Origin of the sequence: Herbiconiux daphne (assembly GCF_024979295.1) — a bacterium.
Lineage (GTDB): Bacteria > Actinomycetota > Actinomycetes > Actinomycetales > Microbacteriaceae > Herbiconiux > Herbiconiux daphnes.
The window spans coordinates 228,525-285,869 of record NZ_JANLCJ010000002.1; the positions used below are offsets into that span (position 1 = coordinate 228,525).

General features: G+C 69.7%; 51 protein-coding genes (2 of these 51 running past the window's edge). 21 read left to right on the forward strand and 30 right to left on the reverse strand.

Annotation, left to right across the window (positions count from 1 at the left end; genetic code table 11):
• Positions 1-48, forward strand: the end of a protein-coding gene (locus tag N1032_RS06570; RefSeq protein WP_259538217.1) for a GNAT family N-acetyltransferase. 495 nt of this gene lie to the left of the window's left edge; only the last 48 of its 543 coding nucleotides appear in the window; its start codon lies off the left edge, out of view; it ends in the stop codon at positions 46-48.
• Positions 49-104: 56 nt separating this feature from the next.
• Here the strand turns inward: N1032_RS06570 and N1032_RS06575 are convergent, their stop codons facing one another.
• The 4 genes from N1032_RS06575 to N1032_RS06590 form a co-directional block, all read right to left on the reverse strand.
• The gene (locus N1032_RS06575; protein WP_259538219.1) at positions 105-2,630 is read right to left on the reverse strand and encodes a helix-turn-helix transcriptional regulator; all 2,526 of its coding nucleotides are present in this window, start codon (positions 2,628-2,630) and stop codon (positions 105-107) included.
• Positions 2,631-2,808: 178 nt separating this feature from the next.
• The gene (gene helR, locus N1032_RS06580) at positions 2,809-5,109 is read right to left on the reverse strand and encodes an RNA polymerase recycling motor ATPase HelR (RefSeq protein WP_259538220.1); all 2,301 of its coding nucleotides are present in this window, start codon (positions 5,107-5,109) and stop codon (positions 2,809-2,811) included.
• Positions 5,110-5,240: 131 nt separating this feature from the next.
• On the reverse strand, positions 5,241-6,140 hold the full coding sequence (locus N1032_RS06585; RefSeq protein WP_259538221.1) for a DNA adenine methylase: 900 nt from the start codon (positions 6,138-6,140) through the stop codon (positions 5,241-5,243).
• A gap of 89 nt (positions 6,141-6,229) precedes the next feature.
• Positions 6,230-7,009 (reverse strand): oxidoreductase, encoded by a 780-nt coding sequence (locus N1032_RS06590; RefSeq protein ID WP_259538222.1) that lies wholly within the window; start codon positions 7,007-7,009, stop codon positions 6,230-6,232.
• Positions 7,010-7,165: 156 nt separating this feature from the next.
• On the opposite strand from N1032_RS06590, the gene N1032_RS06595 reads away from it, so the two are divergent.
• On the forward strand, positions 7,166-7,516 hold the full coding sequence (locus tag N1032_RS06595) for a UBP-type zinc finger domain-containing protein (RefSeq protein WP_259538224.1): 351 nt from the start codon (positions 7,166-7,168) through the stop codon (positions 7,514-7,516).
• Between the two features lie 72 nt (positions 7,517-7,588).
• Here N1032_RS06595 and N1032_RS06600 read toward each other — a convergent pair whose 3' ends face one another.
• The gene (locus N1032_RS06600) at positions 7,589-7,984 is read right to left on the reverse strand and encodes a hypothetical protein (RefSeq protein WP_259538225.1); all 396 of its coding nucleotides are present in this window, start codon (positions 7,982-7,984) and stop codon (positions 7,589-7,591) included.
• 107 nt (positions 7,985-8,091) lie between these two features.
• On the opposite strand from N1032_RS06600, the gene N1032_RS06605 reads away from it, so the two are divergent.
• Entirely contained in the window at positions 8,092-8,535 is a 444-nt protein-coding gene (locus N1032_RS06605; RefSeq protein ID WP_259538226.1) for a nitroreductase family deazaflavin-dependent oxidoreductase, read from the forward strand.
• 40 nt (positions 8,536-8,575) lie between these two features.
• Here N1032_RS06605 and dhaM read toward each other — a convergent pair whose 3' ends face one another.
• Genes dhaM through dhaK form a run of 3 tightly spaced genes read right to left on the reverse strand, consistent with a single transcriptional unit; the run spans position 8,576 to position 11,007 of the window.
• Positions 8,576-9,370, reverse strand: coding sequence for a dihydroxyacetone kinase phosphoryl donor subunit DhaM (dhaM, locus tag N1032_RS06610; protein WP_259538227.1), 795 nt, complete (start codon positions 9,368-9,370; stop codon positions 8,576-8,578).
• Positions 9,309-10,001 carry a dihydroxyacetone kinase subunit DhaL gene (gene dhaL / locus N1032_RS06615; RefSeq protein WP_259538228.1) on the reverse strand — a complete coding sequence of 231 codons (693 nt, stop codon included), beginning with the start codon at positions 9,999-10,001 and terminating at the stop codon, positions 9,309-9,311. The genes dhaM and dhaL overlap by 62 nt, the downstream gene beginning before the upstream one ends.
• A gap of 4 nt (positions 10,002-10,005) precedes the next feature.
• A complete protein-coding gene (dhaK, locus tag N1032_RS06620) occupies positions 10,006-11,007 on the reverse strand; it encodes a dihydroxyacetone kinase subunit DhaK (RefSeq protein ID WP_259538229.1) in 1,002 nt (333 codons plus the stop codon).
• Between the two features lie 225 nt (positions 11,008-11,232).
• Between dhaK and N1032_RS06625 the strand changes: the two genes are divergently transcribed.
• Positions 11,233-12,003: an MIP/aquaporin family protein gene (locus N1032_RS06625; RefSeq protein WP_407933010.1), complete on the forward strand. Its 771-nt coding sequence runs from the start codon at positions 11,233-11,235 to the stop codon at positions 12,001-12,003.
• 75 nt (positions 12,004-12,078) lie between these two features.
• Complete coding sequence (gene glpK / locus N1032_RS06630) at positions 12,079-13,593, forward strand: glycerol kinase GlpK (RefSeq protein ID WP_259538230.1); 1,515 nt, start codon at positions 12,079-12,081, stop codon at positions 13,591-13,593.
• 81 nt (positions 13,594-13,674) lie between these two features.
• Here the strand turns inward: glpK and trpD are convergent, their stop codons facing one another.
• Complete coding sequence (trpD, locus tag N1032_RS06635) at positions 13,675-14,727, reverse strand: anthranilate phosphoribosyltransferase (RefSeq protein WP_259538231.1); 1,053 nt, start codon at positions 14,725-14,727, stop codon at positions 13,675-13,677.
• Positions 14,728-14,869: 142 nt separating this feature from the next.
• On the opposite strand from trpD, the gene ctaE reads away from it, so the two are divergent.
• The 5 genes from ctaE to N1032_RS06660 all read left to right on the forward strand — a co-directional run bounded on the left by ctaE (position 14,870) and on the right by N1032_RS06660 (position 20,486).
• Positions 14,870-15,460 (forward strand): aa3-type cytochrome oxidase subunit III, encoded by a 591-nt coding sequence (gene ctaE / locus N1032_RS06640; RefSeq protein WP_259538232.1) that lies wholly within the window; start codon positions 14,870-14,872, stop codon positions 15,458-15,460.
• Positions 15,461-15,509: 49 nt separating this feature from the next.
• On the forward strand, positions 15,510-16,304 hold the full coding sequence (gene qcrC / locus N1032_RS06645) for a cytochrome bc1 complex diheme cytochrome c subunit (RefSeq protein WP_259538234.1): 795 nt from the start codon (positions 15,510-15,512) through the stop codon (positions 16,302-16,304).
• 61 nt (positions 16,305-16,365) lie between these two features.
• Complete coding sequence (gene qcrA / locus N1032_RS06650) at positions 16,366-17,436, forward strand: cytochrome bc1 complex Rieske iron-sulfur subunit (RefSeq protein ID WP_259538235.1); 1,071 nt, start codon at positions 16,366-16,368, stop codon at positions 17,434-17,436.
• Complete coding sequence (gene qcrB, locus N1032_RS06655) at positions 17,433-19,100, forward strand: cytochrome bc1 complex cytochrome b subunit (protein WP_259538236.1); 1,668 nt, start codon at positions 17,433-17,435, stop codon at positions 19,098-19,100. Before qcrA ends, qcrB begins: the two co-directional genes overlap by 4 nt.
• A gap of 234 nt (positions 19,101-19,334) precedes the next feature.
• The gene (locus N1032_RS06660) at positions 19,335-20,486 is read left to right on the forward strand and encodes a cell wall-binding repeat-containing protein (RefSeq protein WP_259538237.1); all 1,152 of its coding nucleotides are present in this window, start codon (positions 19,335-19,337) and stop codon (positions 20,484-20,486) included.
• A gap of 113 nt (positions 20,487-20,599) precedes the next feature.
• Here N1032_RS06660 and ctaF read toward each other — a convergent pair whose 3' ends face one another.
• The 5 genes from ctaF to N1032_RS06685 all read right to left on the reverse strand — a co-directional run bounded on the left by ctaF (position 20,600) and on the right by N1032_RS06685 (position 25,750).
• On the reverse strand, positions 20,600-21,019 hold the full coding sequence (ctaF, locus tag N1032_RS06665) for a cytochrome c oxidase subunit 4 (RefSeq protein ID WP_259538239.1): 420 nt from the start codon (positions 21,017-21,019) through the stop codon (positions 20,600-20,602).
• Between the two features lie 6 nt (positions 21,020-21,025).
• Complete coding sequence (gene ctaD / locus N1032_RS06670; RefSeq protein WP_259538240.1) at positions 21,026-22,762, reverse strand: aa3-type cytochrome oxidase subunit I; 1,737 nt, start codon at positions 22,760-22,762, stop codon at positions 21,026-21,028.
• Between the two features lie 9 nt (positions 22,763-22,771).
• On the reverse strand, positions 22,772-23,641 hold the full coding sequence (gene ctaC, locus N1032_RS06675) for an aa3-type cytochrome oxidase subunit II (RefSeq protein ID WP_259538241.1): 870 nt from the start codon (positions 23,639-23,641) through the stop codon (positions 22,772-22,774).
• 203 nt (positions 23,642-23,844) lie between these two features.
• Positions 23,845-24,240: a HesB/IscA family protein gene (locus N1032_RS06680; RefSeq protein ID WP_259538242.1), complete on the reverse strand. Its 396-nt coding sequence runs from the start codon at positions 24,238-24,240 to the stop codon at positions 23,845-23,847.
• 61 nt (positions 24,241-24,301) lie between these two features.
• Positions 24,302-25,750, reverse strand: a complete 1,449-nt coding sequence (locus N1032_RS06685; RefSeq protein WP_259538243.1) for a dipeptidase — start codon at positions 25,748-25,750, stop codon at positions 24,302-24,304.
• 36 nt (positions 25,751-25,786) lie between these two features.
• On the opposite strand from N1032_RS06685, the gene N1032_RS06690 reads away from it, so the two are divergent.
• The gene (locus N1032_RS06690) at positions 25,787-26,359 is read left to right on the forward strand and encodes a DUF3043 domain-containing protein (RefSeq protein ID WP_259538244.1); all 573 of its coding nucleotides are present in this window, start codon (positions 25,787-25,789) and stop codon (positions 26,357-26,359) included.
• A 6-nt stretch (positions 26,360-26,365) separates the two neighbouring features.
• On the opposite strand, the gene N1032_RS06695 is transcribed toward N1032_RS06690, so the two are convergent.
• From N1032_RS06695 to N1032_RS06720, 6 genes are all read right to left on the reverse strand, one after another.
• The gene (locus N1032_RS06695; protein WP_259538245.1) at positions 26,366-27,415 is read right to left on the reverse strand and encodes a quinone-dependent dihydroorotate dehydrogenase; all 1,050 of its coding nucleotides are present in this window, start codon (positions 27,413-27,415) and stop codon (positions 26,366-26,368) included.
• Between the two features lie 4 nt (positions 27,416-27,419).
• A complete protein-coding gene (gene nrdR, locus N1032_RS06700; protein ID WP_259538246.1) occupies positions 27,420-27,911 on the reverse strand; it encodes a transcriptional regulator NrdR in 492 nt (163 codons plus the stop codon).
• Positions 27,912-27,948: 37 nt separating this feature from the next.
• Positions 27,949-28,476, reverse strand: coding sequence for an SRPBCC family protein (locus N1032_RS06705; RefSeq protein ID WP_259538248.1), 528 nt, complete (start codon positions 28,474-28,476; stop codon positions 27,949-27,951).
• Positions 28,469-28,801 (reverse strand): ArsR/SmtB family transcription factor, encoded by a 333-nt coding sequence (locus tag N1032_RS06710; protein ID WP_259538664.1) that lies wholly within the window; start codon positions 28,799-28,801, stop codon positions 28,469-28,471. Before N1032_RS06710 ends, N1032_RS06705 begins: the two co-directional genes overlap by 8 nt.
• Before the next feature lie 97 nt (positions 28,802-28,898).
• Complete coding sequence (gene hisD, locus N1032_RS06715) at positions 28,899-30,206, reverse strand: histidinol dehydrogenase (RefSeq protein ID WP_259538249.1); 1,308 nt, start codon at positions 30,204-30,206, stop codon at positions 28,899-28,901.
• 12 nt (positions 30,207-30,218) lie between these two features.
• Entirely contained in the window at positions 30,219-31,265 is a 1,047-nt protein-coding gene (locus N1032_RS06720) for an SDR family oxidoreductase (protein WP_259538250.1), read from the reverse strand.
• A gap of 101 nt (positions 31,266-31,366) precedes the next feature.
• Between N1032_RS06720 and N1032_RS06725 the strand changes: the two genes are divergently transcribed.
• Positions 31,367-32,212, forward strand: coding sequence for a helix-turn-helix transcriptional regulator (locus N1032_RS06725; protein ID WP_259538251.1), 846 nt, complete (start codon positions 31,367-31,369; stop codon positions 32,210-32,212).
• 93 nt (positions 32,213-32,305) lie between these two features.
• Here N1032_RS06725 and N1032_RS06730 read toward each other — a convergent pair whose 3' ends face one another.
• Positions 32,306-32,992, reverse strand: coding sequence for a TetR/AcrR family transcriptional regulator (locus tag N1032_RS06730; RefSeq protein WP_259538252.1), 687 nt, complete (start codon positions 32,990-32,992; stop codon positions 32,306-32,308).
• A 6-nt stretch (positions 32,993-32,998) separates the two neighbouring features.
• Here N1032_RS06730 and N1032_RS06735 point away from each other — a divergent pair, with 6 nt between their 5' ends.
• Positions 32,999-33,832: an NAD(P)H-binding protein gene (locus tag N1032_RS06735; protein WP_259538253.1), complete on the forward strand. Its 834-nt coding sequence runs from the start codon at positions 32,999-33,001 to the stop codon at positions 33,830-33,832.
• A 53-nt stretch (positions 33,833-33,885) separates the two neighbouring features.
• A complete protein-coding gene (locus N1032_RS06740; protein ID WP_259538254.1) occupies positions 33,886-34,353 on the forward strand; it encodes a DUF6194 family protein in 468 nt (155 codons plus the stop codon).
• Positions 34,354-34,407: 54 nt separating this feature from the next.
• Here N1032_RS06740 and N1032_RS06745 read toward each other — a convergent pair whose 3' ends face one another.
• Positions 34,408-35,040, reverse strand: coding sequence for a dihydrofolate reductase family protein (locus N1032_RS06745; RefSeq protein ID WP_259538255.1), 633 nt, complete (start codon positions 35,038-35,040; stop codon positions 34,408-34,410).
• 151 nt (positions 35,041-35,191) lie between these two features.
• Between N1032_RS06745 and N1032_RS06750 the strand changes: the two genes are divergently transcribed.
• Together N1032_RS06750 and N1032_RS06755 are read left to right on the forward strand one after the other, a co-directional pair.
• Positions 35,192-36,088, forward strand: coding sequence for a CPBP family intramembrane glutamic endopeptidase (locus N1032_RS06750; protein ID WP_259538256.1), 897 nt, complete (start codon positions 35,192-35,194; stop codon positions 36,086-36,088).
• An 18-nt stretch (positions 36,089-36,106) separates the two neighbouring features.
• The gene (locus N1032_RS06755; protein ID WP_259538257.1) at positions 36,107-36,517 is read left to right on the forward strand and encodes a DUF1697 domain-containing protein; all 411 of its coding nucleotides are present in this window, start codon (positions 36,107-36,109) and stop codon (positions 36,515-36,517) included.
• A gap of 135 nt (positions 36,518-36,652) precedes the next feature.
• Here N1032_RS06755 and N1032_RS06760 read toward each other — a convergent pair whose 3' ends face one another.
• Complete coding sequence (locus N1032_RS06760) at positions 36,653-37,105, reverse strand: nuclear transport factor 2 family protein (protein WP_259538258.1); 453 nt, start codon at positions 37,103-37,105, stop codon at positions 36,653-36,655.
• Between the two features lie 97 nt (positions 37,106-37,202).
• Between N1032_RS06760 and N1032_RS06765 the strand changes: the two genes are divergently transcribed.
• On the forward strand, positions 37,203-37,832 hold the full coding sequence (locus N1032_RS06765) for a TetR/AcrR family transcriptional regulator (protein WP_259538259.1): 630 nt from the start codon (positions 37,203-37,205) through the stop codon (positions 37,830-37,832).
• Here the strand turns inward: N1032_RS06765 and N1032_RS06770 are convergent.
• The 5 genes from N1032_RS06770 to N1032_RS06790 all read right to left on the reverse strand — a co-directional run bounded on the left by N1032_RS06770 (position 37,792) and on the right by N1032_RS06790 (position 51,776).
• A complete protein-coding gene (locus tag N1032_RS06770; protein WP_259538260.1) occupies positions 37,792-39,012 on the reverse strand; it encodes an acyl-CoA dehydrogenase family protein in 1,221 nt (406 codons plus the stop codon). The genes N1032_RS06765 and N1032_RS06770 overlap by 41 nt on opposite strands.
• A gap of 11 nt (positions 39,013-39,023) precedes the next feature.
• Positions 39,024-42,485 carry a DNA polymerase III subunit alpha gene (gene dnaE, locus N1032_RS06775; RefSeq protein ID WP_407933016.1) on the reverse strand — a complete coding sequence of 1,154 codons (3,462 nt, stop codon included), beginning with the start codon at positions 42,483-42,485 and terminating at the stop codon, positions 39,024-39,026.
• A 177-nt stretch (positions 42,486-42,662) separates the two neighbouring features.
• Positions 42,663-47,096 (reverse strand): hypothetical protein, encoded by a 4,434-nt coding sequence (locus tag N1032_RS06780; RefSeq protein ID WP_259538261.1) that lies wholly within the window; start codon positions 47,094-47,096, stop codon positions 42,663-42,665.
• A gap of 25 nt (positions 47,097-47,121) precedes the next feature.
• Positions 47,122-51,051 (reverse strand): hypothetical protein, encoded by a 3,930-nt coding sequence (locus N1032_RS06785; RefSeq protein WP_259538262.1) that lies wholly within the window; start codon positions 51,049-51,051, stop codon positions 47,122-47,124.
• Positions 51,052-51,182: 131 nt separating this feature from the next.
• Entirely contained in the window at positions 51,183-51,776 is a 594-nt protein-coding gene (locus N1032_RS06790; protein WP_259538263.1) for a class I SAM-dependent methyltransferase, read from the reverse strand.
• Between the two features lie 73 nt (positions 51,777-51,849).
• Between N1032_RS06790 and N1032_RS06795 the strand changes: the two genes are divergently transcribed.
• Positions 51,850-52,317, forward strand: a complete 468-nt coding sequence (locus tag N1032_RS06795; protein ID WP_259538264.1) for a 2-polyprenylphenol hydroxylase — start codon at positions 51,850-51,852, stop codon at positions 52,315-52,317.
• Between the two features lie 105 nt (positions 52,318-52,422).
• On the opposite strand, the gene N1032_RS06800 is transcribed toward N1032_RS06795, so the two are convergent.
• Positions 52,423-52,863: a VOC family protein gene (locus N1032_RS06800; RefSeq protein WP_259538265.1), complete on the reverse strand. Its 441-nt coding sequence runs from the start codon at positions 52,861-52,863 to the stop codon at positions 52,423-52,425.
• A gap of 143 nt (positions 52,864-53,006) precedes the next feature.
• Between N1032_RS06800 and N1032_RS06805 the strand changes: the two genes are divergently transcribed.
• A complete protein-coding gene (locus N1032_RS06805; RefSeq protein WP_259538266.1) occupies positions 53,007-53,843 on the forward strand; it encodes an MBL fold metallo-hydrolase in 837 nt (278 codons plus the stop codon).
• Positions 53,840-55,108: a CPCC family cysteine-rich protein gene (locus tag N1032_RS06810; protein ID WP_259538267.1), complete on the forward strand. Its 1,269-nt coding sequence runs from the start codon at positions 53,840-53,842 to the stop codon at positions 55,106-55,108. Before N1032_RS06805 ends, N1032_RS06810 begins: the two co-directional genes overlap by 4 nt.
• 77 nt (positions 55,109-55,185) lie before the next feature.
• Here the strand turns inward: N1032_RS06810 and N1032_RS06815 are convergent, their stop codons facing one another.
• Positions 55,186-56,754 (reverse strand): APC family permease, encoded by a 1,569-nt coding sequence (locus N1032_RS06815; protein ID WP_259538268.1) that lies wholly within the window; start codon positions 56,752-56,754, stop codon positions 55,186-55,188.
• 166 nt (positions 56,755-56,920) lie between these two features.
• Between N1032_RS06815 and N1032_RS06820 the strand changes: the two genes are divergently transcribed.
• Positions 56,921-57,345, forward strand: partial view of a tetratricopeptide repeat protein gene (locus N1032_RS06820; protein WP_259538269.1) — the 5' portion only. 70 nt of this gene lie beyond the right edge of the window; 425 of the gene's 495 nt are visible here — the first part of the coding sequence; the start codon lies at positions 56,921-56,923; the stop codon falls past the right edge of the window.

Consider the following 57,345-nt stretch of genomic DNA (forward strand, 5'->3'; position numbering starts at 1 on the left):
GCAGCGGTCGCTCCCCCGGGCGCGAGCGGTTCCGACAGCGACGCTTAGCGTGCTGCCGGTGCCGGTGCCGACGACGACACTCAGCGTCGCGCCCACGGCCGCGCTCAGCGCAGTGCCGACGACAGCTCAGACCGGCCGCGCACCCCGAGCTTCTGATAGACCCGTTGCAGGTGTGTCTCGACCGTGCGCACCGACAACACCAGCCGAGCGGCGATCTCCCGGTTGCTGAGGCCCTCGGCTGCCAGCCGCGCGAGTTCGTTCTCGCGCCGCGAGAGCGACTGCGATTCCCGCTCGACGAGCAGCGGCAGCCGGTCGAGCCCGTACGCCGCGAGTTGCTCGTCGCGCAGGCGCGCCGAGGCGGCAGCCGCGCGCACCGCGCCAGACACACGGTGAAGGCTCGACGCCTGGTCGAACGCCTCCGCGGCGATCACGTGCACCGAAATCTCGGTGGCTAGTGCCCCGATCTCGTCGAATTCCGCCGCGACTTCGGCGTTCCCGGTGCTGTCGAGAGGGCTGAGCACCTCCGCGCGGGCCAGTGCGCGGGAATGGCGCACGAGTGTTCCGGCATAGGCCCCTTCCACCCCGAGTGCCAAGGTGTCGATCCTTCCCAGCACGACCGAGGCCGATCCCATGCGCGCCGCGTCGACCAGAGATGTCAGGCTCGCGATGTTCTGTCCCGCGGCAGCGAAAGCGTCGGCCGCTCGCATGAAGGTGGAGGCAGCGTCGTCGAGCCGTCCAGCGCTCGCATGGATCCATCCCTGTGCTTGCAGAGACCGGCCCGCGACACCGAAACTACTGCTCGACTCGGGACTCAGGCATGGTGCGAGGGCGTCGATCGCAGCGGCCTCGTCTCCGAGAAGGGCGAGAGCCGTCGCGAGGTCGCACCGCGCGTGCAACGACGTGCCGGTGAGCCCGATGCGCTCCATCGCCTCGATCGCCGGACGCAGCTCGGCGACCGAGCGCTCCGCCCGCCCCTGGCAGACGAGCAGCCCCCCGATGGTCCAGCTGAGCATCGCTTCCGCAACCAGTTGGCCGTGTTCGATGGAGCCGCGCCGGAAGGCCTCCATCACCGCCAGGGCTTCGGGGATGCGGCCTTCGAACATCGCGATGTTCGCTCTCATGTTCTGCACCCGTGAGACATCTGCCCCGACCGACGCGAACGTCGTCTCCGCCTCGTCGAGCGCGTTGCCCGCTCGGGCGATCTGGCCCGAGAGCATGGCGCCGACCGCGACCACGAAGTGAGCCTGGCCGAGCTCTTCGCCCGAGAGCTCACCGAGCGCGGGTTCGACCAAGGTCGCCGCCCCTGTCGCGTCGCCGAGAGTGAAGAGCATGAATCCGCTGAGCGCGTCGCGACGGGCGCCGGACTCGGCGGCGATGGCCGCGGTGGCCGACAGAGCCGCCGCCGCGTCCGGCGTGCGCTCGATCACCTGACGTGTGAGCTCAGCAAGGGCCCCGCCACGTTGCGCGTCGCCTTGCGCAGCGTCGACGAGACGCCGCAATCGGTCGAGCGCGGCCTCGGACCGGCCGATCTGCGACTCTGCAGCCGCCAGAGCCATCTCCGCGTCGAACCCTCCCCCGGCCTCGACGGCCGCGTCAGCGAGCGTCACCGACAACTCGCGGTCCGCTCCTCGCAGCGAAGCTCGGGCAGCCAAGGTCAGCGCTCCGCCGTCGAGTCGGCGGCCGAATTCCGGGGCGAGCCGGGCATACGCAACGATCTCGCCCGGCGCGAGCTCAGCCGCGCCGACCGCGCCGAGAACCTCCACGACCGCGGCGCCGAGACGGCGACGACGCAGGGTCGCGATGGTCTGCGGCAGCAGCAGTTCGACGATGCCGTCCCGCAACCGCAGGCTGGGGGTGCCGTTGTGATCGCGGGTGGTGATCACTCCGAATTCCTCGAGCCGTTCGAGTTCCGCGTCGACCGGCGACGCGAGGTGGAGATGGTCTCCCAACGTGAGGGCGCACTGCAGGGTGAGGCCCGGCACGAGGCCGAGCAGATCGAGCAGTGCAGCCGTGGTCGCCGCATCGGCACCCGCCCCCGCGTGGCCATGCAGCAGCTGCCTCAAAGACTCGCTCGGTGGCACCGGACCATGCAGCTGCCACGTCCCCGACCGTCTCGCGAGCGCCAGGCTCTTCTTCGCCGCATCGAGGCTCTCATACAGAGCGGCGAGATCCGACCCGGCGCGACGCGGCACGAAAGCCGGCACTGCATCGGGGTCGAGTGGCGCGCCCAGGAACTCCTCAGCGACGAGCTTCAGCGCTGTCGCGGGGATCGGCGTCAACTCGATGCGCACGACGACGCCGTCGCGCCAGAGTGCGCTCAGTGCTGCCGAGATCGGCCGATGCGTCGTCGCCGTCGCAAGCGGCACCACTTGCCGGGACGAGATGGACTGGGCAAGGCCGAGGGCTTGCCTTTCGCCGAAAAGGTGAAGATCTTCGCCCACCCAGATCGTGGCGCGGGTGGCTTCATCGAGGCTCGCCATGACGTCTCTCACGAACCGCGTCCGCCCCGATCCCGGCGCGCCGACCACGATCACGCCGATTCCGCGGCTCAAGGCCGCCACCGCCGAGGAACGCTCCGACCAGCGCAGGTCGCCCCCGACGGCCCGGCGGATGTCGCCTGTCTCCCGCACGCACACCTCTCGTCGTCGTTGTCGTTGCGCCCTGATGGCCGGCATCGGACGGTGATCGCATGATGCTACGTCCGGGTGCACCATTCTCACGTTCTCGCCACGCGGACACAACCGTCATCGTGTCGATTGCTCACTTCTCCCCCGGGCGGGCCGAAGTCGGTCGAATCCGGGGGCGACCTCAGGGCACCGGCGGTGTCGTCAGCACCACGATCTGCTCGGTCGCGCGGGTCATGGCGACGTAGCGATCGACCGCACCGGGCACGCCGTCGCCGAACGACTCCGGGTCGACGAGCACCACGAGGTCGAACTCGAGCCCCTTCGACGACTCCGGGGTCAGCAGGCGTAGTCGCCCGCGCGCCCGGGAACCGAGCCCCGAGAGCACACGGCGACCGACCTCCGCGCTCTGGCCGCCTTCGCTCCGGATGACGCACGCGATCCCCTCGGCGTGCGTCTGGAGCCATCCGCTCACGATCGCCTCCAACTCGCCGATTAGGCCCTGCACGACCGGCACCCCGCTCCGCCGCACCGAGACGGGGACGTTGGCGTCGGGCACCGCCGCGCGGATGACCGGCTCTGCCTCGGCCATCACCTCCTCGGGTGTGCGGTAGTTGATCGAGAGGGTCGCCACGGTCACCCCGTCGAGACCGATGCGGTGCAGCCGCTCCCGCCACGACTCCGCGAAGCCCTGCCGTGCCTGCGCCCGATCGCCGACGATCGTGAAGCTGCGCGACGGGCAGCGCCGCAGCAGCATCTGCCACTCGGCGTCGGAGAGCTCCTGCGCCTCGTCGACCACCACGTGCGCGAACGGCACCTGCAGCAGGTCGGGATCGATGCTCGGCAGCGCGGCGTCGTCGACGAGGCTGTTCTGCGCGTCCTGCCCGCGCAGCATCGACATCACGAGCAGCTCGGAGTCATCGGCCGCGATCAGGTCGTCCACGACCCGCGCGCGGGCCTCCCCCTCGGCCGCGAGGGCCGACTCCCGTTCACGACGGCGCCGAACGGCCTGCGGGTCACCGACGAGACCGCGCGCGGCGTCCAGCAGCGGCAGGTCGGCGACGGTCCAAGCCCGGGGCTCGCGCCGCTGGAGCAGCGCGACCTGACGGGTCGTCAGTCCCGGCGCGCTCTGCTGCAGGTAGTCGGGGTTCGACCACAGGTCGGCGACCACACCCTCCGGATCGAGCACCGGCCACGCCCGACTGAACGCCGCGCGCAACTCCTCGTCGCGGGCCAGGAACGACCGCAGGCGAGCGGGCGACACCTCCTCGTCGCGGCCCCCCTGGTCGCGGCCGTCCTCGTCTGGGCCCTCTTCGTCTAGGCCCTCCTCGTCATGGCCCTCCCCGTCGCGGCCATCGTCGCGCCCCTCCTCGTCATACCCGTCGACCAGGATCGTCAGCAGCTCCTGCCACACCTCGTCGCGGGCGTCGTTGTGCGAGGTCGCGGCATCCCGAGCATCGAAGGCCTCGGCCCAATCGCGTCGCGTCACCCGGATGCCGCCCCACGGCGTCTCGACCGTCAGGGCGGCATCCGGCGGCCGCTCGTACACCGCCACGGCGCGCTCGATCGCGGTCACGAGCTCCACGGTCGACTTGAGCGCGGCCACGTCGGGGTCGGCCTCTCCCACCGCGACCGCGCTCTCCACGACGAGATCGCGCAGCGTGGCGATCTGCACCCCGTCTTCGCCGAGGCTCGGCAGCACGTCGTCGATGTAAGCCAGGTATCCCGCGCTCGGGCCGACGAAGAGCACGCCGCCGCGGCGGCGATCGAGTCGCGGGTCGGCGTAGAGCAGGTAGGCGGTGCGGTGCAGCGCGACGACGGTCGTGCCCGTGCCCGGGCCGCCATCGACGACGAGTGCACCCCGCGACCCGGCCCGGATGATGGCGTCCTGGTCGGCCTGGATCGTGCCGAGCACGTCGCGCATGCGGGCCGACCGACTGCTGCCGAGGCTCGCGATGAAGGCCGACTGATCGTCGAGGGCCGCGCGGCCCTCGAGACCGTCGGCCGTGAAGACCTCGTCCCAGTAGTCGCTGATGCGGCCACGGGTCCACCGGTAACGGCGGCGGCTCACGAGGCCCATCGGGTCGCCGTGGGTGGCACCGAAGAACGGCTCGGCCGCGGGAGACCGCCAGTCGACGAGCAGCCGTCGCCCGTCGCCGTCGGTGAGCCCGAACCGCCCGATGTACAGGGGCTCGTCGTCGCCCTGGGGCACCGTGCGGCCGAGGCACGCGTCGAGCCCGAACCTGCGGAGCGTTCGCAGCCTCGCGCTGACCCGGTGGATCTCGAGGTCACGATCGAGCGCCTGCTGCCCCGCGCCGCCCGTCGCCCGCCGCTCGGCGTCGAGGCGCGCGGACAGCTCGGCGACGGTCGACTCGAGACTGCTCCGAATCCGGGCGAAATGCGCTTCATCGCCCGCGATCAGCGCCGGATCGGCCTTCGCGGCCAAGCGATCGGGCAGGTCGAACACGCTCGTGATCGAGGTCACGCCACTTCCCCTCTCGAGGCGCGACACCCGCGGCCGGCGTCCTCGGCCGACCAGTCTGCAGCACAGAGGGGCCCTTGCCGCAAGGCCCCTGCCCGGCCATAGAATGACAGTGGCGGGTGAGTTCTGCCGCCTCAGGCGCGGTGGCCCTCCCGCCGCAGTGCCCGCAGCAGCAGGGTGTTGCCCCAGAGCGGCTGCTCGTCGTCGGGGTCGTCGAGTCGCGAGAAACCGGGCCAGGCTGCGAAGGTGCCGGCATCGGCATCCGGATGCCGCCCACCCGGCGCCAGCAGCAGTGCGCCTTTCGCGGCGACCGCGTTGACGAAGCTCCGCACCTCGCGCTCGAGTCCGCCGTTCACGCCGGCGTTCGTGCCGGCACCCGTGCCGGCGGCCGAGCCGGTGCTCGTGCCGGCACCCGAGCCGCCGGGCGCGCCGAACGGTGCATCGAGATAGACCAGATCGTCTTCGCGAACGACCGGCAGCACGCCGAAGAGCGACTCGCTCGAGAACCGCACGTCGGTGCCGCGCAGCAGCGCCGACAGGCCACGCACGTTCGTCTCGTCGAAGGCGATCGAGTCGCGGCCGTAGAGAGCGCCGTCGAATCGCTGCAGCGGCCCGGTGACCGGATGCGATCTCGACGCACCACGGAAGTAGACGAACCGGGCGGCCCGCGCGGCGGGCGTCAGCGCCTCGATCGCCGCGGGGGGCAGATCGCGGGTCTCGGTGAAGAACTCCGGGCCGTGCCGGCCGGCCGACCGCGCCACCTCGTCGAGGAACGGCTCGACGTCGTCGCGGACCACCGACCACACCTCCGCCACCTCGGGTTGCAGGGCGTTGAGCCGGAACGAGGCATCCGGATGCCGCTGCATCATCGCCACCGCGACCGCTCCCCCGTCGAGGAACGGCTCGACGTAGGCGTCGACCCGTTCGGGCGTCGCGGCCAGCGCGAAGTCCGCGAGACGGCGGTTGCGCGCGCTGTCGAGATAGGGCGAGCTCAGCCGTCGGCCACTGCCTCGCCCGCTGCCTTTTCTCGCCACACCCCATCCTCACCCCTCGTGCCGACCTGTGACGACATGACATGACGACCTGTCATGACGACAGGTCGTGCGGTCACGAGCTGTGCCCGCTAGAGCGTCTGCACCAGACCGCCGTCGATCGTGACGCTCGCGCCGGTGAGGTTAGCCGCCCGGTCGCTCGCGAGAAACACCACGAGATCGGCGATCTCTTCGGGATGGCTGAACCGGCCGGTCGCCGTGGTCGCGACCGCGGCGCTCGCGACCTCCTCGGGTCGCAGGCCGTTGGCTTTCGCGATGGTGTCGGCGACCCCGCCACCCGCGAGCCACAAGTCGGTCTCGACCGGGCCCGGGCTCACGGTGTTGGCCCGGATGCCGCGGCCGCCGAACTCCTTCGAGATCGACTTCATGAAGTTGAGCAACGCGCCCTTGCTCGCGCTGTAGTCGATGACCCCCGGGTCGGGCAAGAACGCGTTGACCGAACCGACGGTGACGATGCTCCCGTGACCGGCCTCGAGCATTCCGGGCAGCACTGCTCGGGTGGTGCGCACCGCCGCGAGCAGGTTGAGGTTGAGCGAGGCGATCCACTGGTCGTCGGTGACCGCGAGGAACCCGTCGACCCGCGGCTTCGTGGCCCCGACGTTGTTGACCAGGATGTCGATGCCCGCTCCCGCCTCGGCGACGAACGCGGCCGGGCCGTCGGGCTCCCCGAGGTCGGCGCTGATGAACCGCACCACGCCCTGTGCCACGAGTTCGTCGAGGCCCGGCGACGACGAGCGGGCTCCGGCGATGACGGTGGCCCCGGCATCCGTCAGCCCCCTCACGATGGCGAGGCCGATGCCCTTGCTCGCCCCCGTGACGATCGCCGTCTTTCCTTCGAGTTCCTGTCGCACGTCGACCGCCTCACCTCAGTCGGCCGTCCGATGCGACCGTGATTGTTCAGACCTAACGGAGCGGCGCGACGCTGTCAGCAGCCGATCGACGATGTGCAGAACGTGCGCCGGATGGCGGGGTTTGCACAGGGCGCCGTGACAGTGGATGCTGACTGCATGAGTATCGAATCCGCGATCAGGCCCGAGGTTCCGCCGTCGGGCACCGGCTGCGTCGAGTGCGAGGCCACCGGGGGCTGGTGGCTCCATCTGCGCCGCTGCGCCAACTGCGGCCACGTCGGATGCTGCGACTCCTCACCGTCGCAGCACGCCAGCCACCACGCTGCCGACGCCGGGCATCCGGTCGCGCAGTCGTTCGAACCGGGTGAGGACTGGTTCTGGGACTACTCCAGCGCCGAATACGTCGATGGGCCCGAGTTGGCGCCCGCTCGCGAGCATCCGCGCGACCAGCCCACCCCCGGACCCCGCGGCGCGGTTCCCGCCGACTGGGAGTCGAAGCTCAACCCCTGAGCCACGAACGGGGCCGCACGAGCAGCGACGACACGAGCAGCAGCTGAGGCGTCACCCGGAACGCGAGGGCGCTCAGACTCCCGGCTCGTCGAAGTAGGAGACGTTCACGTCGTTGCGCGCCCGCGCGGCCTCGGCGCGCTCCTGGCGCAGCCGCTCGGCGCGCTCCTGGCGCTCGCGCACGGCCTCCGCGTCGACCTCGACCCGGCGCACCGTGACTCCGCCCTTGGTCGGCGGGATCGACTTCTTCGCCGCAGCGGAACCCGCTGCCCTCGACGACCCTGACGAGCCGCTCGACGACCGAGTGCGTGCCGCACCACCGGTCCCGCGGGTGGACACCGCCGGCGCCTGCCCGCTGCCGGCGCAGCGCTGGCCGTTCTTGTCCTCATGCGGAATCAGGGTCTGCGACACGAGGCCGACCGCCACCGATTTTCCGCAGACGGGGCATTTCGTTCCGGTACTGCTGGCCATCGCTGTGTGAGAACCTCTCGCTCGTTTCGTTGTCCCCCGACAATCGATTTTCGCACGGATCGCGCTCACCCGATGCGATAGTAGAAGCCCGACAGAAAGGGGCACAGATGCCATTGACCGGAGAATACGAACCCGGAACCGCCGATTGGGCGCGCAAGCAGCTCGAGGTCTACGAGGGCTCGGGCGGCACCGAGGGCACCACTCTGCGAGGCATGCCCGTCATCGTGCTCACGTCGGTGGGCGCCAAGACCGGCAAGCTGCGCAAGACGCCGCTGATGCGGGTCGAGCACGAGGGCGACTACGCCGTCGTCGCCTCCCTGGGCGGCGCGCCGAAGCATCCGGTCTGGTACTACAACCTGGTCGCCCACCCGCACGTCGAACTGCAAGACGGCCCGGTCAAACGCGACTACCTCGCCCGCGAGGTCACGGGCGCCGAGAAAGACCTCTGGTGGGAGCGCGCCGTGCTCGCCTACCCGCCCTACGCCGACTACCAGGTGAAGACCGAGCGCGAGATCCCGGTCTTCGTGCTCACGCCGACCGACGTCGATTAGCTCAGGCGTCGACTAGCCCCGGCGTCGACTCCGGCGTCGCCTAGGCCTCGCCGAACCCGGTCTCGATCAGGTCGGCCAAGGCGTCGACGGCCTCGGCGCCCTCGGGGTCGGCACTGGCCAGTTCGACGGTCGAGCCCTTGGTGAGGCCGAGTGACATGATGCCGAGCAGGCTCTTCGCGTCTTTGCCGTTCACCGTCACCTTCACCGGGAACGTGTTGGCGAGCTTCACGAACTCGGCCGCCGGGCGCGCGTGCAAGCCGTCTTTGTTGACGATGGTCACGGTGCGCGAGGGGGTTCCGGATGCGACGGGTTCGGCCTCGAACACCGGAACCGCCGCGACGTCGCCGTCACCCGCATCCGCCACCTTCTCGCCCTGCTCGTCGCGCGCCGACTCCCCCGCCGCCACGACCTCGTCGAGTGACGCGCCGGACTCGGCCGCCACGGCCGCCGCGACACCGCCCTCGACCAGGGGTGCCGACACGATGCGCACACGCGCCTGCACCTCGTCGTCGAGAAAGTCGAGGGCGGTCTCGGCGGTCAGGATGGCCGATCCGAGGTCGCAGAAGATCGCCACGCCGTGACCGGAGTCGGCCTCGGCGACCGCGGCCGTGACCTTGTCGAAGCTCGTGCCGATGCCGCCGTCGTCAGTGCCGCCCGCGGCGACGAGGCTCGTACCCTCGGCCATCTGACCGGCGAGGTCGACGAGGCCTTCGGCGATCTTGACGCTGTGCGAGACGAAGACGACCCCGACCTTGCCGGGCGTTCCCGCCACGTCAGGCGCCCTTCGGGGCGTCGTCAGCAGGCGCGTCGTCAGCAGGCGCATCGTCGGGCGCACCCGCCGCCGCATCCGCCGCCGCGCGCAGGATGAGCGACGACGACTGCGCGCCCGGATCGCGGTGCCCGATCGCCCGCTCGCCGAGGTAGCTCGCGCGGCCCTTGCGGGCCACGAGCGGTTCGGTGGCCACGGCGCCCTGCTCGGCAGCGGTGGCCGCGGCATCCAGGATCTCGGGCTCGCTCTTGCCCTCGGCCAGCGCCGCCGCAGCGGCATCGACCGCCGGCGTCCAGGCATCGATCATGGTCTTGTCGCCGGGTTCGGCCTTGCCGCGCAGCACGATGCCGTCGCGGGCGGCGGTGAGCAGGGCCACGATCGCCGCGCCGTCGAGCTCCTTCTCCTGACCCACGGCACCCGCGGCCTTGAGGTAGGCCGTGCCGAGCAACGGCCCGGAGGCGCCGCCGACCGTCGAGATCAGCGTGGTCGCGACGAGCTTGAGGGCATCGCCCGGAGCGGAATCCGGCGGCAGGCCGTCGAGCTTGGCCAGAACGGCGGTGTAACCCCGATCGAGGTTCTCGCCATGGTCGCCGTCGCCGATCTCTCGGTCGAGGGTGACCAGTTCGACCCGGTGCTCAGAGACGACGCGCGCGCTCTGCCTGATCCAGTCCGTCGTCCAGGTGATGCCCAAACTCATTCGTCTACCTTCCCCAGCGCAGTGCTGCCGTTTGTACAGGTGCGTCCCACAATTCGGTGAGCTCGTCGTCGAGCTTCAGCACGCTGATCGAGGTGCCCTGCATCTCGAGCGACGTGACGAAGTTGCCCACGAGCGTGCGGGTGACCTCGATGCCCTTCTCGGCGAGCACCTGGGCCGCGTGCCGGAACACGATGTAGAGCTCGACCTGCGGGGTGCCGCCCATGCCGTTGACGAGCAGCAGCACCTTGTCTCCGGAGGCGAACGGCAGGTCTTCGAGGATCGGCGTGAGCAGGCGGTCGACGATCGCGTCGGCCGGCTCGAGCTTGATGCGCTCGCGGCCCGGCTCGCCGTGGATGCCGATGCCGATCTCGATCTCGTCGTCGGCGAGGGTGAAGCTCGGCTCGCCGGCGTGCGGAACGACGCACGGCGTGAGCGCCACACCCATCGTGCGCACCTGCGAGTTGACCTTCTCGGCGATGGCGGCCACGGCGTCGAGGTCGTCTCCGCGCTCGGCGGCGGCTCCGGCGATCTTCTCGACGAACACGGTGCCGGCGACGCCCCGGCGGCCGGCGGTGTAGAGCGAGTCCTTCACGGCGACGTCGTCGTCGACGATCACGGTTCGCACCTCGATGCCGTCGGCCGACGCCAGGTCGGCGGCGGTCTCGAAGTTGAGCACGTCACCGGTGTAGTTCTTCACGATGTGCAGCACGCCGGCTCCGCTGTCGACCGCCTTGGTGGCGGCGAGGATGGGATCGGGAGTGGGAGACGTGAACACGGGGCCGGGAACGGCGGCATCCAGCATGCCGAAACCGACGAAACCTCCGTGCAGCGGTTCGTGCCCGCTGCCGCCACCGCTGACCAGGCCCACCTTGCCTGACACCGGCGCGTCCTTACGCACGATGAAGATGGGGTCGTGCGAGACGGTGACCAGGTCGCCGTGCGCCAACTCGAACCCGACGACGGCTTCGTCGACGACATCCTTCGGATCGTTGATGAGCTTCTTCATTGAAATTCCCTTCGATCGGGCGTTCGTCGCCCGCGACGGGAGCCCGAACCGGGCCATCCAGTGCAAATCTACGCCGTCGGGGAAAAGTTGCGATAGACCCAGCCCACACCACGCTGAGGAAACGGGGGGTTATACCTGGCAACTCGCTGGGGATATCGTTGGCCTCACACCCGATCACCACGGGGGTCACAGCGGGTGACCGAATCGGTGCGAAGGAAGGTCATCGTGGACAATCTCGGTATCGATTTCTTGTCGGAGCTGGTGGGCACAGCTCTGCTCGTGCTCCTGGGCTGCGGCGTCGTCGCCAACGTCGCCCTGGTGCGCACGAAAGGCTTCAACGGCGGATTCCTCATGGTCAACATCGGCTGGGGCCTCGCGGTCTTCGCCGGTGTCATCGTGGCGTACGCATCCGGCGCCCACCTCAACCCGGCGGTCACGCTGGGACTGGTAGCGAACGGCGCGACGGAGTTCGGATCGGCAGCGACGCCGGTCGACGTGAACTTCTTGTCGGTCATCGTCTACATCGGCGGTCAGCTGATCGGAGCCATCATCGGCGCCGTGCTGGTGTGGCTGGCCTACAAGCAGCACTTCGACGAGGAGCCCGAGCCGGCGAACAAGCTCGGCGTGTTCTCGACCGGTCCCGCGATCCGCTCCTACGGCTGGAACCTCGTGACCGAGATCATCGGCACCTTCGTGCTGGTGTTCGTGGTGATCGCGTTCGGCGGAGGGCGTCAGGGCGATGGAGGCCTGGCTGCTCTCGGTGCATTGCCGGTGGCGCTGCTCGTGATCGGCATCGGCGCCTCGCTCGGTGGCCCGACCGGCTACGCCATCAACCCGGCCCGTGACCTCGGTCCGCGCCTGGCGCATGCGTTCCTGCCGATCAAGGGCAAGGGCACGTCGGACTGGTCGTACTCCTGGGTGCCCGTGGTCGGCCCGATCATCGGCGGTCTCCTGGCCGGCTGGTCGGCATTGCTGCTGCTGCCGATCCTCACCTAGAACACACAGCGGGCCGGTCCAGAGTGGATCGGCCCGCTTCATTTCACGCCACCGTCACACTACGAAGGAGTTGCCATGACGGATTACATCATCGCGATCGACCAGGGAACCACGAGCACCCGGGCGATCGTCTTCGACCACTCCGGCTCGATCGTGAGCCAGGGCCAGCTCGAACACGAGCAGATCTTCCCGAAGGCGGGCTGGGTCGAGCACAACCCCAAGGAGATCTGGGACAACACGCGCGAGGTCATCGGCCAGGCGCTCTCGAAGGCCAACATCACCCGCCACAACGTCAAGGCCGTCGGCATCACGAACCAGCGTGAGACGACGGTGGTGTGGGACAAGAACACCGGCGAGCCCGTCTACAACGCCATCGTGTGGCAGGACACCCGCACCCAGGAGATCGTCGACCGCTTCGCCGCCGACGGAGGCGTCGAGCGGTTCAAAGACATCGTGGGGCTGCCGCTGTCGACCTACTTCGCCGGCACGAAGATCGTCTGGATCCTCGAGAACGTCGAAGGCGCCCGCGAGAAGGCCGAGAACGGCGACCTGCTGTTCGGCACCACCGACAGCTGGGTCACCTGGAACCTCACCGGCGGCGTCGACGGCGGTGTGCACATCACGGATGTCACGAACGCCTCCCGCACGATGTTCATGGATCTCGAGACCCTCGAGTGGCGCGACGACATCCTCGAGGTGTTCAACGTGCCGAAGTCGATGCTGCCCGAGATCAAGTCGTCGTCGGCCGTCTACGGCACTGTGCACACCTCGTCGCTGCTGCGCGAAGTGCCCGTGGCCGGCATCCTGGGCGACCAGCAGGCCGCCACGTTCGGTCAGGCCGCGTTCGACGCCGGCGAGGCCAAGAACACCTACGGCACCGGCAACTTCTTGATTTTCAACACCGGCACCGAGATCGTGAAGTCGAAGAACGGTCTGCTGACGACCCTCGGCTACAAACTCGGCGACGACGCACCCCACTACGCGCTCGAGGGGTCGATCGCCGTGACCGGGTCGCTCATCCAGTGGCTGCGCGACAACCTGGGACTCATCAAGTCGGCTCCCGAGGTGGAAGACCTCGCCAAGACGGTCGACGACAACGGCGGGGCGTATTTCGTGCCGGCGTTCTCGGGTCTGTTCGCGCCCTACTGGCGATCGGATGCCCGCGGTGCGCTCGTGGGCCTGACCCGGTATGTCAACAAGGGCCACATCGCGCGCGCCGCGCTCGAGGCCACCGCGTTCCAGACGAAAGAGGTGCTCGACGCCGTCAACGCCGACTCGGGCGTGCCGCTCACCGAGCTGAAGGTCGACGGCGGCATGATCGGCAACAACCTGCTCATGCAGTTCCAGGCCGACATCCTCGACGTGCCCGTGGTGCGGCCGGTGGTCGCCGAGACGACGGCGCTCGGTGCGGCGTATGCCGCGGGACTCGCGGTGGGCTTCTGGGCCAACCTCGACGAACTGCGGGCCAACTGGCAGGAGGATTCGCGCTGGACTCCCGAGATGGATGACGCCGAACGCGACCGCCTCTACCGCAACTGGAAGAAGGCCGTCACGAAGACCTTCGACTGGGTGGACACGGATGTGAGCTAACCGCCGCTGCGTTAGCTGCCGCGAGGCGGTTGAGTAGCTGCCGGGTCGTCGAAACGGCCCGGCAGCTTTTTGTGCCCGGGGTCACGCCTGGGTGGCGGCGATCCAGGCGTCGAGTTTGGTGGTGGCGGCTCCGGAGTCGATGGCGTCGGCGGCGATCGTCATCTTCTCGGCGAGGCGCTCGACGATGCCGCGGTCGAGCTCGGTAGGGTCCTGCATCAGCGAGAACGACACCAGCCCTGCGGCGGCGTTCAGCACCACCATGTCGCGCACCGGTCCGGTCTCGCCGCCGAGCACCCGGCGCACGATGTCGGCGTTGTGGGCGGCATCCCCGCCCTTCAGCTCGTCGACGCGAGCGGTGCGGATGCCGAGATCGCGCGGGTTGAGGTCGTGCTCCTTCACCGAACCGCGCGACACCTCCCAGATGTGCGAGTGGCCGGTGGTGGTGAGCTCGTCGAGGCCGTCGTCGCCGCGGAAGACCAGCGCGGTGGCGCCGCGGGTCTGGAACACGCCGACGATCAGCGGCACCCGGTCGAGGTGGGCGACGCCGACGGCCGAGGCCTCGGGGCGGGCCGGGTTGCACAGCGGCCCGAGGAAGTTGAACACGGTCGGCACGCCGAGCTCGGCACGCACCGGGCCGGCGTTCTTGAAGCCGGGGTGGAACTTCGCGGCGAAGGCGAACGAGATGCCGGTGCCGGCGAACACCTCGGCCACGCGCTCCGGTTCGAGTTCGAGGTCGATGCCGAGCGCGCGCAGCACGTCGGACGAGCCCGAGAGCGAGCTCGCGGCCTTGTTGCCGTGCTTGATCACGGGCACGCCGCTCGCCGCGGCCACGATCGACGCCATCGTCGACACGTTCACCGTGCCGAACGTGTCGCCGCCCGTGCCCACGATGTCGAGGGCGACCGGGTCGATCGCCAGGGGCAGCGCGTGATCGAGGATGGCGTCGCGGAACCCGACGATCTCGTCGACCGTCTCGCCCTTCGCCCGCAGCGCCACGAGGAATCCGGCCAGCTGAGCCGGCGTGACGTCACCCTGCATCACCTGGTCCATCGACCAGGTGGCCTCGGAGATGGACAGATCCGTCCTCGCCAGAAGTCGAGTGATTATTCCGGCCCAGGAGTGCGTTTCAGCCATACCAGCGATCCTATGGGTCGATCCTTTCGCCGGACACGCCGATGGAGCCGCGCATAGCCGCCCAAATGCAAAACCACCTGACGATTTCGGACATAATGGATGTGTGACGAGCAGCTCATTGACCCATTCTCAGAGTGCCCCCATGGTCCAGCGCCCCAACATCGTGGCGGTGGGAACCATCGTGTGGCTCGGCAGCGAGGTCATGTTCTTCGCGGGCCTGTTCGCGATCTACTTCACCCTCCGGTCGACCAACCCCGAGGCATGGGGCGACCAGGCCAACACGCTCAACGTTCCGTTCGCTCTCGTCAACACGATCATCCTGGTGATCTCGTCGTTCTGGTGCCAGTTCGCCGTCTTCGCCGCTGAGCGCGGGCAGGTCAAGCGCACGAGCTGGAAGCCCGTCGACTGGGGCATCACGGAGTGGCTCTTCCTGACATATGCCTTCGGCGCAATCTTCGTCAGCGGCCAGGTGCTCGAATACGCGACGCTCGTCTCCGAGGGCATCACGATCGACGGCAACGCCTACGGTTCGGCCTTCTACCTCACCACCGGTTTCCACGCCCTGCACGTCACCGGCGGCCTCATCGCGATGCTGCTCATGCTGGGGCGCGTCTTCGCGGTCAAGAACTTCGGTCACAAGGAGGCGACGTCGATCATCGTCGTCTCCTACTACTGGCACTTCGTCGACGTGGTCTGGATCGGCCTGTTCCTCGTCATCTACGTGCTGAAGTAGCGCCGCCGACATGGTCAATCGAAGTCGTCCCGAGCAGAGAGTAGAGAGAATGGCCCGCAAGAGCAGGAAAGCCAACAGACGCCACCCGCTGGCAACTGTCGTGCTGATTGCTATCGGCCTGGTCGTCACGGGCGGCGGTTACGCGCTTCTCAGCAGCACCACCACCGCAACAGCCGACACCAATGCCAGCAGCCAGGAGACGATCGACGAGGGCAAGAAGCTCTTCGCCGCGAACTGCGCCACCTGCCACGGCATGAGTCTCGAAGGCACCGACGACGGGCCGAGCCTCATCGGCGTCGGCGCCGCGGCCGTCAACTTCCAGGTCGGCACCGGTCGCATGCCGATGGCGATGCAGGGCCCGCAGGCCATGCAGAAGCCGCCGCAGTTCACCGACGAGCAGACCGCGGCCATGGCCGCCTACGTGGCATCCATCTCCCCCGGCCCGGCCATTCCCGACGAGAAATACCTCCAGGCCGACGGCGACGCCACGAACGGCGGTGAGCTCTTCCGCATCAACTGCGCCATGTGCCACAACGTCGCCGGCGCCGGCGGTGCGCTCACCGAGGGCAAGTTCGCTCCCGAGCTCAAGGGCGTGCTGCCGACCCACATCTTCGAAGCGATGCTCACCGGCCCGCAGAACATGCCCGTCTTCAACGACGACAACCTCACGCCCGAAGACAAGCGCGACATCATCACCTACCTCAAGTACATCGAGAACAACCCGTCTCCCGGTGGATTCGAGCTGGGGTCGCTCGGCCCGGTGGCAGAAGGCCTCTTCGTCTGGATCTTCGGTCTCGGTGCGGTCATCGCCCTGATGGTCTGGCTCACGGCGAAATCCAACTAGGCCGCGCCGGCAGACGTGAACAACTCGCACAGCACACACAGCACGCTCGAAAGGGAAAACAATGGCACATGACGAGGTGAGCGGAACAGATACCTCCGCTTCCGATTCGTCGGCCGTCGAGACGACTCGAGGCGCATCGACCGGCACTGTGGTCATTGCGTCCGACGTCGCCAACCCTGGCGAGCCCCCGCACCGCCAGCGCGTCACCGACACCGACCCCCGTGCCGCGAAGCGCGCGGCCCGGTCGGTGTACACGCTCTTCTACCTGTCGATCGCCGGCAGCGTCTTCGCGGTCGCGGCCTACATGGCCTTCCCGATCGAAGACGGCGACCCGACCGCCCTGCGCCTGAACAACCTGTTCCTCGGCATCGGCATCGCGCTGTCGCTCTTCGGCATCGGCCTCGGCGCCGTACACTGGGGCAAGGCCCTCATGCACGACAAAGAGGGCATCGACGAGCGTCACCCGGTCAGGGGAACGGATGCCACGGTCGCACGTGCCGTCGAGATCTTCGACGAGGCCGACCGCGAGTCGGGCTTCGGGCGCCGCACGCTCATCCGCAACAGCTTGATCGGCGCCCTCGTGGCGTTCCCGCTGCCGGGGCTCGTGCTCTTCCGCGGTTTCGGCCCGCAAGACCAGAACCCGCCCGAGCTGCTGAGCCACACGATGTGGAAGAAGGGCGCGCGTCTCACGCTCGACCCGTCGGGCATTCCCGTGAAGGCATCCGATGTCACCATCGGATCGGTGTTCCACATCATTCCCGAGGGGCTCAACGAGCGGCACGACAAGCTCGAGCAGAAGGCCAAGGCCGCCGTGCTGCTCATGCGCCTCAACCCCGACGACCTCAACATCAGCCCCGAGCGCGAGGGCTGGTCGTACGACGGGATCGTCGCCTACTCCAAGATCTGCACGCACGTCGGGTGCCCGGTGGCGCTCTACGAGCACCAGACGCACCACCTGCTGTGCCCGTGCCACCAGTCGACCTTCGACGTGGTGAACGAGTGCGAGGTCATCTTCGGGCCGGCCAAGCGCGCCCTGCCCCAGTTGCCCATCGAGGTCGACTCCGACGGCTACCTCGTCGCCCAGAGCGACTTCCACGAGCCCGTCGGCCCTAGTTTCTGGGAGCGTTCATGACCAGCACGATCGAAAGAGCCGACGCTCATCCTGAAGCGCCGGTGCCGGTGCGCAAGTCCGGTGGCTTCACAGCCGCAGCCGCGAACTACATTGAAGACCGCACCAGCATCTCGGGCGTAGTCAAGGAGTTCGGCCGCAAGATCTTCCCCGACCACTGGTCGTTCATGCTCGGCGAGGTGGCGCTCTACAGCTTCATCGTCATCATCCTCACCGGCTCGTTCCTGACCTTCTTCTTCCAGGCCTCGATGGTCGAGACGGTCTACGACGGCTCGTTCGTGCCGCTCAAGGGCGTCGAGATGTCGTCGGCCATGGAATCCACGCTGCACATCTCGTTCGACCTGCGCGGCGGCCTGCTGATCCGTCAGATCCACCACTGGGCTGCGCTGCTGTTCATCGCCGCGATCGGCCTGCACATGCTGCGCGTGTTCTTCACGGGCGCGTTCCGCAAGCCGCGTGAGCTGAACTGGGTCATCGGCTTCCTGCTGTTCGTGCTGGCGATGGCCGAGGGCTTCACCGGCTACTCGCTTCCCGACGACCTGCTGTCGGGCAACGGTCTGCGCATCATCGACGGTCTGATCAAGGGCCTTCCGTTCGTCGGCACCTGGATCTCGTTCCTGCTGTTCGGCGGCGAGTTCCCCGGCACCGACATCGTCGGCCGGTTCTACACGTTGCACATCCTGCTGCTGCCGGCTCTCGTGGTGGCGTTCATCGCGCTGCACCTGGTGTTCGTGGTCGTGCACAAGCACACCCAGTTCGCCGGCGCCGGCCGCACCGAGAAGAACGTGATCGGCTACCCGATCCTCCCCGTCTACGCGGCCAAGGCCGGTGGCTTCTTCTTCCTGGTGTTCGGTGTCATCGCTCTGATGGCGGCGTTCTTCACCATCAACCCGATCTGGAACTACGGGCCCTACGACCCCTCGCCGGTGTCGGCCGGAACGCAGCCCGACTGGTACATCGGCTTCGCCGACGGTGCTCTGCGCCTGATTCCGCCGGGCTGGGAGTTCGTCTGGCTCGACCACACCTGGTCGTTCAACATCATCGTGCCCGTCGTGGCGCTGCTGGCGCTGCTCGGAGCGGTCGCGGTCTACCCCTTCGTCGAAGGATGGGTCACGGGCGACAAGCGCGAGCACCACATCCTCGACCGGCCGCGCAACGCGCCGACCCGCACCGCGATCGGTGCCGCCGGTGTCACGTTCTACGCGGCCCTGTGGGCGGCGGCGAGCTCGGACATCATGGCGACGCACTTCCAGTTGTCGATCGAGGGCGTCATCCACGTCGTGCAGGCATGGGCCGTGCTTGGTCCGTTCCTGGCCTACTTCATCACGAAGCGCGTCTGCATCGGCCTGATGAAGAAAGACCACGAGATCCTCCTGCACGGCTACGAGTCCGGTCGCATCGTGCGCCTGCCCGGTGGCGAGTACATCGAGGTTCACGAGCCCGTCGACGAGTACGAGCGCTGGAAGCTGCTCGACTACGAGGTCTACCAGCCGATCATGCTGCGCCCCAACGCCGAGGGCAAGATCACGGCCGGCATGCGCCTGCGTGCCCGCATGTCGAACTGGTTCTTCGAAGACCGCATCGCTCCCCCCACCCGCGAGCAGCTCGAGGCCGGCCACGGCCACGAGACCCACGGCGAGATCGAGAAGGGCCCGGGCCTGGTCTAGCGCCCCGCTCCCCCGCCTCGAAGGGCCCGTCACACAATGTGTGGCGGGCCCTTCGTCGTGCGGTGGGCCGGTGTGGCCTGGGTAGGAATTGCTCATAACACCCGTGCCGTCAGGCGGCGCAGGCTGAGCTGAACCCTTGGCGCCGCACTTGTCGCGCCGGCCGCGGCGTCAGCTGTCGAGGATGCCTCCGGTCTGATCCACTGCCTGCCCGCCATCATCAAGGTCGGCGTACCGGTGAATCACGACATCACCGACTCAGAGGAGGGCATGGGCTACGAGACCAGCCTGACAGGTGGCACGCTGCCTGACGGCCTTGCGCTGCAGTCACGACCCAGCGTCAGCAAGGTGATTGTCGGCACACCGACGAAGGTCGGCCCCTTCACGATGACCTTCCACGTGGTGAAGGACGGCTCGACGGGGACGAAATCGTGCACGAGCGACGTTGTGCCGAGCGACTCGATCTTCGATCGCATCGGTGGCACCGACCGCTACGACGTCGCGGCGAACATCGCCCTCAAGATGCTCGTCGACTCGACAACCACCAAGGGTGGAATCGTCTACGTGGCGAACGGTGAGAACTTCGCTGACGCACTGAGTGCGTCGGCTGTGGCGGCTCAGCACGGGGCGCCGCTCCTGCTCACAACCGCCGGGCAGCTTCCTCCCCAGACCACACAGATGATGAGCATTCTCGCGCCGAAACAGATTGTGATCGTGGGCGGTGAGAACAGCGTCAGCGCAACGGTGGCCACAGACCTGCAGCGACGGAACACCGCGAGCGGAGTCACGCGGATCGGAGGGCCTGATCGGTTCGCGGTGTCGCGCAACCTGATCAGTGACCCGACCTTCGGGGCCGCGGCATCCACATCGCTGTATGTCGCCAGCGGGCTGAAGTTCCCTGACGCCCTCAGCGCCAGCCCCGCCGCCGCCAAGATCAAGACACCCGTGCTGCTCGTCAACGGACAGGCCGCCAGCCTCACCACCGACGAGAAGGCCCTGCTCACCGCCCGCGGCGTCACCACCCCGACCGTGTTCGGCGGCGAAGACACTCTCTCCGCCGGCGTCGCCGCCGACCTCAAGACAGTCACCGGCAGCGTGTCGCGCATCGAGGGCGACGATCGGTTCATCGTGTCCGCGAACATCACCGCCGCGAACTACACCGCACCCATCGACACGATCTACTTCGCCACCGGCGCCACCTACCCCGACGCTCTCGCCGGAGGAGTCCTCGCCGGCATCGGCAAAGCACCGATCCTGCTCGTGCAGAAAACCTGCGTCGCCCCCGAGGTCGCCGCCCAGGTACGCGCCCTCGCACCCAAACACATCGTGCTCCTCGGCGGCCCCAACAGCCTCAGCGCAACCCTCGAAAACCTGCCACTCTGCAACTGAGCAACTGAACTGACACCGCCAATGCGGCGGGGCCGAAACGAAGAAGGCCCGCACTCCGTGAGGAGGGCGGGCCTTCTTGCGAGCCGGTGAGCTGGTCAGCTGGTCACCGGTGCCTAACGGGCGAAGTAGCCGCGGTAGTACTCGTAGGTCCAGCCGACGACCGCCACGAGGGTGAGCGCGGCGGCGATGAAGCTGATCCAGATGCCGACCGCGAGGCCGAGCACGAGCAGGGCTCCACCACCCGCGAGGATGATGGGCCACCAGCTCCACGGGCTGTAGAAGCCCATCTCGGGGTCGCCGTCGTCGATGTTGGAGTCGAGGCGGTCTTCGGGCAGCTCAGCGCCCTGCGCCTTGTGCACGCGACCGAGGTAGAAGGCGAGGAACGCCGACAGGATGGCCGCCAGGCCGATCGCGACGGTGCCGACCCATTCGATCTGGCCTTCGTACCAGATCAGTGACCAGATCGTGTAGGCCACGTCGGCCAGGGCCATGAACCCGAACAGAATCCAGAAGAGGTTGGTGTTGGCTCTCATGGGTTGCTACTTCACCTTGCCTTCGGAGACGTCGTAGGTCGGGGCATCCGGTGCATCCTTCGCCGGACCGATGCCCACGGGCACGCCGGCCTCGGGGTGGTTGAGGTCGAAGGCCGGGGACTCCGAGCGGATGCGCGGGATCGAGGTGAAGTTGTGCCGCGGCGGCGGGCAGGATGTCGCCCACTCGAGCGAGCGGCCGTAGCCCCACGGGTCGTTCACCGTGACCTTCGGCGCCTTGCGGGCCGTGATGTAGACGTTGAGGAAGAACGGGATCATCGAGGCGGCGAGGATGAACGCACCGATGGTCGAGAGCTGGTTCATCCAGGTGAAGCCGTCTTCAGGCTGGTAGGTCGCATAACGACGAGGCATGCCGATGACGCCCAGCCAGTGCTGGATGAGGAACGTGGTGTGGAAGCCGATGAACAGCAGCCAGAAGTGCCAGTGGCCGAGCCGCTCGTTGAGCATCTTGCCGGTCCACTTCGGCCACCAGAAGTAGAAGCCCGAGAACATGGCGAACACGACGGTGCCGAAGACGACGTAGTGGAAGTGCGCCACCACGAAGTAGGTGTCGGAGACGTGGAAGTCGAGTGGCGGCGACGCCAGGATGACACCCGTCAGACCACCGAACGTGAACGTGATCAAGAAGCCGATGGCCCAGATCATGGGTGTCTCGAACGTGACCGAGCCCCGCCACATCGTGCCGATCCAGTTGAAGATCTTCACACCCGTCGGCACCGCGATGAGCATCGTCATCAAGGCGAAGAACGGCAGCAGCACCGAACCGGTGACGTACATGTGGTGCGCCCACACCGTGACCGACAGCGCAGCGATCGAGATCGTGGCGTAGATGAGGGTCTTGTAGCCGAAGATCGGCTTGCGGCTGAAGACAGGGAACACCTCGGAGACGATGCCGAAGAACGGCAGCGCGATGATGTAGACCTCCGGATGCCCGAAGAACCAGAACAGATGCTGCCAGAGCAGCACACCGCCGTTCGCCGCGTCGTAGACGTGGGCGCCGAAGACGCGGTCGGCGCCGAGGGCGAAGAGCGCGGCAGCCAGCACCGGGAAGGCCATCAGCACGAGGATCGAGGTGACCAGGATGTTCCAAGTGAAGATGGGCATGCGGAACATGGTCATGCCCGGGGCGCGCAGCGTGATGATCGTGGTGATGAAGTTCACGCCACCGAGGATGGTGCCGAAGCCCGAGAGCCCCAGCCCGAACACCCACATGTTGCCGCCGTCGCCGGGTGTGAACGTCGTCGACGACAGTGGCGCATAGGCGAACCAGCCGAACGAGGCCGCACCCTGCGGGGTGAGGAAGCCCGACACCGCGATGAGCGAACCGAACAGGAAGAGCCAGAAGGCGAACGCGTTCAGACGCGGGAACGCGACATCCGGGGCGCCGATCTGCAACGGCATGATGACGTTGGCGAAGCCGGCGAACAGCGGGGTCGCGAACATCAACAGCATGATCGTGCCGTGCATCGTGAAGAGCTGGTTGTACTGGTCTTTCGTCTGCAGGAGCTCGAGGCCGGGCTCGAACAGCTGGGCGCGGATGACGAGCGCCATCACACCGCCGAGGCAGAAGAACAGGAACGACGCGATCAGGTACATGTACCCGATGGTCTTGTGATCGGTGGAGGTGATCCACTTGATCAGGATGTTGCCCTTGCGGCCGACCGTTCGCGACGGGATGGGCGCCGGGGGCGGAGTGACGGGCGAGACGTCAACAGTGGCAGTCATGTCGGTCTCCTACTCTTCTTCCGCGGGGGTGCCGATGCCCGGGAGGTTCTGGTTGCGGTCGTATTCGTGGCCCAGCTGGCCTTCTTGACCGGCGTCTTTCAGCGACTGGATGTAGTCGTCGTATTCCTGCTGGGAGACGACCTTCACGGTGAAGAGCATGAGCGAGTGGTATTCACCGCACAGCTCGGCGCACTTGCCGCTGTAGGTGCCCTCGCGTTCGGGCGTGACGTACATGTAGTTCGTCTTGCCCGGGATCATGTCTTTCTTGTAGAGGAAGTCGATGACCCAGAACGAGTGGATGACGTCGCGCGACTCGAGCTGGATCTCGACCTTCGCGCCTACGGGCAGGTAGAGCACCGGGATCTCGGACTCGACCAGCGAGCCGTTCGCGTCGTCGGGGTTGTCTTGACCCTGGATGCCGGCCGAGTAGGCGTTCTCGTCGACGTAGTTGAAGTCCCACGCCCACTGCTTGCCGAACGCCTGGATGGTGACATCCGGGTTGTCGTACTTCGCTTCGATCTCGCTCTGGTCGCGAGCGGTGAAGGCGAAGAAGCCGAGCACGAGGATGAGCGGCACGACCGTGTAGAAGATCTCGATCGGCATGTTGTAGCGCAGCTGAACCGGCAGGCCGGTCTGGCCCTTGCGGCGGCGGTAGACCACGATCGCCCAGATGGTGAGGGCCCAGGTGATGATGCCGACGACGAGCAGCACGATCCAGGATGTCACCCAGAGGCCGATGACCTTGTCGACGTTGTTCGTGGTTCCGGGCTCCGTCGGGAGCCAGCCTTGAAGCTGCTCCTGCGTGCACCCCGCCAGGACAACGGACAGTAAGGCGGCGATCGGAATCGCAGCCCATCGGAGACGTCGGTTAGAGCGCACCACAGACCTTTCGGGAAGCTACACCACAGTGTATTTGACCTTTTCCTAGCCTACTGTGTCGATTTGTTCGCCGCCGCCACAGGCGCACCGGATGAAGCTGTGTTAGGGCACGAAAAAAGGGCCGTTCCCGAAGGAACGGCCCTTTCGATCAGGCGATCTGCCCGCGCACGCATCACGCGATCTGCGGGGCGGATCGACCGGGATCAGTGGAACGAATCGCCGCAGGCGCAGCTGCCCGACGCGTTGGGGTTGTCGATCGTGAAGCCCTGCTTCTGAATGGTGTCTTCGAAATCGATCGTGGCGCCCTCGAGGTAGGGAACGCTCATCTTGTCGACGATGACCTCGACGCCGTCGAAGTCGACCACGCCGTCGCCGTCGAGCATGCGCTCGTCGAAGTAGAGCTGGTAGATCAGGCCCGAGCAGCCACCGGGCTGCACGGCGACGCGCAGACGCAGGTCGTCGCGGCCCTCCTGGTCGAGCAGGCTGCGCACCTTGGCGCCGGCGGCCGGGGTGATGCCGACCTTGTGCGCCGGGGCGTCGACCGTGGTGGTGGCGACCGTGGCGTCGATCGGCTCAGCGGTCAGGGTTGATTCGCTCATGTGCACTCCATTTCGATCGGAAGTATGACGCAAGTGTAACTCCGACAACCGGGAACAGCGGTCAGCTATTCCGGTCGTTCATGCGCAGCAGCATCAGCGCCTCGGTGGCGATGGCTCGCTTGAACACGCCGAGGTGCAGCGACTCGTTGGGGCTGTGGGCGCGGGTGTGTGGGTCTTCGACACCCGTCACCAGGATCTGGGCCTCGGGGAACACCCGCACCAGGTCGGCGATGAACGGGATGGAGCCCCCGACGCCGGCCTCGACCGGCTCCCGGCCCCAGGCGTCGCGCATCGCGTCTTTCGCGGCCGCGACGGCCCAGCCCGTCGTGTCGACGAGGAACGGGCTGCCGGTGTCGACGTCGTCGATCTCGACGTGCGCACCGAAGGGAGTGTGCGAGCGCAGGTGGGCTTCGATCGCCTCATAGGCGTCGCCCGGCTCCTGGCCCGGCGCGACCCGCACGCTGACTCGCGCCGAGATGGTCGGCGACAGGGTGTTCGACGCGTTGGCGACCGACGGCGCGTCGATGCCGGTGACGGTGATCGACGGGCCCGCCCACAACCGGGCGAGGATGGGGCCGGTGCCGATCGGCTCGACGCCGTCGAGGAGCCCCGCCTCGTGCCGCAGCGTCTGCTCGGTGTAGTCGGGTGTCTCGATCGGGCGCGAGGTGAGCCCCTCGACCGCGACCGAGCCGTCGTCGTCGTGCAGGGTGGCGAGCAGTTTGACCATCGCGAGCATCGCATCCGGAACCGCTCCCCCGAACATGCCCGAGTGCGACGCGTACGCGAGGGTCGACACCGTCAGCCGGAAGGTGACGTTGCCGCGCAGGCTGATGGTGAGCGAGGGGGTGTCGACATCCCAGTTGTCGGAGTCGGCGACCACGATGACATCGGCGGCCAGCACGTCGCGGTGCTCGTCGAGGAAGGTTGCGAACGAGCGCGAGCCGAACTCCTCCTCACCTTCGATGAACACCACCAGGCCGAGGTCGAAGTCGGGGCCGGCGACGTCGGTGAGCGCCCGGATGGCCGCGAGGTGCGAGATGACACCCGCCTTGTCGTCGGCCGCCCCCCGGCCGTAGAGGCGGTCGCCCCGCACGGTCGGCTCGAACGGCAGCGACTCCCAGTCGCCGTCGTCGCCCGGCGGCTGCACGTCGTGGTGCGCGTAGAGCAGCACGGTGGGCCGGCCGTTCTTGGCGGGCCGGCGGGCCAGCACCGCGGGCTGGCCGAGCTCGCCCGACTCGGTGGCCGACCGCAGCACCTCGACCTCGTCGAACACGCCCGTGCCCCGGAACAGCGCCGCAACCGCCTCGGCGCTGGCCGCGACGTGCGCGGGATCGAACGCCGCCCAGGAGACCGACGGGATGCGCACCAGGTCGGTCAGGTCGGCGATGCTCGACGGCAGCGACAACTGCACTGACTCGGCCAGTGCCGCCTCGCGTTCGCTCTCGGCAGGGGTCGGCGCTGCCTGGCGAGCGGGATTCTGGGGCAACTGGGAGTCGGTGCTGTCTGTCATGCAGGTAATCTTAAGAGACGAACGAACGAGGACACCGTGGCAAAGAAAACCAGCACGACCGAGGCTCCGATCGCGACTCCTGTGGAGGAGCAGACGACCGGCAAGGGTCACGCGACCCCCACCCGCAAAGAGCGTGAGGCGGCCAACAAGCGCCCCCTGGTTCCCGGCGACCGCAAAGAGGCGAGCAAAGACGCCCGCCGCCGCAACCAGGAACTGCGCGACAAGGCCCGTATCGGCATGGCCAACGGCGACGAGAAATACCTGCCCGCGCGCGACAAGGGCCCCCAGCGCAAATACGTGCGCGACTACGTCGACGCCCGCTTCAACCTGGGCGAGTTCCTCATCCCGGTGATGTTCGTGGTCATCCTGCTGACGCTCGTGCCGGCTCCCGAGATCCAGGCCGGCGTCATGCTCGGCCTCTACGCCTTCGTCATCCTCGTCATCGGCGACAGCCTCTTCCTCGGCATGCGCCTGATGAAGAAGATGCGCGAGAAGTTCGGTGCCGACCGGGTCGAGAAGGTGCGCTGGTACGCCACCATGCGCGCGCTGCAGTTCCGCCGTCTGCGTCTGCCGAAGCCCCAGGTGAAGCGCGGCGAATACCCGAGGTAGAGCGGGTCAGGCCTCGGCCGAGCGCGTTCGGCGCAGTCGAGCCAGCCCGATGTTGATCTGCCGCGCCCAGAACGGGCCGCGGTAGAGGAACGCCGTATAGCCCTGCACGAGGGTCGCGCCCGCCGCCAGCCGCTGGTCGACGTCGTAGGCGGTGTCGACTCCGCCGACCGAGATGACGCAGAGCTCCGGCGGCACCGCACCGCGGATGAGTCTCAGCACGGCGAGCGAGCGCGCCGCCAGGGGTGCTCCGGAGAGACCACCCACGCCGGCCGCAGCGACGGTGGCGGCATCCGTCACCAGTCCCTCGCGCGAGATCGTGGTGTTGGTGGCGATGATGCCGTCGAGCCCGAGTTCCACCGTCAGCTGCGCGATGCGCAGCACCTCGTCGTCGGTGAGGTCGGGCGCGATCTTCACCAGCAGCGGCGTCGACCCGGCCTCGGCCTTGACCGCCGTGAGCAGGGGCGCGAGTCGCTCGAGCTCCTGCAGGCCGCGCAGGCCCGGGGTGTTGGGTGAGCTGACGTTGACCACGAGGTAGTCGGCCATGGGGGCGAGGGCGCGAGCGCTCTGCAGGTAGTCGTCGATGGCGTCGTCGACCTCGACCACGCGGCTCTTGCCGATGTTGACGCCGATGACGGGCCTCGGATGCCGCGCCGAGCGCACCCGGGCGAGGCGCAACGATGCCGCGGCCGCTCCCAGGTTGTTGAACCCCATGCGGTTGACCACGGCGCGATCGGGGACGAGGCGGAACAGGCGCGGACGCGGGTTGCCGGGCTGCGCCTTCGCCGTGATGGTGCCCACCTCGACGTGGCCGAACCCGAGCGCTCCGAACCCGCGGATGGCCTTGCCGTCTTTGTCGAAGCCGGCCGCGAGCCCGAACGGCGTCGGGAAGCGCAGGCCCAGCGTCTCGACCGAGAGATCGACCGGACTCTTCGTGAGACGGGCGACCACGCCGTCGAGGCCGAGTCGCGGGATGGCGCGGATGACGTCGAAGGCGAGATGGTGGGCGCGCTCCGGATCGATGCGCGACAGCACGTGCCGGAAGAAGAGGCCGTACATCCCGCTACTCGGGGGTGCTCGCCGAGCCGTCGGCGCGGGCCGCGGCCTGGTCGTGCTCCACTCTGAGCAGGGTGATCGCGGCCTCGAAGTCGTCGAGCGAGTCGAAGCCCTGGTAGACGCTCGCGAACCGCAGGTAGGCGACCTCGTCGAGTTCGCGCAGCGGCTGCAGGATGGCGAGACCGATGTCGTTGGCCTCGATCTGCGCGGCACCGGAGAGGCGCACCGTCTCCTCCACCCGCTGGGCGAGAACGGCGAGATCGCTGTCGGTGACCGGGCGGCCCTGGCATGCTTTGCGCACGCCGGAGACGATCTTCTCGCGGCTGAACGGCTCCACCACGCCCGAGCGCTTGATGACGTTGAGGCTCGCCGTCTCGGTGGTGCTGAAGCGCCGGCCGCAGTCGGGGCACTGGCGCCGGCGGCGGATGGCGAGACCGTCGTCGGTCGTGCGCGAGTCGACGACGCGGGAGTCGGGGTAGCGGCAATACGGGCAGAACATGGCTTCTCCAGCGTAGCGGTTCGGAGGGAGGGGACGGTCAGCCGCTCGGCAGTGCGGCGCCGTCGGGGAAGCCCTCGGCGCGGTAGGAGTCGTAGAGGGGGTGCCAGTCGGGAGCGCCGGGCGCGTTAGGGCCGTCACCCGGGCGGCCGGCGAGCAGGCGGTCGAGCATCGTCATGCAGGCGTCGGTTCCGGCGGCGTTGCGCGAGGCCTCGTTCTCGTGGCCGAGCACGTCGGTCATGGTGAAGCGGCAGCCGCCGGCGCCCCAGGGTTCGAGCAGCATGCGGATCTCGTTGTCGCCCCACGTGAACGCGAACTCTCGCGGCGGGTCGTAGGCGAGCACCTCGCCGCGGAGCTCTTCGCCGCCCGCCAGGTGCGGATCGCCCGAGAACACGATCACTCCCCCGACCTCCGGTTCGAAGACGTACGACGACGGGAACCAGGTCGGCACCTCGGCGGGGTCGGTCACCGCGCGCCAGACGCGTTCGACCGGATGCGCGTACTCCCGCACGAATCGCACCGCCGGGCGGCCTTCGAACCGCACGAAACGCCCTCGGTTCTCACTCATCGGCGCTCGTGTCGGCGTCGCCGACTGCGTCGAGGTGCCGCCCCAGAGCGTCGAGCGAGCCGTTCCACAGCACCCGGTAGGGCTCGAGCCACCGGTCGAGCTCGCTCATCGGCACCGGGTCGATCGAGTACAGCCGCCGCTGCGCGTCTTTTCGCACGCGCACGACCCGCAGCTCGCGAAGCACACGCAGGTGCTTGGATGCTGCGGGCTGGGCGACGCCGGATGCCGCGACGATGTCGCCCACCGCGAGCTCGCCCCGGCGCAGCGAGTCGAGGATGGCGCGGCGGCTCGGGTCGGCGATGGCGGACACGACCTCGGTGATCATGGCAGCCAAGTTACGCCTTCACGTAACTACGCGCAACCGACTGCAACACCAGCTGAGCAGTCGCCGGTCGGCGCGGGCAGCGCCCGTCTAACCGGACTCAGCGGGCGAAGCGCGCCGTCACGGCCTCGCCGTGCGCCGGCAGGTTCTCGGCGCTCGACAGCGCGACGATGCGGTCGGCGACCGCCTCGAGCGCCCCGCGGTCGTAGCGGATGACCTGCTGGGGCCGCAGGAAGGTGTAGGCGCCGAGGCCCGACGAGAATCGCGACTGCCCCCCGGTGGGCAGCACGTGGTTCGAGCCGGCCAGGTAGTCGCCGAGGCTGACGGGCGAGAACGCGCCGACGAAGATGGCGCCGGCGTTGTGCAGGCGTGCGAGCGCGGCATCCGGGTCGGCCGTCTGGATCTCGAGGTGCTCGGGGCCGTAGGCGTTGCTGAACGCGGCCGCGACCTCGATCGAGTCGACCAGCACGATGGCCGACTGCGGGCCGTCGAGGGCGATGGCGACCCGCTCGGCGTGCCGGGTGACGGATGCCGCGGTCTGCACCTCGGTGGCCACGGCGGCGGCCAGCTCGGCCGAGTCGGTGACGAGCACGGCGGCGGCCAGCTCGTCGTGCTCGGCCTGGCTCACCAGGTCGGCCGTGACGAACGCCGGGTCGGCGGAGGCGTCGGCGATGATGAGGATCTCGGTGGGGCCGGCTTCGGAGTCGATGCCGACCACGCCGCGCACGAGGCGTTTGGCGGCCGCGACGAACACGTTGCCGGGCCCGGTGATGACCTGCACCGGGTCGAGGCCGATCTCGTCGACGCCGTAGGCGAGGGCTCCGACGGCCCCCGCGCCGCCGATGGCGTAGACCTCGTCGACGCCGAGCAGACCGGCCGCGCCGAGGATGGTGGGGTGGATGCTGCCGCCGAACTCGCTCTGCGGCGGCGAGGCGATGGCGATCGACCCGACTCCGGCGAGCTGCGCCGGCACCACGTTCATCACGACGCTCGACGGGTAGACGGCCTTTCCACCGGGCACATAGAGGCCGACTCGCTCGACCGGCTGCCAGCGCTGCTGCACGAGCGCACCGTCGCCGAGCGTGGTGGTGCGGGGTTCGGGGATCTGCGCCGCGGTCGCCTGCCGCACGCGCACGATTGCCTCATCGAGCGCGGCACGCACACCGGGCTCGAGCGCCGCGACCGCCGCATCGATGTCGGCCTGCGGCACCCGCACGTGCTCGGGCACGACCTTGTCGAACCGCTCGGCCTGCCCGCGCAGGGCCACCAGCCCATCGGATCGCACCGCCTCGATCAGCGCGGCGGCCGCCTCGGAGGCGACCGAGACGTCGGTCTCGGCACGGGGCACGAGGGCGATGAGTTCGGCGCGGGAGGGTGTGCGGCCGCGGAGGTCGATGGTTCTGATCATGGCCCGTCAAGCCTAGCGAGCGCCGCCGTCATCGGCGATTCCCCGGGCCACCAGGCTGGTTGTCGCGGCGGCGATCGCGTCGGCGGCGGGGCGCGGGTGCCAGCCGAGAACGCGGCGGGCCTTCTCGTTCGACACCCTCTTGGCGTAGCCGAGGTCGGGAACCAGCCCGCGGAACCGCGCCGAGAACAGGGCGCCGACGCGCACCACCACGTTCGGGATCGACCGCGTGGGCACCTGTGCCGCGGCCGCCCCGGCGTGCTGACGCACGATCGCGCCGATCTGCTTCATCGCGAGGGCCGGGCCGCTCGCGAGCAGGAACCGCTCCCCCGCCGCGCCCGGAGTCGTCATGGCCAGGATGTGGGCGTCGGCGACATCCCGCACGTCGACGATCGGAATCCACAGGTCGGGGAACGCCGGCATGCCGCCGGACAGCATGCTCTGCACGATGTGGTTGGCGCCCGAGACCTCGCCACCCAGCACGGGGCCCATGACGGCGACGGGCAGCACGGTCGCGAGCTGCAGCGATCCGCCCTCGGCGGCCATGAACTGCCAGGCGGCTCGTTCGGCGAGGGTCTTGCTCTTGCCGTAGGCGTCGACGCCCGGGCCGTCGAGCGCCGTCCAGTCGGCTTCGGTGAACACGTGGTCGTCGTGCGGATGCCCCCACCCGACGGCATGGAACGCCGACGTGAGCACGACCCGGCGCACCCCGGCGTCGCGGGCGGCCCTGAGCACGCGCACGGCGCCGTCACGGGCGGGAACGATGAGGTCGTCTTCGTTCGCCACGACTCCGGGTTGAACGGGTGATGCCACGTGCAGCACGAAGTCGACGCCGTCGAGAGCCTCGGCCCAGCCCGCGTCGGAGGTGAGGTCGGCGGCCGCGAAGCTGAGGGCATCCGGTGTCGTGAGACCGGCCTGGGCGAGAACGGCGCGCACCGCGGGCTCTCGATCGAGCGACCGCACGGTGGTACGCACGAGGTAGCCCTGTGCGACGAGGTGCAGGATGCAGTGGCCGGCGATGAAGCCGGAACCGCCGGTGACGAGAACACGTTGCTGATTCATGCCCTCAGCCTGCGCGCGCCGTGAATCCGCAACCAGAGGTGCGGATGTCGTAGGACTGCCAGGCCCAGGAAAAGCTGCGTTCGTGGGCGCAGACTGGAGGTATGGAATCGACGGAGTTCGGCCGTACGCTGCGCCGCTGGCGCGACCGCGTGACGCCGGAGGCCGTCGGACTGCCGGCGGGAGGGCGCCGCCGAGCCGTCGGGCTGCGCCGCGAAGAGCTCGCCGCACTGACGGGCATCTCGGCCGACTACCTCACCCGGCTCGAGCAGGGCCGGGCGACCTCGCCGTCGGCGCAGGTGGTGGAGTCGCTCTCGCGGGCGCTGCGGCTGCCGGATGCCGAACGCGAGCTGTTCTACCGGCTCGCCGGGCACGCCGCTCCTGGGCGCGATCTCGTGCCGTCGCGCATCAGCCCGAGTGTGCAGCGGCTTCTCGACCGGTTCTCGAACACGCCGGTGGCGGTCTATGACGCGGCCATGACGCTGGTCGTCGCCAATCCGCCGTTCGAAGCCCTGATGGGCGTGAGCGCCGGGGCCCCGGGAATCGAGCGGAACGCCGTGTGGCGCAACCTCGTCGGGCCCGGCACGCGCGCCGTGATGACGGCTGAGGAGAAGGCTGATTTCGAGGAGTCGCTCGTCGCTCAGCTTCGACTGACGGCCGCGCGTTACCCGGCAGACCGTTCCCTGCGCCGGATGGTGCGCGAACTGACCGCGCAGAGCGAGCGCTTCGCCGAACTCTGGCAGTCGGCCGACTACGACGTGCGCCGCGAGCCGGGGCGGCACAAGATCGTCGAGCATCCGGCGGTGGGCCGGATCGCGCTCGACTGCGACACGCTCGTCGTGGCCGGCGACGACCTGCGGATCATGATCTACACGGCCGAGCCGGGCAGCGACGATGCCGAGCGGCTGGCGCTCGCGATCGTGCTCGGCACCCAGGCGCTGGTGGAGTGACGCGGGCAGCGTCGTCGGCTGCGGCTCCTGCTCTTGCTCCTGCTCCTGCAGCGCGACTCCGTGTGTGCTGGCCACCGCACCTGCGACTGAGGCCTACTCCTGCGGCCTCGGGCTTGCGTCGTCTGAGCGGTCGCCGCTCTGCCGGTCGGCCGCGCTTCGCTGCGCGTCGTCGATCGCCCGGTCGACCCATTCGGTGAGCATGCGGCGCTCGGCGGCGGAGAGCGCCTCGAGGTGCGGCGTGACGGCCCGGAAGGCGACCGCGGTCGCCAGCTGCGTGCTGAGGAGCGTCTGGATCGCCCCCGTTCCGGCCGCCTGGATCATGGCGACGGCCCGCTGCTCACTCACCCGCAGCCGGCCGGCGAGAGCGAGGCGGTGCACGCGCGCCTCGAGCACCCGGCGCCCCGACTCCGCCGCCGGTGAGCCGTTGACGCGATCGGGATCGCTCAGCAGACGGAACAGCGCGGGGTTCGCGATGCCGAAGTCGACCTGCGACCGCCACCCGCCGCGCATGTCGTCGAGCGGGTCGACGCCGTCGGCGGATGCCGCGGCGACCACCGCCGCCTTGGCCGACACGTAGTTCGCCATCACGTGCTCGGCCACGGATTCGAGCAGCCCGTCTTTGTCGCCGAAGAGACGGTAGATCGTCGGCGCCTGCACCCCCGCACCCTGGGCCACTCCTCGAGTGGTGACCCCGGCGGGGCCCTGCTCCTGCAGGAGGCGGGCGGCGACGTCGATGATCTTCGCCCGGTTGTCGCCGCGAGGTGTGCTGGAGTCGTCCATGAACCGATGAACGGCGCCACCCTCGACCACCTGCTGCAGCGGATGCCGCCCAGCCGGTTCGTGGTGGTGGCGCGCGACCCCGCCAAGGCGCAACGCTTCGCCGACCTCGGCGTCACCGTGCGGCGCGGCGACTACGCCGACCCGTCGTCGCTGGCCGCCGCGTTCGACGGCGCCGACCAGCTGCTGCTGATCTCGTCGAGCGACCCGGCGGGCAACACGGCCGAATTGCACCGCAACGCGGTCGACGCCGCGGTGCGCGCGGGGGTCGGCCGCATCCTCTACACGAGCCACCAGGGCGCGGCACTCGGCTCGCCCTTCGGGCCCGGTCACGACCACGCCGTCACGGAGGGGATGCTCGCCGAGAGCGGTCTGCCGTGGACGTCGCTGCGCAACGGCTTCTATGCCCCCAGCCTCGCCTGGCTGGCCGGCCCCTGGCGCGACACCGGCGTGATCGCGGTGCCCGGCGACGGCCCGGTGTCGTGGACGGCGCGGGCCGACGCCGCCGAGGCGGCCGCCGTCATTCTCGCCTCCGACGGCGGCTTCGACGGCCCTGTGACGCTCACCGCGTCGGCGGCGCCGACGTTCGACGAGGTCGCCGAGATCGCGTCGGAGCTGTCGGGTCGTGACGTCACGCGCGTGCTGATGGGCGACGACGAGTGGGTCGCCGCGCAGGTGGCGGGCGGCCAGCCGGAACGCATGGCGCGCTTCATGCTCGGCATGTATCAGGCGGCGGCCGAGGGGCTCTTCGCCGGCACCGATCCGCTGCTCGGTTCGTTGCTCGAGCGCGAGCCGCAGAGTGTTCGCGATGCGCTCGAGGCACCGCTGTCGGCGGCGCGGTAGCTCGACGGCACGTAGCTCGACGGGGCGCCGGGGCGTCGCGCAGACTGGAGGGCATGAGCATGCAACAGGTCATCGACACCGTGCGGGGCTTCGACGGGGTGCTGGAGCTCGCGCCGCAACCGGGCAGCGAGTTTCCGGAGATCGCGTGGGGCGACCACTTCTTCTACTACTCTCCCGATGGCACGGTGCCTTCGAACACCCAGCCCTACGCGACGATCGTCACCAAGGACTACCCCGACGACGCGCTCTCGAACCTTGACCCGGCCGGGCGGTGGCGGCTCAACATCCACGTCGGGGCGACGGTGTTCGCCGAGCTGACCGGCGAGACGCCTGACGACGTCGCGACGCGGGACTTCAGCGAGGAGGACGTGTTCCTGCCCCATCCCGTCTACGGAGCGCTCGGCTGGGTCGCGGTGGTCGATCCGGGCGAGCGCACCCTCGCGACGGCGCTGACCCTGCTTCGGGCCGCGCACGATGACGAGCGACGGCGCGTCGAGCGTCGGCGGTCGCGGGCGGGGTGATCTGCGTGGGCCGGAGATGCTGCCGCGCCGCGCCGCGGAGCCCGAGGGAACGTTCTACCGGGCGTTGGCGGCGGCGTAGTGCAGCAGCACGGTGCCCGAGTTCTGCCAGCTGCGCACGTCGAGCAGGGTGAGGTCGATGCCGGCGAGACCGGCGAAGGCCCGATGGTCGCCGCCCACCACCCTCGGGCCGATCATGAGGAAGAGTTCGTCGACGAGGCCGTGGGCGAGCAGGTCGGTCCAGAGCGTGCGGCTGCCGAAGATCAGGATGTCGCGGCCGAGCGCGTCGGCAGAGCCCCCACCGGTTGACGCCCCGTCGCCTTCTGATCGGAGCCGCTCGATCTCGGCGTGCGCATCCGCTCGTCGCACGATCGTGGTCTGATCGCACCAGACCGTGATGTCATCGCGGGTCAAGGTGTCGGAGACGACCGTGATCGGCAGGCCGCCGGCATAACGCGAGGCGATGTAGCGGTCGTCGGGCGAGGCATCCGGGTTGTCGACCTGGGCCGGCCAGTACTGCATCATGCCGCGGTAGGTGATTCCGCCGAACAGCAGGCGGCCGGCGGCACGCACCCGCTCGACGTTGTTCTCGCTGAACGGCTGATCCATCGGCATCGCCATGACGTCGCCGCCTGCGCCCTCGGTGTAGCCGTCGATGCTGATCATGCTGCTGACGACGATCTTTCTCATCTTCTGCTCCTCGGGCGTCGGTGACCGGATGTCTCCATTGTGGCCGCGTCGGCTTCCCGAGCGGCAGACCGGCCAATAAAGTGGCTCGAAATGGCGTGAGACAGCACGGAGATGCTCGTCTTCGCCAGACGGACGACGAAGGGGGATGCCGGTGCAGCCGGTCACGGAACAGCAGCGAACATCGACATGGCACCGGTTCTGGAACCGGGGTGGCTGGTGGAAGGCGCTGCTCGTCGTGGTGGTCTATTACGGCCTCTACCAACTCGCCGGGCTGGTGGTGAACGCTCTGTTCGGCGGTCTCGTCGACAAACAGAATCTCTTCGCGAACGGCCTCAGCGTGTTCATCGGACTGGCTCTGCCGATTCTCATCGGCGGAATCCTGCTGGTGCTGTTCGCCCTCTCGATCGGCTGGCTGAAGGAGCTGTTCGGCCCGCGGCCTATCCGCGGGTCGTGGTGGATGTGGATCGGCGTCGTCGTGGTGGCGGTCTTCAACATCCTGCGATTCGCGAGCGTCGATTACGGCGGCTGGGACGCCGGAGCCGTGGTCGGAGTGCTGATCGCCGGCCTCTGCGTGGGCTTCGCCGAAGAACTGCTCACCCGCGGCTTCGCCGTGACGCTGCTGCGCCGGGGCGGCTACGGCGAGCGTTCGGTGATGCTGCTGTCGTCGTTGTTGTTCGCCGCCATGCACTCGGGCAACATCTTCAACGGGCAGAGCGTCGCCACCGTGGTGTTCACCGTGGTCTACACGTTCGCGTTCGGCATCACGATGTATGTCGCCCTGCGCGTCACCGGCAACCTCATCTGGCCCATCCTGCTGCATGCCACCACCGACCCGAGCCTCATTCTGCTGACCGGCGGCGTCGACACGACGAGCGGCACCCTGCACCCGGGGCCGCTCGCCCCGATCGCCGGGCTGGCGAACTACGCCGTGATGCTCTTCGCCATCGTCGCCATCATCTTCGTGCGCGGCCGCGTCGACCGCCACGAGACCTATGGTCTCGAGAACCGGGCATCGGGCGGCGCCCGGCCGCTGATGAGCGGGGAATGAGTTACCGCTGAGCTGCCCATGAGCTCGTTCGTCGCGTGCTGCGGGGCATCAACGTCGGGGGCGACGACGAGGAAAGCATCGGCATCGGCGAACGGGATGCACGCCGACGCGCTCGAAGCGGCGATCGAACGGATGCTGCAGCAGCGGTTCGAGACGACCATCCCCACCGTGGTGCGCTCCCGCGACGACCTCGCGGCCACGATCGCGCAGGCACCCCCCGACCACGCCTCCCCCGATCTGCGCAGCGAGGTGTTCTTCGTGAAGCATCCTCTGACGCCCGACGAGGTGATGGCGCAGCTGCCGCACCTCCGCGACGGCGTCGACGCGATCGCGCCCGAGCCCGGCGCCCTCTACTTCTCGCGGGTGAAGGCCCTCGCCACGAAGACGCGCATCCAGCGCCTGATGCGATGCCGCTGTTCCAGCAGATGACCGTGCGCAGCTGGCGCACCACCACGCGTTTGCTCGAGCTGCTCGACGCCGATTGACCGCACCTCCCGCTCACGACCTCCCCCTCGGGTCGGGCGGAGCCCCGCTTCAGGTCACGATGCTTCAGGTCACGATGCTTCAGGTCACGATGGGCGCCGCCGACGCCTCGGCCACGCCGGTCGCGGCGACGGCGTCGAGCATTGTCGCCACGGCCTGCGAGTCCTCGTTGGCGTCGATCGACGTCACCTTGCCCCAGCGCAGCCCCACCACGTGCACCCCGTGCTGGTCATACGGCGACCCGTCGGGAAACCGCGCCGTGCCCACCCAGCGGATGATCACCGTGGTGTTCCACGGCGGCCCCGTGGCCCAGAGGTCGGTCACCTCGAGCCGGAGCGTCGGCACGAGGCGACCCAGCCGGTCGAACCATCGACGCAGTCCCACGGCGTCGTGGCGCTCGCCGCCGAGCGCGTGCGTGCCGCCGAAGCGATGGCGCACGTCGGGCACGCACGACGCCACGATCTGGTCGTAGCCTTTGCGGTTGACGAGCTCGAAATTGCGGCGCGCGAGCCGCTTCACGATGGTGAAGTACATGGGGCTTCCCCTCTCTGGTGACTTGACACTGTCAAGCGCTTCCTCGAGCCTGCCCCTCCAGCTTGACAGTGTCAAGTAGTCGGCGGAGGATGGCCGGATGACGACCCCGGATGCCGCCGCCCACGCCGAGACGCTCGACGGGCGCGAGCGCCTGCTCGCCGCCGCCCGCGCCGAGATCGCCGAGACGGGGCTCGCCCACCTGAGCCTGCGCAGCATCGCCCGTCGCGCCGAGGTGTCGCACGCCGCCCCGACCTACCACTTCGGCGACCGCGCCGGGCTGCTGACCGCCGTCGCCGCTGAGGGGTTCACCGCCCTGGCCGTCGCGCTCGACCACGCGTCGGCCGAGGCCGGCGGCCCCTCCCTACGCGTGCTCGGCCGCACCTACGTGGCCTTCGGGCTCGCCGAACCCGCCCTGTTCGACCTCATGTTCCGCTCGGGCGAGTTGCACGCCGACGACCCCGCCCTGCGCGCCGCGCAAGCGGATTCACTGGCGCTGCTGTCACGAACCGCCCCGGATGCCGGCGCGAAAGTCCCGGGCGACATCGTGTCACCCCTGACCCTCGTCAGCTGGGCGTTCGCCCACGGCCTGGTCGCCCTCACCCGCGACGGCGCCCTCCAGGCCCTCGCTCAGAACGCCGATACCGGTCAGCTGGTCGATCACCTGATCGACGTGCTCGATCAGGCCCTCAGTGGAACGCCGACTCCCCCGTCAACGCCCGCCCGATGACGAGCGCGTGGATCTCGTCGGTGCCCTCATAGGTGCGCACGGCCTCGAGGTTCGCCAGGTGCCGCATCACCGGGAACGCGTTCGTGATGCCGTCGCCGCCGAGGATCGACCGAGCGGCTCCGGCGATGGCGATCGCCTCACGCACGTTGTTGAGCTTGCCGACGCTCAGCTGGGTGACGTCGAGCCCGCCGGCATCCGCTTGTCGGCCGATGTGCAGGGCGAGCAGCACGCCCTTCTGGTATTCCAGCAGCATCGAGGCGAGCTTGTCCTGCGTGAGCTGAAAGGCGCCGATCGACTTGCCGAACACGTGTCGTGACACCGAGCGGTCGAGCGCCGCCTCGAGGCAGGTGCGCGCGGAGCCCATCGCTCCCCAGATGATGCCGAAGCGTGCCTCGTTGAGGCAGGCGAACGGGCCCCGCAGGCCGACGGCTCCGGGCAGCCGGAGCGAATCGGGCACCCGCACCGCGTCGAGCCGGATGTCGCACTGGATCGAGGCGCGCATCGCGAGCTTGCCCTCGATGGGCGTGGCCACGAAGCCCGGCGTCTCGGTGGGCACGAGGAACCCGCGCACCCCGTCGTCGGTCTGCGCCCACACGACGGCCACGCCGGCGATGCTGGCCAGGCCGATCCAGCGCTTCGTCCCCGTGATGACCCAGTCGCCGCCATCGCGCACCGCGCGGGTGTGCATGGCGGCGGGATCGCTGCCGCCGTCGGGCTCGGTGAGGGCGAAGCATCCGATCACCTCGCCCGTGGCCATGCGCGGCAGCCAGTCGCGCTTCTGCTCGTCGGAGCCGAACAGCGCGATCGCCGTCATCGCCAGCGACCCCTGCACCGACACGAAGGTGCGCCACGAACTGTCGGCGGCTTCGAGCTCGAGGCATACGGCGCCGTAGGCCACGGCACTGGCTCCGGCGCATCCGTAGCCCTCGAGATGCATGCCGAGGAAGCCCGCGGCGCCCAGCTCGGCGACGAGTTCCCGCCGGAAGTAGGCGTTCTCGTAGTCGTCGTCGATCGTGGGCAGGATGCGGTCGTGCGCGAACCGGCGAGCCCGCTGCTGCCACTCGCGTTCGGCGGGCGTGAGCTGGGCGTCGAGATCGAACACCCCGGCGAGTGCGCTCTGGCCCGCGGAGCGCGGAGGCGCAAGCGGCGGCGCGGGTTCGCCCGGCGGCAGGTCGGTCATCGTGGGCGCGCTCAGACCAGGCAGTTCGGCCCGAGGAGCGACTTGAGCTCCCCGTAGAGATCGGCGGTCACGTTCACGCCGAACGGCACCTCGAACACCCGCACGTTGTCGCTCTTGATGAGCTTGAGCCGCACCTCGGTGTCGCCCGCGTGGCGGATGAGCACGTCGTTCAGCGCCTGCACGGTGTCGGTGGTGGCTTTGTATTCGGCGAGCGAGATCTGCAGCGGGCCCGAGGTGCCGACCTGCCCGAGGTCGGGCTGGAAGAGGCTGAACGCGTGCAGGTTCATGCCGTCGTCGCGCAGCGACACCCGCCCGCGCACCACCACGATGGCGTCGTTCGTGAGCGCCGGGCCGAACTCCTGGTAGGTCTTGCCCATGAACATCGCGGTGATCTCGCCGTTGAAGTCTTCGACGGTGATCATGCCGTACTGGTTGCCCGAGTTCTTCGCCACCCGGTGCTGCACCGAGGTGATCAGCCCGGCCACCGTGACCTGGTCGCCGTCTTGGGTGTGCTCGCTCTCGAGCAGGTCGAGGATCGACGTCGACGCCACCTTCGCGAGCGGGATCTCGAGGCCGGCCAGCGGATGATCCGACACGTACAACCCCAGCATGTCGCGCTCGAAAGCGAGCTTGTCGCGCTTGGCCCACTCCGGTCGTGCGGGGATGTCGTGAACTTCTTCGGGGGCGTCCCACAGCGAGTCGAAGTCGAAGCCGACCTGGCCGTTCGCTTCGTTGCGCTTCTGCGACACCGCGTTGTCGATCATGCCCTCGTGCACCTCGATCAGGGCGCGCCGGGTCGCCCCGAGCGAGTCGAAGGCGCCGGCCTTGATGAGCGACTCGATGGTGCGCTTGTTCGTGGCGCCGAGCGGGATCTTCTTCAAGAAGTCGCCGAACGAGGTGAACGCGCCCTTCTCTTCGCGCGCGCCTTTGATGAGCTCCACCACGTTCATGCCGACGTTCCGCACCGCGCCCATGCCGAAGCGGATGTCGGTGTCGACGGCGGTGAAGAACCCGATCGACTCGTTCACGTCGGGCGGCAGCACCTTGATGCCCATGCGGCGGCACTCCGAGAGGTAGAGCGCCATCTTGTCTTTCGAGTCGCCGACGCTCGTGAGCAGCGCCGCCATGTACTCGGCCGGGTAGTGCGCCTTGAGGTAAGCGGTCCAGTACGAGATGACGCCGTAGGCCGCCGAGTGCGCCTTGTTGAAGGCGTAGTCGGAGAAGGGCAACAGGATGTCCCACAGCGTCTTGACCGCGGCCTCGGAGTAGCCGTTGGCGTGCATGCCGGCCGAGAAGCCCTCGTACTGCTTGTCGAGCTCGCTCTTCTTCTTCTTGCCCATCGCGCGGCGCAGCAGGTCGGCCTGGGCGAGCGTGAAGCCGGCCAGCTTCTGCGCGATCGACATCACCTGCTCCTGGTAGACGATCAGGCCGTAGGTGCCGCCGAGCACCTCGAGCAGCGGCTCGGCGAGCTCGGGGTGGATGGGCGTGATCGGCTGGATGCCGTTCTTGCGCAGCGCGTAGTTGGTGTGCGAGTCGGCGCCCATCGGCCCCGGCCGGTAGAGCGCCAGCACGGCCGAGATGTCTTCGAAGTTGTCGGGCTTCATCAGGCGCAGCAGGCCGCGCATCGGGCCGCCGTCGAGCTGGAAGACGCCCAGCGTGTCGCCCTTGGCCAGCAGGTCGTACGACGCCTTGTCGTCGAGCGCCAGGTCTTCGAGCACGAGGTTCTCGCCCCGGTTGGAGCGGATGTTGTCGAGCGCGTCGTCGATGATGGTGAGGTTGCGAAGCCCCAGGAAGTCCATCTTGATGAGCCCCAGCGACTCGGCCGCCGGGTAGTCGAACTGGGTGACGATCTGGCCGTCCTGCTCGCGCTTCATGATCGGGATGATGTCGATCAGCGGGTCGCTCGACATGATCACGCCGGCCGCGTGCACGCCCCACTGGCGCTTGAGGTTCTCGATGCCGAGCGCGGTGTCGAACACCGTGCGGGCCTCGGGGTCCATCTCGATGACCGTGCGGATGTCGACGGCCTCCTTGTAGCGCGGGTGCGCCTTGTCGAAGATGCCCGAGAGCGGGATGTCTTTGCCCATGATGGGCGGCGGCATCGCCTTGGTGAGCTTCTCGCCCATGCTGAAGGGGAAGCCGAGCACGCGGCCCGAGTCTTTCAGCGCCTGCTTGGCCTTGATGGTGCCGTAGGTCACGATCTGGGCCACACGCTCGTCGCCGTACTTCTCGGTGACGTACTTGATGACCTCGCCGCGGCGCCGGTCGTCGAAGTCGACGTCGAAGTCGGGCATCGAGACGCGGTCGGGGTTGAGGAACCGCTCGAAGATGAGACCGTGCACGAGTGGGTCGAGGTCGGTGATGCGCATGGCGTAGGCGGCCATCGATCCGGCGCCCGAACCGCGCCCGGGGCCCACCCGGATGCCGTTGCGCTTCGACCAGTTGATGAAGTCGGCCACGACCAGGAAGTAGCCCGGAAAGCCCATGCTCTTGATGACGCCGACCTCGTAGTCGGCGCGCTCGCGCACCTCCTGGGTGACGCCGTTCGGGTAGCGCTCCTTCAGCCCGGCCTCGACCTCCTTCTCGAACCAGGTCGCCTCGGTCTCGCCCTCGGGCACCGGGTAGCGCGGCATGTAGTTGGCGCTGGTGTCGAAGGCGACCTCGCAGCGCTCGGCGATCAGCAGGGTGTTGTCGCAGGCCTCCGGGTAGTCGCGGAACAGCGCGCGCATCTCGGCGGCCGACTTGAGGTAGAACTCGTCGGCGTCGAACTTGAAGCGGTTGGGGTCGCTCAGCGTCGAGCCCGACTGCACGCAGAGCAGGGCGGCGTGCGAGGTGGCGTCGTGCGCGTGCGTGTAGTGCAGGTCGTTGGTGGCGACGAGCTTGAGGTCGAGCTGCTTCGCCAGCCGCAGCAGATCGGGCATGATGCGGCGCTCGATGTCGAGCCCGTGGTCCATGATCTCGGCGAAGAAGTTCTCTTTGCCGAAGATGTCGCGAAAATCGGATGCCGCCTGCACCGCGGCGTCGTATTGCCCGAGTCGCAGGCGCGTCTGGATCTCGCCCGACGGGCACCCCGTCGTGGCGATCAGGCCCTTGCCGTACTGGCTCAACAGCTCGCGATCCATGCGCGGCTTGAAGTAGTAGCCCTCGATGCTCGCCTTGCTGCTCAGCCGGAACAGGTTGTGCATGCCCTCGGTGGTCTCGCTGAGCAGGGTCATGTGCGTGTAGGCGCCCGCGCCCGACACGTCGTCGCCCCCGCCGTTGCCCCAGCGCACCCGCGTCTTGTCACCGCGGTGGGTGCCCGGGGTGAGGTAGGCCTCGGTGCCGATGATGGGTTTGATGCCCGCTTCGGTGGCCGTCTTCCAGAAGTCGAAGGCCCCGAACACGTTGCCGTGGTCGGTGACCGCGACGGCCGGCATCCCTTGGTCTTTGGCCGCTTCGATCAGGGGTTTGACCCGGGCCGCGCCGTCCAGCATCGAGTATTCGCTGTGAACGTGCAGGTGCACGAAGGAGTCGTTCGAGGGCACTGATTCTCCGGCTGTCTCGGCTTGGGTACCAAGTCTAAACGCCGGTCGCACGTCGGCGTCGGCGTGTCGCGAGCGGGTCGCGGATGCCGCCCCGGAGGACGACTCCGAGCGGAAGCTGGGGCGCACTCAGAGCAGCACCTCGTCGGTGTAGACCAGGCGGCGCTCCCAGACGGCGTTCGCGGGGTAGCCCGCCTCGTCGGACGGGATCTCGGGGTCGCCCGCGAACTCCTCCCACTCGCGCACCCGCACGCGCCACGGCGACTCGGGCGCGGCATCCGGGGCGCCGGCATCGCGCGCCAGCGGGCGCCGCAGCGGCAGCACCTCGGGCGCCGTCAGCTCGGCTCCCCAGATGAGGTCGCCGGGCGGCTGCCGGTCGGCCGACCGTGAACCCCATGCGCCCATCGGGGTGTGGGCGACGGTCGTCCAGCCGAGGTCGCCGCCGATCGACCGGTCGTAGCGCTCGAGCGACACCGACATCGTGCGGCGCCGTTCGCGCACGACCGCGGGGTCGTAGCGTTCCGCCGCCCCCGACACGAGCACCCGGATGCCGCGGTCGTCGGTGCGCGACACGGTGAGTGTGCGCTCGGGCGGCAGCTGTGCGAAGTCGGCGCGCACCGCGGTCGACAGGTGCAGCCCGTCGAGGCTGACCGGTTGGTAGCGCGCCACCGCGAGCCGCACGAACGGCCACAGCGCCGGCGTCTTCTCGAACGCGACGTCGACGAACCACAGTCCGCGCGAGGCGTTGAACGCCGGGGCGTAGCCGACCGCTTCGACCGACACCATCTCGGGCACGGCATCCGTCGACAGCGGCAGCGAGAGCCGCACCACGCCGGTCACCGGATGGCCGCCTGAGGAGTCACCGAGCGCCAGGTCGGGCGCCTCGAGGGAGAGGGGCCGGATGCGGCGGGCCGGCAGGGTGCGACCGGCCCAGACCGGGTCGCGGCCCCACTGGCTCACCCAGTCGACGTCGTCGTCGCCGGAAGGGCGCGAGGGGGCCGGTGCCATCAGCACCGCGAGCAGCTCGCCCTCACCGGTGGCGAACCACGGCCGCTCGAGGTAGACCCGCAGCCCCGATCGACGCTCGCGGCGGCGGGCGAACGGCTGGTCGGCGGCCGGCTCGTCGAACCAGCGGAACAGCGGCACCACCGAGTGCACGACCGGCGCCGGCGGGCGGCCCGACGACGGGATGTCGAGCACGATCGGCTCGCTCAGCACGCTCTTGCCGTCGTCGCGTGGCCACACCGCGTCGGAACGGGGGTCGGAGGCCGGGAGCACGGCCGGGTCGCCACCCGCCGACCGGCGCTCGGCGGAGAGGCTCGCTGCCGGGCCCGGCCCGGCGGGCACCGCGGCCGGCGGGGGCGGAAGCGGCACCGGCGCGACGACCGCGGGGTCGAAGAACTCGCGGAACCGCGTCGTCGCCCGCAGCCGGTAGGTCACCCGCCGGAACCGGGTGTCGGCGAAGTGATGGTTCGCCTCGGCGAGCGCCCAGCCGTCGTCGTTCGCACCATCGGGCAGGATGCGTCCGTTCAGCTCGGCGACCGTCTGCCGCGGGTCGATGCCCGCCGTGAAGCCGATGTCGGTCATCCACCGGAACACCGGACCGAGCGCGGCCGGGTCGTCGACGGTCTCGCGCCAGCGCGCCTCGGCGGTGAGCGACTCGGTGCTCGAGCCGTGCACCACGACCGTGCCCCGCAGCGTGGCGGTGGCCGCGGCGACCTCGCGCGCGACGAACAGCGCGCCCGCTCGAGGTGCCGCCACCGGGCGCGGCACGGCGTACACGAGCCGCAGCTCCTCGGCCGGCGTGAGCGCCCAGAGCGCGCCGTCGCGGGCCGCCGAGAATGCGACCGCCGTGAACGACCCCGGCAACGCCCGCCACACGCCGAACAGGTCGAGCGAGTGAGCCTGCAGCGACGACGACAGGGCGAACCGCTGCTGTGATCCCGCCGGAAGCCCGAACACGATGCGCCGGCCGTCGACCCGGGCCGTGAGGTCGGCGTCGGTGCTGCCCGCACCACCGGGCCCAGCCCCACCCGCCCCACCGGCCCCACCCGGCCCCGTCGCCTCCAGCGTCAACCGGAACGGCTCGGCGAACGGCCACGTGCCGGCATACGGCACGGTCACCGCGGCCTCGCTCAGCACCGGCCGGAACGACTCGCCGCGGCTGGGCGGGAACGACAGCGAGACTCCCGCCGCGAGCGGGTCGGGCAGATAGGGCAGCTCCGCGAACTCGGTGTCGTGCACGACGTACTGCCCCGGCGCGAGCACGTCGTTCGGCCCCGGCAACGTGGTGGGCACGTCTCCGTCGCGCAGCGCGCCCGGCTCGGTGTGCAGCGACACGTAGCCGAGCGCGTGTGGAGGGGCGGCCGGATCAGTCGCATCCGCCACCGCGTCGTCGAAGAACGATCCGCTCTCGCGCAACGACCAGGCGAGCATCTGCGCGCGTGCGGCCGGTGCGCCGGCCCCCATCGTGTCGAGGGCCGCGTCGAACCTGCCGTGCAACTCCGCCTGAAGCTGGCTCGTCTTCGGCGGCGCGAGGTGGCGAGCGGATGCCGGCACCACCGGGTCGTGCACCGTCACCTCACCGGTGGCGCGATCCTGCGTCACGTCGGAGCGCAGCACCACGACACGCAACGACTCCCCCTCGGTGTAGGGCTTCTCGGGCACGATCGCGGGGGGCGGCACAGGATCCCAGCGCAGGAACGGCGCCGGGGGCGTGACCGCGCGGAGCGTCTCGGCATCGGCGGTGCCGGGGTCGAGGTGCCCCTTCGGATCGTCGCTCCAGTCGTCGAGCACGTGCTCGCGCGTGTTGCCGGCGAGATCGACGCCCCAGGCCCGGAACGCGTAGTCCCGGCCGAACCGCAGCCGCGGCAGCGACCCGGGTTCGACCCGATGGGTGAACCGGAACGGGTCGGGCGGCGCCTCGACCGGCACCGGGGTCTCGGCGTCGAGCTTCTCGTCGACCACGTAGGCGCCCTCGGCGTCGCGGCTCAGCTCGTCGCGCAACCACCGCCCGGGCCGAGGGGCGGAGAGGCTCCAGCCGTCCCAGCCGAACACGGTCTCGTGCACGTGGAGGGTGGCATCCGGGGCATCCGAGTTCTGGCGGGCCGCGGTGCCCTGGGTGAACCCCTCCTGCGGAGAGTCGTCGAACACGACGTCGGCGGCGCCAGCGGCCCCGCCACCGACTTCCCCGCCCGCGCCCGAGTCGTCGAGGCGCAGCGTCGTGCGGCGGCGGTGCAGCGAGTGCCACAGCCCCGTGGTGAGGTCGAGCGCCTCGACCCGGTAGCCGCGCATCACGTCGGTGGCTCCGACGGCCGGCGCGGTCGCGACATCCGGGTTCGCATCGAGCTCGACCGCCAGCACGCGCTGCCGCTCCGCCTGCGACGAGGTCTTGTCGTCTTGTCGCAGCCGCGCCACCGCGAACCCCGTCGCCCGCAGCGCCGGCGGAGCCGCGGTGACGTCGTCGCCGTTGCGCTCGAGTCGCGCCAGCCGCGGCAGCCCCATCACGAACCGCTCGGTCTTGAGGGCCGACCCGTCGGGATCGACCGTCATCAGGGCGAACGCCTCGGGGTTGCCGAGCGCCGACCGGCCGTCGCTCCACTCCGCCGACCGGGCCGCATCGGGTTCGGCGATGAGCGAGCCGTCGTCGAGCAGCCGCACCAGGGTGCGCGGCGACCGCGACAGGCTCTCGTCGCCCGCCACCGCGACGACGGCGGCGATCCACTGCGACCCGGCCAGGCGACCGGGGTCGGCCACCCGCAGATCGAGCACGAGCCCGAGGCGTCGCAGCAGGTCGGGGTGATCGCCCGCGAACCCGACCCGGCGGTGGAACTCGGGCCCGGCAACCGGAACGGGCTCGGGCGGCACGTCGGCGGCGCCCGACCGGTCGTCTTCGAAGAACCGCCGCGCCTTGTAGGCGTCGGCGACGAGGGCGTGCACCCAATCGGCCGAGTAGACCGGTGCGCCCTGCTCGTCGGTCTGCCACGCCACGCCCGCGAGGCTCGGGTTGTCGCCCCGCCGCCGCGCGAGCGCCTCGGTGACCGCGGGCTCGTTGACCGGCGGTGCCGTGCGGGAGTACTCCGACTCGTCGACGAACGGCACGTCGAGCCGGCGCAGCACGTCGCGCAGCGGTTCGAACAACGGATGCCGCGACGGCGCGGGCGGCACGCTCGGCCCCGCGAGGGTCGACGCCACCACGATGCTCTTCGACGCCTCCGACAGCCCGGCCGCCGGATAGCTCGCCCACGCGCGGGCCGACCAGTCGGGCGGGTCGTTCGACTCCACGGGCAGGTCGGGCGGAAAGACGCGAGACCAGAGCGCCGCGTCCCAGTTCGGCACGAGGGTGCAGTCGATCGGTCCGTCCTGATCGACGAGGGTGACCGCCACCTCTCCCCCGCCCAGCAGATCGCCCCAGCGCGCGAACGCGGCGAAGTCGCCGAGGGGCTCGCCCGCGACATCCGGAACCAGCCGCGGGGTCACGAACAGCGAGACGTGAAAACCGGATGCCGGCGCGTCGGCCGCGGAGTGCGGCAGCGCGGTGGCGATGAACGTTTCAGACGGCACGGCGGGCTCCTCGCTGCGACTCGGTTCACTCGACCGCGAAGGCGTCGAGGTAGTCGTCCCACGCGGCCGTCGAGCCGTCGGGAGCGGTGATCATCTCGCGGAAGCTCGGGTCGCCGCCCGCCCCGGCGAACCGGCGTTCGGCGTGGAAGCTGACCGACTTGCTGAAGCAGAACACCTCGATCGTCAGGGTCACCGTGGCCGAGCCGATTATCTTGCCGGTCGAGAACTCGTAGGTGAGCACGATCGCGAGCTCGAGCGACGCCGACGCGATGCCGAGCACGTTCACCTCGCCGCGCATGCGGAAGTAGCCGGTGAGCGACCCGGCATCGCCCTCGAGCCGCAGGTAGATGCCGATCGCCACCGAGATCGACCCCGAGGCGACCCCGAGGTCGACCGACAGGTAGGCGCCCGCTTCGAGGCCGAGTTCGACGAGCTCGAGGCGCTTCGGCGACAACCGCAGGCCGAACCATCCGCCGCCGCCGATGCAGAGCACGGTCAGGGTGAACGGGCGCTCGCGGCTGCAGAAGTCGAAGCCGACGCTCACCGACTCGCCGAGGAAGGGCACGCGCACGAAGGCGCCGAGCGAGATGTTCGCGAGGGCGAACATGCCCACGGCGAGGTTCGGCAGGGCTAGGGTGAAGCCCGCCTTGAGCTCTGACGGCGAGATGTCGGTGTAGGGCGGGTCGGAGAACCCGTCGAACGGAATGAGCTCTTTCAGCGTCTGCACGAACGAGAGCATGCCCACGAACTCGATGTCGCGGAACACCACGTCGATCTCGGTCTTGCCGCTCGACCCGGAGTGGAACGAGAAGCGGTCGAAGCGCACCACCACCAGGTCGGCGCCGGGCATGAGGCGCAGCTCGAAGTCGACGAGCTCGGCCATGATCTCGACCGACGCGTGACCGGCCCCGCTCGCCCGCCCGGTGACCGAGAGCGTGAGGTTGCGGCCCCGGTTCGGGCCGGTGAGCACGAACACCGGGCTGCCCGCGGGCCAATCGGTGATCTCGGGCTGCCAGTCGTAGCGGTAGACCAGCTCGGCCTTCGCGAGGTCGCCCGAGGTGAGGGCCCGGTAGGCGGCGCGGATGTCGCCGATGAGGCTCGTGAGCGATGCGGCGTGATCGAGCGCCTGCCCGACGTCGGCCAGCTGGTGGCGCACGAGTGGCGGCAGTTTCGCTCCGAGGGCCCGGATGTCGGTGGCCACCCGGGCGAGCCCCTCGCGCAGTTCCGTCTCCGCCGCCGCGGCCGCAGCGTCGTCGTCGCCCACCGCGGCCGTGACGATGTCGGGGAGCGCGGTCGCGAGTGCCGCGGCGTCGGTGGCGAGGGTCTCGGCGGCTGCGACGGTCGCGTTGGCGTCGTCGATCATCGACTGGGCCGCGCCGGCCAGTGCGGCGACCTGGTGCTGGGCCTGCTCCACCGCGCGCCGGGCGTAGGCCTCGGCGCGCTGCACGTCGTCGGCGAGCTTCTGCAGCGCATCCATCGCCTGCGACACCACAGCGGGCGCCGACGAGAAGTCATGGCCGATGATCTCGTCGAGCGGGATGAGCCCGAAGAGCTTCGGCAGCGCGCCGGCGAGCGCGGCCGACGGGTCGAACTGCTGGGTCAGGGCGCCGTCGGGGTCGCCGACGATGCCGGTGAGCGCCGACAGCCCCGCGAGCGGCTGGCTCGGCTGCACGAAGCCGCCGCCCGACTCACTGCTGTGGTCGGGCTCGCCGAACGACAGAACGGGCACCTGCTGCAGGCTCGCCTCGCCGTCGAGCACGACGTCGACGTAACCGACCTGGGTGATGTGCTCCTCGGTGAGCGCGATCGCCCACACCTTGCCCGTGTTGGCCGCCGAGAACCCCTCGGTGCGAAAGGCGGAGTGGTAGGCGATGGTGAGGGTGTCGATCCCGGCGATCTGCTTCGCGGCGGTGACCACGACGTCGGCCGAGCTCACCCGCGGCGTGGCCGTGCCGAGGCCGGCCGTGCCGCGGAACCGCAGCTGTTCGGTCTCGACGATCGGGTCGCCGCCGTTCGGCGGGGCGACCGGGCCGCTGCGCGGCAGGGGTTCGGCGAACGCGATGCGCTGACCGCGCGCGGGAACGAAGCGCAGCGCGCTCGCGTCGTATTCGGCGTCGATCGCGGCCCGCTGGTCGGCCGCCGAAGCGTGCTCGGCCACCCACATCAGCGGCACGTCGAGCTGTACGACGGCCCCCGCCTTGTCGATCGCCTCGGCCCGGAACGGGAACGGCAGCCCGCCGACCGTGGGCCAGAACCTGTCGCCGTTGGTCGCGCCCTCGTCGAGATCGGGCGTGATGACGGGCGATAGCCGGATGCTCGTGAACGGGAACTCGTGCGAGTCGTAGGTGTTGACGGGCTGCGTCACGGCGAGGAACCGGTGCTGCACGAGCTCGGCGACCGGGTCGTCGGACGGACGGATGACGCGCTGCGTGACCTTCACGAGCACCGTGCGGTGACCGAACGGGTAGAGGTAGCCGGGGTAGACCACCCGCACGTACTGATCGCGGCCGCCCGTGGCGACGTGGTCCCAGGCCAGGATCGAGGCGATGCCGGCCGCGGAGTAGGGTTTCGTGTTCCATTGCCCGTGCAGGTCGAGGTCGGCTCCGTAGGCCGAGAGCCAGAGCCGGCGGGCGGCGACCGGCACCGGCGGGATGGGCGTGGCTCGCAGGTTCGCGGCCCACGACTCCGACGACTGGCGAACGATCCGCTGACGGTCGGAGCGGTTGAGGCTGCCGAAGAACGGCTGCTCCGTCGCCGGCGACGCGTCGAACAGCGCGCCTCCGGCTTGATCGGCCTTCGGGTTGGTCCACAGGTCGTCGATCAGCCCGTCGCGGTCACGGGTCCAGACGGCGCGGATGATGAGCCGGCGGTCGTCGGGGTCTTCGACGGTCGCGGCCGACGGGCTTTCGTTTGCCTCGTCGGTGGCGCCGACGTGGCGGGCGAGCCTCGTGTGCCAGAGCTCCACCAGACTCGGGTCGCCGTCGCCGGGCACGGGGTGCGGCGCGTGCACCCAGCGGCCGTCGACCGCGGGCGAGACGGCCAGGCGGAACGGCGCCTCGATGGCGGTCTCGCCCGGGTCGGGCGGGCGGCTCAGCGTCGACGGGTTGAGTTCGACGCCCGGAAAGACCCGGCCGTCGGGGAACACCGGGCGCAGCCAGCCCGGGTTCTGCTCGAGCGTGAAGCCGCGCGCCGGTTGCAGCGGCGTGGTCTGCAGGGCCTCGAGCACGCGATCGCGGTTCTCGGCGAACAGCTCCCGGGTGGCGTCGCGCGAGAGCTTCTCGAGCCTGGCCGTGTCGCTCTTCCTCGCGGCGGCCAGCTCCACCACGCCGTCGTTCAGTCGAGCCCGGATGCCGTCGTCGACGATGATCCAGGGCCAGAGGATGGTGGGCGGGAAGTCGGGATACGCCACCGGCGCCTCGCCGGGCGTGGCGAGCGGATGCACGCGCATCGTGAGCGTGGGGAGCAGCGCGAGGATGCCGGTCGTCGTCAACGGCACGGCGAGGTCGCCGGGCAACGTGAACACCAGACGTGAGGCGCGGGCGGGCCGGAACCGGGCGGGTCCGTCGGGCAGGTCGACCTCGGGTGCGATCTCCGCGGCGCTCGTCGACGGCAGCATCGGCGGTTGCGGCGCTCCGGCTGCCTCGTAGCGCGCTCCCTCGTGGGCGTGCTGGAACGGGAAGTGCACGGTGAGGGTGGGCGGGTCGGCGGCGTTCGCGGCGTTGGCCGCGGCATCCGCACCGCCTACCGCCCGAAGTTCTGGGCCGCGGGGGCCGTCGACCGCTTCGACGCCATGCCACACCGTGACGAGCGCCACGAGGTCGCTGGCGCGAGTGATCGGCAGCACGAGGTCGCCGTCGGCGACCGGGGGCAGGGCTACGGCAGCCGACCCCGGAGCGATGGCCTTCCATTCGGCGGCGGCCCAGGCCCGCACGCGCTCGTCGAGAGACTCCGGCATCGCTGCCTCCACCCGGTCAGGCCCGCAACGCGTGAGCGTCGGCAATTCCGCTCCGCCGCGTCAGCCAGATTGTAGGGACTCCGCGTTCGTCAGGACAAGAGGGGCGGTGGGAATTGCCGAGGGTCGCGCGGTCAGACCCGGCGGCACACCATGGCGCCGACCGGGCGCTGGCCCTCCTCGGCGCGCGCTGTCTCGTCGACGACCTCGAACCCGTTCGCGTGCAGCAGGGCGCGCAGTTCGGAAGCCGGCCACCGGTAGGCGGGCGTGACCGCGTGATCGAATCGCTCGACGGCGTCGGCGACGAAGTAGCCCAGCACCAGCCCGCCATCCGGGCGCAGCACCCGCGCGAACTCGGCCAGCGGCACCTGGATGGGCCCGGGAGTGTGGTGGATGGTCGAGAACCATGACAGCACCCCGCCGAACGACGCGTCGGGCCGGTCGATCGCGTCGATGCTGCCGAGCGCGAACGGCACCCCGGGATAGGAGGAGCTGGCCCGATCGACGAACGAGGGCACCCGGTCGATGCCCTCCACGTCGAAGCCGGCTTCGGCGAGGTGACTCGTCCAGTGACCGGGCCCGCAGCCGGCATCGAGCAGCGGGCCGTCGACGGTCTGCAGCCACCCGTCGATCAGCCGCAGATCGGCGGGATGCACTGACTCCATCGATCCGAGCAGCTCGATGTAGTCGGCAGCGCGCCGGGAGTACGCGGCGGTCACGGCATCCATGTCGTCGACCCTAGCGAGGCGCCGCCTGCCGGCCGCGAGTCACGCGAGTAGCGTCGAGACGAGAGGATGGCCCATGGCTCGCGGCGACCACCAGCACGAGAACGACGGCGAGCGCGGGCACGAGGGCGAGCACGGGGGCGAGCACGGGCACGACGGCGTCACGGATGCCGCGGTCGAGGCCGAGCGCTGGCTCGTCGTGAACGGGCGGCGGTGGCGACGCACCGATCCCTCGCTGCCCGACGACGTCGTCGAGGCGCTGAAATCCCACCTCGGTCGCGGTCGCTCGGCGGTCGGAGCGGCGAAACGTGCCGCCGCGGCCGGCCCCGCTGCGGGCGACCCCGGCGCATCCGGCTCCCGCGCTGCCGACCCTGGCGCGACCGACCGTGGCGCCACGGACGCCCTGGCCGCCGCCCGCCGACGGGTCGGGCTCGCGAAACGCGGTCTCGGCGAGCGCGGGCCGCGCTGGTGGGAGCGTCCCGAGGCGGAGCGTCTCGCCCAGGCCGAGGCGGCGCTCGCCGAACTGCAGAGCCTCGACGACTAGCGGCCGGATACCAACAGCCGCGTTGACTGCCTGCGTGTCTCGCAAGCGGCGGGCATCCGTTGGGCATCCGCTAGACATCGGCTAGGCATCCGCCCGGGGCCATCGTCAGCCGAGGCGCTGCGCCAAGGCGACGGTGAGGCCCTCGGGGCCTCGCACGTAAGCCATCAGCCACACGTCTTCGTAGCGGCCGATGGTGCCCACCAGCCCGTAACCGTCGCCGGCGAGGCGATCGACGTGGGCCTGCAGGTCGTCGACCTCGAACGCGAGGCTGCGGAGACCGAGTTCGTTGGCGAGCGCAGCGGGCGACCCCGGCACGCTCGCCGGCCGCACGAAGCTCGACAGCTCCACGCCGGTGCCGCCCCCGGGCGGCCGAAGCATGACGATCTCGGAGCGGGAGTCGGGGATGCCGGTCACGTCTTCGATGAAGTCGCCCTCGACGACGGTGCGCCCCTCGAGCTCGAGGCCGAGGCCGGTGAAGAACGCGGTCGCCCGGTCGAGATCGTCGACGGTGACTCCGACGTGATCGAAGTGGAGGATGCTCGGCATGACCTGTCCCTTGCTCGTGCGGGCGTCGACGCGTGTGCGTGCGTCGACGTTCCTGCGGGCGTCGACGCTCGTGCTTGCGTCGACGTCACCCAGGAAATACCGTCACAGCTAGCGAGGGCAAGACCACGAGCGAAGGAGCTTGGATGCTGAGGCAGGTCGCCGACGGGGTGCTGGTGCACGAGAGCGAGTTCATCCAGAGCAACACGACGGTCGTGCAGGGCGGCGACGGGGTGCTGCTCATCGACCCGGGCATCACGCGCGACGAACTGGTCGACGTCGCGAACGACCTGCGCGAGCGGGGCCTGACCGTGGCGGCCGGGTTCTCGACGCACCCCGACTGGGATCACGTGCTCTGGCACGAGTCGTTCGGCGACGCTCCCCGCTACGGCACCGCTCGCGGGGCGGCCGCGATGCAGCAGTTGCTCGCGACCCCCGACTGGCCGGAGCGGGTGGCGGGGGTGCTACCGCCCGAGCACGTCGACGACATCCCGATGGAGCTGTTCGGCCTCGTCACCGCGCTGCCCGACGGCGCCACCGAGATCCCGTGGAACGGCCCGACGGCGAAAGTTCTCGAGCATCGCGCGCATGCCGAGGGGCACGCTGCGGTGCTCATCGGGCCGAGCCGCGTGCTGGTCGCGGGCGACATGCTCAGCGACATCCTGATGCCGTTCCTCGACCTCGATGCCGACGATCCGCTCGGCGACTACCTCGCCGCGCTGCAGCTGATCGAGAGCGTGGCGGATGCCGCCGACGTCGTGATTCCGGGCCACGGATCGGTCGGCGACGCCGTTCAGCTGCGAGCGCGCATCGCGCTCGATCGCGCTTATGTCGAGGCCCTGCTCGAGGGCTCGGAGCCCGACGATCCGCGGGTGGGTGCGGAGGCCCCGTTGTACTGGCTGCCCGACGTGCACCGCTGGCAGGCGCAGCGCGTCGCCGAGCTGAGGGCGGGTCGCGAGCCGGCAGAGGACCCGGCGTCGTGACGTTCGCCTGCCCGTGCTGCGGGTATCTGACCCTCAGCGCGCCGGCTACCGGAACCTACGAGATCTGCCCGGTCTGCTTCTGGGAGGACGACGCAGCGCAGAGCCGCGACCCATCACTCGTCGCGGGCGCGAACGGCACGAATCTGATCGACGCCCGCGCGAACTTCGCGGTCTTCGGCGCGGTCGAAGCGCAGTTCGCCGAGTTCACGCGGGCACCACTGGCATCGGAGATCGCGAGCGACGACGACGGGCTGCAGGGCGGGGAGGGCGGGCCGGGGGGCAGGGACGGGGGCGGGGGCGGGCATCTCGGCCTTCACGACGGGGGTCAGGATGCCGCCACCCTCCGCACGCTCTACGGCGTGTCAGGCGTGACCATGATGTTCCCCGACGGATCCGTCGATTTTGCGACCACGATGCTGGCCGGGCCCGATCAGATGGTCTGCGTGCGGATCGACGTCATCGGATGCCCACCCGACGCCCTGGCGGTCGATCTGGCCCACGAGCGCGTGAGGAGCGAGAACGCCCCAGGCACCTCCGTGCGCACATCGGAGGACTACCTGGTGCCCCGCGAGACCCTGCCGACCCCGCTGCACGTCATGCCCTTCTCGCGCACCGACCCCGATGGCCGGCACCTGCGCGGAATCGACGTGACCGGTAGCCATGGCGGCACGGCGGTCTACGCGCGCGGCGAGGTGCTCGAGACCGACACCGGCGACGTCGGCGATCTTCTTCTCCCGGTGCTCACCTCCATCGAGCTCGACCCCGACCGCCGGCCGCCGGGCGCGGCAGGCTCTCCTGTCGCGGCACCGGTGGCCGGCACGCGTCAGGGGTTCCTCGGGGTGACGGTCGTCGTTCCGAACGGCTGGCGGATGCGCACCCTGTCGACCTTCAGAACGGCCGCGGGTGCGCAGACCTGGGGGTTCGAGACCTGGCCCACCGACCCGCAGACGACGTCGTCGTCGTTCGCCGATTGGGTGGTCGCACGCACCTCGGTGGCACGCCCCGACTTCGCGGAGACGGCTCCGCGGGTGCCCTTCCCGCTCGCTGGGCTGCCGGATGCCGTTCTGCTGCGGTCGATGTCGACCGATCCCGACGGTGACCGGTATGTGACGATCGATCTCGTCGCGGCGGCCGGTGGTCTCGGGCTCCGCGCCTCGGTCGACATCCGGCAGGCGGATCTCGACGAGGAGGTCGACGAAGCCATCGCGTGTCTGGCGTCGTGCGAGTTCGCGCTCGTCGCGACGGGGGTGCAGTTCATCCTCTGAGGCTCTTCGCTGCTGCTCTTCTCTCCGGCTCTGCTCTGCGGCTCTGCTCTGCGGATGCTGGCCGGTTCCGGCGCTGCTCAGTCGACGGGTGCTGCTGCCCCGTCGATGGCGGCCGCGCCGACGACGGGCGCCGCTCCATCCACCGGCGCCACGCCGTCGAACTCGGTCTCGAACACTGCGCGGCGGAAGATCATGAGCCAGGCGAAGTAGACCGCCCCGGCGAACAGCAGGCCGAGCACCACTAGCGATGGCACCAGGGCGTCCGACGGCGTCACGAGCACGACCAGCACCACCGCCACCCACACGAGGGCGAGCAGGGTCACGGGCAACTCGAAGCGGCCCAGGTTGAAGCCACCCGGCCGGCGTTCGAGCTTCGTGCGCACGGCGAGGTAGAGCACCACGATCGCTCCGTACATCAGGGCCGGCAGCAGGGTGCCGCCGACGATCAGCTGCACCAGGGCGTCGCCCGGCAGCGCCAGCATGAGCACGATGCCGATGACCACGATGAGAATCGTCGCGGCGATCGGGGTGCGGGTGCGGGGGTTCACGCGGCTCATCAGCCGGGCCGCGGGAAAACGACCGTCGCGGGCCATGGCGAACGCCTGGCGCGAGCAGGCCGCCATCACCACCATGCCGGCGCCGAAGAAGGCGAACGCGATGCCGCCGACCAGGATGCGCTCCCACACCGGGCCGAGTTGACCCCGGATGATGGCCGCCACCGGCGAAGGGTCGGCGGTGACGGCATCCACGTCTCTGATGGCGAGCGTGAGCACGATCAAGAAGATCAGACCCGCGACGCTCGCCGCGACGACCGAGCCGACGATGGCGCGCGGAACGTTGCGGTAGGGGTTCTTGGCCTCTTCGGCGAGGTTCGCCGCCGAGTCGAACCCGACGAGGGTGGTGAGTCCCATCAGGGCGCCGGCCATGAGTCCGCCGCCGATGGCGAAGTAGTTCGGGTCGGTGATCGAGACCCCGCGATCGGTGAGGTTCGCCACGTCGCCGTCGCCGGTGAGAGCGATGACGACGAGCAGGGCCACCACGAGCACGGCGATGATGCCGAGTTCCACGGCGACCGCGGCCGAGGTGATCATGCCGAACAGGCGGGTCGAGGCGATCACCAGCGCGGCCTGCACGACCAGGATGACGAGGGTCAGGATGCGGGCGACCTCCTCGTCGGCGCTGAGGCCGAGCAGGGGCATCAGCGCCTGACTCGCCATCGCGTTGGCCATGGTGACGACCGCGATCGCGAGATACCAGAAGCTGAGCCAGCCGAAGAACCAGCCGATCTTCGGGTTGGCGAGCCGCGACGCCCACTGGTACGACGAACCGCTCAGCGCGATGCGGGCCGCGAACTGGGCGACGACGAGCGCCACGAGCGTCTGGCCGATGGCGGCGAACACCCACAACCAGATGCCGACGGGCCCCGCGGTCTGCAGCATCTCGCCGTAGGTGGCGAACACGCCGACCGCGACCGAGATGAAGGCGAACGAGATGGCGAACACCTGGAACCCGCCGAGGGTGCGCTTCAGTTGCGGTTGGGCGGCGGCATCCGGTGGGGTGGGGTTCTTGGCGCCGCTCTTCGTGGTGGGTTTCGGGGCGCCGTTAGGGGCGCCGCTGGTCGTGGTGGCGGCACGGTGGTCGGTCATGGCAGATCCCCCTCAGAACTGCCCTCAGTGTGGTGACCTGGGACGGTCGGGGCAACCCCCCTTTCGGTCCGCGGCGCCGCCGACGCAGCGGCACCCCGGCTCGTGGCGCCCCACCCCGTGGCCGCGGCGTCTTCGGCGCGATGCGGGCGGCCGATAGCGTGGGCGGATGCAGATGGACGACTGGCAGGCACGCGTCACAGCCCTGTGGGCCGACGACACGATCGATGACGACGAGCGGGTCGAGCGGATGCGCGTCCTCGCCGAGCAGGCTCCGCACCCCGCGCTCGGTGCCTTCGAGCTGGGGGGCGCGTTCGACTCCGCGGCGCGCGAGGCCGAAGCCGACCGGCACTACGCTGCGGCGGCGGCATCCGGACTCGCGTCGATCGACCCGGCTCGGGCCGCTCAGCTGACGATTCAGCACGCGTCGACCCTGCGCAATCTGGGCCGCGTCGACGAGGCGATCGCGATGCTGGAGGCCGTGCCGGCGCATCCGGCGGTCGGTGCCGCACCGGCCGTGTTCCTCGCGCTCGCGCTGCACAGTGCCGGCCGCGGCGACGAGGCACTGCGGGTCGCGATCGAGGCGATCGAGCC

Bases quoted from the DNA above. Each gene is read 5' to 3' on its own strand.
- N1032_RS06815 (WP_259538268.1), bottom strand. From the start codon at position 56,754: ATGACCGACCACCGTGCCGCCACCACGACCAGCGGCGCCCCTAACGGC.
- N1032_RS06760 (WP_259538258.1), bottom strand. From the start codon at position 37,105: ATGTACTTCACCATCGTGAAGCGGCTCGCGCGCCGCAATTTCGAGCTC.
- N1032_RS06680 (WP_259538242.1), bottom strand. From the start codon at position 24,240: ATGAGCGAATCAACCCTGACCGCTGAGCCGATCGACGCCACGGTCGCC.
- qcrA (WP_259538235.1), top strand. From the start codon at position 16,366: ATGGCACATGACGAGGTGAGCGGAACAGATACCTCCGCTTCCGATTCG.
- N1032_RS06725 (WP_259538251.1), top strand. From the start codon at position 31,367: ATGGAATCGACGGAGTTCGGCCGTACGCTGCGCCGCTGGCGCGACCGC.
- N1032_RS06730 (WP_259538252.1), bottom strand. From the start codon at position 32,992: ATGGACGACTCCAGCACACCTCGCGGCGACAACCGGGCGAAGATCATC.
- N1032_RS06765 (WP_259538259.1), top strand. From the start codon at position 37,203: ATGACGACCCCGGATGCCGCCGCCCACGCCGAGACGCTCGACGGGCGC.
- N1032_RS06805 (WP_259538266.1), top strand. From the start codon at position 53,007: ATGCTGAGGCAGGTCGCCGACGGGGTGCTGGTGCACGAGAGCGAGTTC.
- dnaE (WP_407933016.1), bottom strand. From the start codon at position 42,485: ATGCTGGACGGCGCGGCCCGGGTCAAACCCCTGATCGAAGCGGCCAAA.
- ctaE (WP_259538232.1), top strand. From the start codon at position 14,870: ATGGTCCAGCGCCCCAACATCGTGGCGGTGGGAACCATCGTGTGGCTC.
- N1032_RS06710 (WP_259538664.1), bottom strand. From the start codon at position 28,801: ATGATCACCGAGGTCGTGTCCGCCATCGCCGACCCGAGCCGCCGCGCC.
- nrdR (WP_259538246.1), bottom strand. From the start codon at position 27,911: ATGTTCTGCCCGTATTGCCGCTACCCCGACTCCCGCGTCGTCGACTCG.
- N1032_RS06695 (WP_259538245.1), bottom strand. From the start codon at position 27,415: ATGTACGGCCTCTTCTTCCGGCACGTGCTGTCGCGCATCGATCCGGAG.
- qcrC (WP_259538234.1), top strand. From the start codon at position 15,510: ATGGCCCGCAAGAGCAGGAAAGCCAACAGACGCCACCCGCTGGCAACT.
- glpK (WP_259538230.1), top strand. From the start codon at position 12,079: ATGACGGATTACATCATCGCGATCGACCAGGGAACCACGAGCACCCGG.
- ctaF (WP_259538239.1), bottom strand. From the start codon at position 21,019: ATGAGAGCCAACACCAACCTCTTCTGGATTCTGTTCGGGTTCATGGCC.
- dhaK (WP_259538229.1), bottom strand. From the start codon at position 11,007: ATGAAGAAGCTCATCAACGATCCGAAGGATGTCGTCGACGAAGCCGTC.
- N1032_RS06795 (WP_259538264.1), top strand. From the start codon at position 51,850: ATGGCTCGCGGCGACCACCAGCACGAGAACGACGGCGAGCGCGGGCAC.
- N1032_RS06745 (WP_259538255.1), bottom strand. From the start codon at position 35,040: ATGAGAAAGATCGTCGTCAGCAGCATGATCAGCATCGACGGCTACACC.
- ctaD (WP_259538240.1), bottom strand. From the start codon at position 22,762: ATGACTGCCACTGTTGACGTCTCGCCCGTCACTCCGCCCCCGGCGCCC.
- N1032_RS06755 (WP_259538257.1), top strand. From the start codon at position 36,107: ATGAGCTCGTTCGTCGCGTGCTGCGGGGCATCAACGTCGGGGGCGACG.
- N1032_RS06720 (WP_259538250.1), bottom strand. From the start codon at position 31,265: ATGAATCAGCAACGTGTTCTCGTCACCGGCGGTTCCGGCTTCATCGCC.
- N1032_RS06685 (WP_259538243.1), bottom strand. From the start codon at position 25,750: ATGACAGACAGCACCGACTCCCAGTTGCCCCAGAATCCCGCTCGCCAG.
- N1032_RS06770 (WP_259538260.1), bottom strand. From the start codon at position 39,012: ATGACCGACCTGCCGCCGGGCGAACCCGCGCCGCCGCTTGCGCCTCCG.
- qcrB (WP_259538236.1), top strand. From the start codon at position 17,433: ATGACCAGCACGATCGAAAGAGCCGACGCTCATCCTGAAGCGCCGGTG.
- hisD (WP_259538249.1), bottom strand. From the start codon at position 30,206: ATGATCAGAACCATCGACCTCCGCGGCCGCACACCCTCCCGCGCCGAA.
- N1032_RS06605 (WP_259538226.1), top strand. From the start codon at position 8,092: ATGCCATTGACCGGAGAATACGAACCCGGAACCGCCGATTGGGCGCGC.
- trpD (WP_259538231.1), bottom strand. From the start codon at position 14,727: ATGGCTGAAACGCACTCCTGGGCCGGAATAATCACTCGACTTCTGGCG.
- N1032_RS06705 (WP_259538248.1), bottom strand. From the start codon at position 28,476: ATGAGTGAGAACCGAGGGCGTTTCGTGCGGTTCGAAGGCCGCCCGGCG.
- N1032_RS06790 (WP_259538263.1), bottom strand. From the start codon at position 51,776: ATGGATGCCGTGACCGCCGCGTACTCCCGGCGCGCTGCCGACTACATC.
- N1032_RS06800 (WP_259538265.1), bottom strand. From the start codon at position 52,863: ATGCCGAGCATCCTCCACTTCGATCACGTCGGAGTCACCGTCGACGAT.
- N1032_RS06740 (WP_259538254.1), top strand. From the start codon at position 33,886: ATGAGCATGCAACAGGTCATCGACACCGTGCGGGGCTTCGACGGGGTG.
- N1032_RS06735 (WP_259538253.1), top strand. From the start codon at position 32,999: ATGAACGGCGCCACCCTCGACCACCTGCTGCAGCGGATGCCGCCCAGC.
- N1032_RS06600 (WP_259538225.1), bottom strand. From the start codon at position 7,984: ATGGCCAGCAGTACCGGAACGAAATGCCCCGTCTGCGGAAAATCGGTG.
- dhaL (WP_259538228.1), bottom strand. From the start codon at position 10,001: ATGAGTTTGGGCATCACCTGGACGACGGACTGGATCAGGCAGAGCGCG.
- N1032_RS06785 (WP_259538262.1), bottom strand. From the start codon at position 51,051: ATGCCGGAGTCTCTCGACGAGCGCGTGCGGGCCTGGGCCGCCGCCGAA.
- N1032_RS06595 (WP_259538224.1), top strand. From the start codon at position 7,166: ATGAGTATCGAATCCGCGATCAGGCCCGAGGTTCCGCCGTCGGGCACC.